We start from the raw sequence: 40,627 nt of genomic DNA, 5'->3' as shown, positions 1-40,627 counted from the left end.
TACTTTTATTGCCATAAAAAATGCCCCCAAAAGTGTCTAACTTTTTGGGGGCAGTCTACATTGATGAGCTTTTTGTTATTTTGTTAAATCTACTTTTCCATTTTTGTAATAAAACTTGGTTGGAGAAAAATCATAATTGTAAATAATTTTATCTTCTTTATCATACAATTTCATATTTACTAATATAAAATTATTAAACGATAAATGTCTATAGTTTATATCGTCAAAAATCCCCAAACGGATAAAAGGATTCTGTTTTTTATCGTATTTATAGAAAGAAAGTACATTACGTGCATTCGAATGATCAGTAGAATCAGCTTTATTAATTTGTCTAATCTCGATACTATCCAAGTTCGTTAAATGAGGGTAATTTGAATTTCTGTTCCAATAATATTTCTGAATTTCTAAAATTTTCCCTTTTTCTATTTTGACTGAATCCAAAACAGAATCTCCTTCAATTGCAGAATATACATATTTAGTATTTATTTTATCTTTAGTAGAAGTTAATTTCTGAATTATCTTCTCTTTAAAATAATTTTTAACTTGATAAGTTCCCTTTTCTATAATTACTCCACCTTCAGAAATCTCATATAAAGAATCATTGGTATATTTCACTTTTTGAGAACTCATGATATAATGAAAAGATTTAATATTTTTTTCTATTGGTCTTTTTTGATCATCATATTTAATTTGAATACTATCAAAATTATAATCTGGTAAAGATTCATTTACAAAATATCTATTCGAAAAAAAACCTTTCGGAAACAAATTATCATTCGATTCTACCAAATATTCTTCTTCTTGAATATCCTCATCACAAGAAATTATAAACAAACTACAAAAAGCAATTAATAAATATCTAAACATTTTTCATACAGTTTATTGCAAAAATAAACTTATTTATTTAAAATACCCCTTGTTGTGTAATAATATTTCAAACTAAAAATAATTCTATTTCAACTTAACATTTCTAATTGGCTTAATAAATAAAGAGATTAAAATGACGGTTAAAATTGTCATCGATCCTCCAAAAATAATGGCAGGAACAATCCCTAAAAATGTAGCTGCAATTCCACTTTCCAAAGCACCTAATTCGTTAGAAGAACTCACAAAAATTGAATTGACAGATGATACACGACCTTTTAAATTTTCGGGTGTTTTGATTTGTAAAATACTTTGACGAATGACCATTGAAATAGCATCAAATGCACCACCAAAAAGCAGAACAACAAAGCATAAATACAAATTTCGACTGAAACCAAAACCTATAATACAAACTCCAAACATCGCAACTGCACCTAATAATTTTGGACCTACATTCCCTTTTAATAAACTTGGAATTATTGACAAAAAAAACATCATGATTAACGATCCGATTCCATGGGCTGAACGTAAAAACCCAAAAGCTTCTGGTCCTAATTTTAATACTTTTTCAACAAAAGCTGGTAACAACGATTCTGCTCCACCAAAGAAAACAGCAAACATATCTAAGCTCAAAACGGCTAATATAATTGGTGTACCCCAAATAAATCTCAATCCCTGTTTGATTCGTATCAATGGTGATTCTGTTGATTCAGATTCGGAAGTTTCAGCTGGTTTTTTAGCAATCATTAAAATCATCATCATCGAAATACACATGATAGCAAATGCCGTTATTAAAGCTGCCTCAATACCAAATTTGGCTAAAATAACTCCACCAGCTAATGGTCCTAAAACTGAACCAATCATAAAAGCAGAAGAAGAAATTGGAATTGCTTTCGTATAATTTTCTTTGCGAACAACTAATGCTAATAGTGCAAATAACGCTGGTCCGCTAAATGCTCTTGTCAACCCCAAAATAAAAAAAGCAAAATAACAAACGCCTAAATAAATTGGAATTCCGATTGCTTCTCTTACTGAAGGAAAATTAACAATCATCAAGACAAAAGAAGCTGTCATAAAACAACTTATACTCCGTACCAAAATCATTCGCTTATCTAATTTATCCACTAGTTGTCCTGCATAAAATGCGGTAAAAAGAATGGGCAAAAACTCAGCTAAACCTATTAATCCAAGAAAAATTGCTTTCTGTGTGACTTGAAAAATTTCGTAAGCAACCGATGTGCTTTGTATAAATAATGCGAAGATTAAGGAAAATCTTAAAAATATAAATGGTACAAATTCTTTATTTTTCCAAATAGATGGAATTTTCTCCTCTGATGTCATTTTACGAATTGAATTTTAAACCTTAAATGTACATTGATTTTAAGAAAAAATAAATTGATTTTGGATAATTAATTTGTTCCAATATTAAACCAAACTTCCATTAATTCTATTCAAAAATTACTAAAAGTTTATTGTTAAATTATAAATTAATTTAAAAAAGCGATACTCAAAGTACCGCTCTCCTAAATATGGTGTAAAATTAAATTAACGAAATTTAGAAAAATCTCGTTTACGTTTTTCTAAGAACGCATTTCTACCCTCTACAGCTTCTTCTGTTCCGTAAGCAAAACGAGTTGTTTCACCAGCAAATATTTGTTGACCAACCAATCCATCATCCACTAAATTGAACGCGTATTTCAACATTTTGATTGCTGTAGGAGATTTTGTTAAAATTTCTTGTGCCCAATCAAAAGCTACTTGTTCTAACTCATCATGAGGAACAACTAAGTTCACCATTCCCATCTCATAAGCCTCTTGAGCAGAGTAATTCAATCCTAAAAAGAAAATCTCTCGCGCACGTTTTTGACCAACTTGTTTTGCCAAATAAGCCGAACCATAACCTCCATCAAAAGACGCAACATCGGCATCTGTCTGTTTGAAAATCGCATGCTCCTTAGAAGCTAATGTCATGTCGCAAACAACGTGTAAAGAATGTCCTCCACCAACTGCCCAACCGTTAACCACAGCTACTACAACTTTAGTTGAAAAACGAATCAAACGTTGAACTTCTAAAATATTCAAACGACCAACACCATCTTGTCCTTCGTAGCCTTTTGCTCCACGAACGCGTTGATCTCCTCCCGAACAAAAAGCCCAACCACCGTCTTTTGCAGATGGTCCTTCTCCTGTTAACAGAATTACACCAACTTCTCGATCTTCTTCTGCTAATTGAAAAGCGTCTAACAATTCGAAAACTGTTTTTGGACGAAACGCATTACGAACTTCAGGACGATTAAAAGCAATACGCATTACACCATCACATTTCTTAAACGTGATATCTTCATATTCTTTTACCGTTTGCCAATTTATTGTTGCCATTATATTTTGTATTTTATTTTAATTTTTAACTTTTCGAAAATAAGACTTTTCTTACAATTTAGACTCTTTTAGTAAAACTATTGATTAAGATAATTTATGTTGAATAAATTAATAACTCACCTATTGTTTTGGATTTCAATTCTGTCTCATGCCATTCCTTTTCAGGTACAGAATCTGGCATAATTCCACCTCCGACATACAAATTCACTTTATTCGAATAGATTTTTGCACAACGAAGATTCACAAAATATTCAGATGCTATTTTATTTTGATACCCCATAAAACCTGCATAAAAAGAGCGATCATATCCTTCATTTTTTAAGATAAAATCTTTCGATAAATCTTTTGGCATTCCACCAACAGCAGGCGTTGGATGCAAGGCTTTCAATAAATCGTAAAGCTTTGTTTTATCGTTTAATTGAGCTGAAATATACGATTTCAAATGTTCAAAAAAACCAGCATTTACCGAAAACGGACCATCCACATCAATATAAGCAGTATAAGGTTTTAAAGTTGAAGCAATATAATCGGTAACAACTTGTTGTTCATGGTATTCTTTTTCCGTCCAATCATCTTCTTTCGCCTTTGTACCTGCCAAAGAAACTGTTTCGATGAATTGATTATTTTCTTTCAATAAGAGCTCTGGAGACGCACCAATCCAACATCCTTCTTTAACATCATAACGCAAATATAGATAGGCATTTGGATAATGTTGGTGTAAGTTTTTGAATGTTTCGGCTAAATTAACTGCTGTTTTTGCAAGTGAATTGATTCGACTAATTACAATTTTTTTTGTTGCCGACTCACTGCGTAATTCTTGAACAGTTTTTTGAATTAAATTAATGTAATTTTCGTACGAAATCGCTTCATTTTGATCAGATTCTGGTAAAGAAAGTTCAAAATTTGGTAATTGATCAATTGGTATTACTTGAACCTCATCATCATTAAATTCAATTAATTTTGAATTATCGAAACTATTGCAAATAAATTGATTATCTGTTACAATAGCTTTATTCTCCCATAACTCGACTTGTGTCGTATTTGGTTTTCTGAAAAGTATAAACGGTTTTTGATTCTGAATTAATCTTTCAAGTTTCTCTTGAAATTTTTTAAACATGTTTTTTAGAAATAATGGCGTTAGTTAAATGAGTATAACAAATTAATTTATCGTTTTCATCTTTGATTTCAATCTTAATCAAATGCGATGTACGACCTCTTTTTACGACTGTTGCATGTCCAAAAATTGTCCCCTCTTTCTTTGGTCGAAGATGATTTGCATCAACATGTTGCCCTACAGCAACGTAATCATCAGATGCTAAAATTATATTGGATAAGGTACTTCCTAAAGTTTCAGCTAAAACAATTGATGCGCCACCATGCAATAATCCAAAAGGTTGATGAACTTTCGGTGTAACAGGCATTTTTCCAGCTAAAAAATCTTCTCCAACTGCTGTAAATTCAATATCTAATGTTTCAAGTAATGTGTTTTTTGACATAGCTTGAAATTTTCTTAAACTATCTTGTTCGTTCATCATCTAATGTATTTTTGGGTTATAAAGTTCGGGATGTTTTGCTGTTACATCTTTGTAAAAATCTTGAATTTCATCCATCACATCATTCAAAGATCTATTTTCTGTTTCTACAATTTTTGAAATTCCAGCTCGCTTTTTCTTAAAGTCACAATATGCTAAAACAATCGGAACATCAGCTTTCTGCGCAATATAAAAGAAACCATTTTTCCACTTTTCTGCACGTGAACGCGTTCCTTCTGGCGTATTGATTAAGTATAATTTATCTGCTTTTTTTAAAATATCTGATGCAAAATCAACCATATTATGTCGTTGTGAACGATCGATTCCGATTCCTCCCATTTGTTTGATAAAATAACCATACCAAGGCTTTGTCCAAGCATCTTTGATAAACATTTTCATTGGAATTCCCATTTGCCAAAAAGCTAAAATCGTATAGTAAAAATCCCAATTAGAAGTATGTGGCGCACAAACCAAAACGCATTTATCTACCTTTGATAAATCCAGATGATTGTCTAATTTCCAACCTCCTAACGAATACAATAATTTACCTAAAATTTTTTTCATAAATATGGTACATTAAACCTATACAAACATACAAAACTCAAAACGGATATTTGTAAATGTGACGAAAATAAAAAGAGACATTTCGTTTGAAATGTCTCTTTTTTGTATAGTATAAATTAAAATTCTTCTTTGGTCTATGCAAAGAAATCAACGATTATTTGAATGATTTCTGTAGTTAATGTTAATAGAATCTGTATCATCTTTGTAGTTTATTTCTTGGTTTGATTTTTCTTTTTTGTTTTCGGTTCTTGGTAAATTTAATCCTACAGATCCTTCATTACTTTCAACACGAATACCATTTTTATCGATTCTAACTTTTGCCGAATCGTTTCCGTCATTTACATGTATGTTTACATCTCCTTCGAAGTTATCATCTTCAGAATCTGTATCCTTTTGACAATTCAAACATACGATTTTTTTTCCATTAAATGCAAAATAATTATTATTTACATCGTTAAAATAATCGGTATCGTATTGTCCAGATCTGATATTTACCGAATTTGATTTTCTGACAAATAATACTTTATTTTTCGGTACATAAATTTTAATATCAACTGTTTGTTCTCTGAATTTACCGTTTTTTGGAATTTTAACAAATTTATCTAAATTCAATTTGTTTCCTTCTAATTGATAATTGTATTTAATCGACTCTAAATTACGCTTTGCTTCTTCTTTACTTCCACCTTTTGATGAATATCTAATTTCTAAATGAACGTTATTATCATTACTTTCTTCGATATCAAATGTTTTGTAAATTGGAATAACTAAATTACCTTCTTCATCAATTAATTGCTCTAAATCATTGAAACCACTGTATCTATAATTCCCTTCTTCTCTATTCGTAAATTCTATTTGAAGCGTGTCTGAAGGAATATTTAGTACTTTATCTTCAGTCATTTCAACAGAATTTCTGAATTTACTTGCGGTACTTATCGAAATTCCGATGATAGCAAATAAGGCAACGAACCAAAGAGCGATTGATCCAAAAATAACGGCTTTGCTCACTGTTACACGATTCCAAAAACATTTTACGCCTAAAATTGTCAATAAAACACCTGGAATTACCATTAAGATTCCACCAAAAATCTTTGCAGCCATGCTCATCCATTCTTCCTCAACTATGTAGCCAAATAATTCTGTAGGCATTTCTGTCCACGTTGTGAAAAAGAAGAAGAATCCAGCAACAATAAGTCCAATTCCCGAGCTCAGTATAATAAATCCAATAAACCAAAGTAATAGTCGACCAAAAACACCAAAGACTCCACCTAATTTATTACTTAATTCTTTACCTCCGCTAACAACCGTTTCACTGGCTTGTTCTACGTTTTTTTTTAAGGTATCTATGTTTGCTGGTTGTCCATACATTTGCAATTTTTCTGATGTAGTTTTTGCTTTTGGAACAAAAATTAATAAGATAAAATAACAAAAAACAACCAACCAAAACGAAACACCAAGAGTTGCAACTCCTAACACAAGTAAAACCAACCAAATTGCTCGTACAAACCAAGGATCTACGCCCATATAATGTGCCAAACCAGCAGATAATCCTGTTACAATTGTATCATCTGGGTCACGGTACAAACGTTTTGCTCCTGTTTGTTGTCCTCCATACGATTGGTTATTTGATGATGAAGTGTAAGAAGAATTTGTTGATGACGTCGTTTCACCCTCTTCATCCTCTACTTTATATTGATCTGGATGCCCCATCGTTGCAATCACAAAATTAATATCATCCTCGTTCACGACTTCTCTAAATTTTAATCGTTCGCGAAACAATTCAGCAATACGGATTTCTACATCTTCAATAATATCTTCAATACCTTCTGTTCCTCTCAACGAAGTTTTTACATCCTGTAAATAGGTTTTTAATTTATTATAGGCGATTTCGTCTAACACGAAAGAAAATCCTCCTATACTTATTGATACTGTCTTATCCATTTTTGTGCGTTTCTGTGGTTACTTTATTCACGGCTTCGATTAACTGATCCCAAGTAGCAGCTAATTCTTTTAAAAATTCTTCACCTAACTCTGTAAGTGCATAATATTTGCGAGGTGGTCCTGAGGTTGATTCTTCCCAACGATATTGTAAAAGGTCATCATTTTTTAATCTTGTTAAAAGCGGATATAATGTTCCTTCAACAACAATCATCTCTGCTTTTTTCAATTCGTCTATGATATCAGATGCATAAGCATCACCTTTTTTAATAATGCTGAGAATACAATATTCCAGTACACCTTTTCGCATCTGAACTTTTGTTTTCTCTATATTCATAAGAACGGCTTGTTTTATTTTGTTATACAAATATATATAAAAGTTTTAGTATTATGCAAAACAAAGTACTGAATTATTTTTAGTATTATATATAAAAACTACAACAATCGGTCTATTTATCAAGGATTGATATAAAAATATTTTTTTTAAGTTTTTTTACATTCTTTTCTAATTAATTTTTTTAGAATAAAAATTTAAATGTTTTTATTCTATTCAATAAAAACCTCTATCACTTTATTTGCAATTAAAAATCACATTTCAACTTGCTTAACTTTCCTTATCTTTGCAAAAATTCGAGCTCACACAATGAAAAAAATAATAGGAAGCATAATGCTTTTAGGTGCTTTTTTAGCTTCAGAAAGTGCTTTAGCTTGGGGATTAACAGGTCACCGAGTAGTTTCTCAAATCGCAGAACAACATATTAGCAAGAAAACTCGTAAAGAAATTACTAAAATCATTGGCCCTCAAAAGTTAGCGTATTGGGCGAACTGGCCAGATTTTATTAAATCTGATACTACTTGGAAACATGCAGATTCTTATCACTATGTCAACATTCCTGGAAATTTAAATCGTCAACAATTTGATGTTGCTTTAGAGCAAACGTCGGATGAAAATATGTACAAAAAAGGGTTGTTTTTAATCAACGAATTAAAAAACAATCAAAATCTTACGATTGAGGAAAAACAACATAATTTATACTTTTTAATTCACATTCTTGGGGATGCGCATCAACCACTTCATGTGGGGCGTCCAGATGATTTGGGAGGAAATCGAATCAAAGTAGAATGGTTCCGTGATAAAGTAAATATCCACACGGTTTGGGATTCTAAATTAGTTGATTACGAAAACTATTCGTACACAGAATATTCAAATTTGTTAGATATTGCTTCAAAAGAGCGTCAAATTCAAATGAAAGAAGGCACTTATGCAGACTGGATTTATGGTTCTTACATTCTTGCAAACAATATTTACGCAGGTGTAAAAATGGACGATAAATTAGGATACCGTTACCATTTTGATAACAAATTTATCATAGAAGATCAATTATTAAAAGGAGGAATTCGTTTAGCAAAAGTTTTGGATGATATATTTAAATAAAATAGATTTTTAAATTATTCTAAAATAAATTCAAATCCTGAAAAGTCAATTTTTCAGGATTTTTTATGCACTAAATCTAATTTTCAGACTTTTTGACAGTGATATTTTTCAAAAACAAGTCATTTTGTCTTATTAAATCATTTTGCATATAATTTGAAAAGTATTTAGCATGAATAATGAAATCAAAAATTTAAACATACAAAACATGAATACAGTTAGAAAAAACAGAACAAATTATTTCCCTTTTGGATTTGATAATGCGATGCTTCCAAAATTTGAAACATACGTAAATTCGAACAATCAATTTCCGGCAGTCAACATCAAAGAAAACGAAGATAGTTTTGAGATTTTATTAGCTGCGCCAGGTCTTACAAAAGAAGATTTTGCAATTGAGGTAGATGAAAATGTTTTGACTATTTCTTCAGAAATCAATCAAACAAAAGAAGTAAAGGAAGAAAAATTTTCGAGAAGAGAATTTAATTTCACCAACTTTAAAAGAGCATTTACTTTACCAGAAACGGTTAATGAAGATAAAATTGAAGCTTCTTATGTGAACGGAATTTTAAAATTAGTTTTACCTAAAAAAGAAGAAGCATTGCCAAAAGAAAAACGTAGTATACAAATTTCATAGTATAAATTTAATTTTAGTTAGTTAATTCATCAATCCTCAATTTTTCGAAGTTGGGGATTTTTTTTCGGAATGATAAATTAATAAAAAACAATATTATATTTTCAAAAAAACATAAATAAAGTAAAGACATCTTCTGAAGTCTTTTTTTATTTAACAAAATATTATATTTTAGACCTAATTTGTAAAATTTATCACACGAAATCAGATTAATTATGAAATTGATTAACACATTAACTTACTCTGCATTAGTTTTATCTTCTGTTGCAGTACATGCACAAGCGCAAGAAAAATTGGATCCAACAGTACAAAGCTTTGTAACAGAAATCCAAAATAATTCGCAATTGAAAAAAATTTCGCACGAATTATTAGACGGAATTGGACCTCGATTAGTTGGAACACCACAAATGGATCAAGCCGGAGATTGGGCAATTAAAACCTTAAAATCATGGGGAGTTGAAGCTCGTCGCGAAGATTACGGAACATGGAAAGCTTGGGAACGTGGTTTAACTCACGTTGATATGACTTATCCGAGAGCAAAATCAATCGAAGCAACTCAATTAGCATGGTCACCAGCAACTAAAAAAGCTGTAACTGCTGAAGTTATTGCGATGCCAGTTTTCAAAACGAAAGCGGAATTTGACGCTTGGTTACCAAGTGTAAAAGGTAAAATTGTTTTAATGTCTCAAAACCAATCGTATGGACGTTCTGACTATCAATACAAAGAATTTGGGTCTGAAGCATTATACAAAAAAGTAACTGAAAATAGAAAAGCTGAAGCTGAAGCTTGGAGTAATTCTATTAAAGTAACAGGTTTTAACAACAATACACTTCCAGAAGTTCTGGAGAAAAATGGAGCTGCTGCAGTTGCCATTTCATATTGGACTGGAATTATGGGTGCAAACAGAATTTTTGGTGCAAAAACGAAAACGATTCCAATGTTAGATATTTCGAATGAAGATTATGGAATGCTATATCGTTTAGCTGAAAATGGAACTGCTCCAAAATTAACTGTTAATGCGCAATCTAAACATAATGGAGTTGCAAAAACATTTAATATTGTAGGAGAAATAAAAGGTAAAGAAAAACCAAACGAATATATTATTTTATCGGCTCACTTTGATTCTTGGGATGGTGCACAAGGTGCGACTGATAATGGAACAGGAACAATCGCGATGATGGAAGCTATTCGTACAATTAAAAAATTATATCCAAATAACAAACGTACCATTTTAGTTTGTTTATGGGGAAGTGAAGAACAAGGATTGAACGGTTCTCGTGCTTTCGTAGAAGATCATCCAGAAATTGTAAAAAATACACAAGCTGTGTTCAACTTAGATAATGGGACTGGGCGAGTAGTTAACATCAATGGTTCAGGTTTCGAAAAATCTTACGAATATATGACGCGTTGGTTAGCTGCAACACCTTCTTTTGTTCGTAATGAAATTAAAACAGATTTCCCTGGTTCTCCAAGTGGAGGTGGATCAGATCATGCTTCATTTGTTGCTGCAGGCGTACCAGGATTTATGTTAAGTTCTCTTAATTGGGGTTATGGTACATATACTTGGCACACAAACAAGGATACTTATGACAAAATTGTTTTCGAAGAAATTCAGAATAATGCAATATTAGCTGCTACATTAACAATGATGGCGGACAAGGAAAATGAATTAGTTAATAGAGATCGTCGTGTTTTACCTGTTGGTAGAGATGGAAAGCAACAAGAATGGCCAGAGGTTAAAAGCCCTGCAAGAAATTCTGATGCTTATATGAAATAAGATTTTCTTAAACATATTAAATCCACTCAAATGAGTGGATTTTTTTTTGAATTAACTATTTTCTCTATAATCAATAAATGTGATTGGCTTTCGACTTTCTGGTTTAAAAATGACTGTTTGCAAAGTTTCAAAATTTTCAAATTTAATCGAGGGAGTTACACGCATTTTTGCTCTAAAATGATCTTTTATTTTGGCTAAAAAATCATCCGTTTCATCTATCGAAACTAATCGAATCAAAATTTCATCTGTTCCTAACTCATTCGAATAAATTTCTATTAAATGTAGTTTTATTTCATCAAAATGCGACAATACATCCTGTAAAGCAGGTGGATACAACGTTGTTCCCTTGTACTTTATCATGTGTTGTTTTCTTCCTTCAACTGGACCTAATCGATAGGTATGGCTTCCGCATTTACATTTTTCGGAATGTTTTCGTACTAAATCTCCCGTTTTGAAACGCAACAAAGGCATTCCTTCAACACCCAAAGTAGTAATCGTTAATTCACCTAATTCACCATTTTCAACTTCATTATTTTCTTCATCTAAAATCTCTGTAATAATCAAATCTGGTTGATGATGACCTCCTACTCCTATTTCACATTCCGTAAAAGCGGTACTCATTTCTGTCGAAGCATACGTTGAAAAGAGCTGAATATTCCATTTCGAAGTAATTTTTTGCGCTAACAAAGACGGTTTCAAATCCCTATCTCGCAAAGCTTCGCCTATACACAAAACTGCTTTTACAGAAGATTTATTGAAATCGATGTTATTTTTTTCAGCATAATCAATCATTTTCAACAAAAAAGAAGGAACTGCTACCAAAAATTTCGGTTGATATTTTAGAATAGAATCCCACTGCAATTGAGGAACACCCGCTCCAACACGAACAACACCTGCTCCTAATTTTCGCAAACCAAGAAAATAAGCCAATCCAGCCATAAAACGACGATCAATTGTCGTCATCATTTGTACAACATCACCTTTTTGAACGCCAATTCGTTGAAAGGAATTCAATTCATTATCAGCCAATCGTTCCAAATCTTGGTTCGTTAATCCAAACGTTACAGGATCGCCTAAAGTTCCGGAAGTCGTCGAATAATCTATAATTTCAGGTAACGGAACACACAAAAAGTCAAGATTTCGTTGTTGTAAATCATTTTTGGTTGTTACGGGAATTAATTTTAGATCTTCCGTTGATTTGATTCTTTTCCAATCAATCTTATTTTGTTCAAATAAATCTTGATAAAACTTAGAATGCTTTGCTAAATAGGCAATTTGATCTTGTAATTTTTGATTTTGAAACGCTTTTATTTCTTCTACCGAAAGCTTTTCTATTGATTTTTGTTGGCTATTTTGCGTGTGCATTTTGATAGCTTTTTCTCTGTTATTAATCGATCCGGAATCGTAGTGATTTCCTTTGTTAATGCTAATTTATAATAATTACTCGCTTGTTGATAGTCTTTTTGTTGAAAAAAATAATCACCAACTTGCGCATACACTTTCCAAAAATTTGGATTATTCTGAATGTAACGATTTAAATAATCATTATCTATTTCTTTTTTATCTTTAATCAATTGCGCAATTAACTTCTGTTGAACGCGATACGCTTCGTAATCTTGGTACGCTTTTGTCGTTAAAAATTGATCTTTTTCAATTTCTAAACTGTCCACATTTAATTTAAAATTTGAAATTGAATCATTAAAAATTTTATTCAAATCGTAAGCTGTAAATTCACCCAATTGATATGGATTTGATGAAACCCAAACCAATCGTTTATCTGGCTGAAAAACAACTGCATGATGCGCTAATAACTGATTCAACGCTTTTTCATTTCCAAAACCAATTTTACTGTTTTTTAACCCATTTGTATCTCGTAATAAATCAACCATTTTTTGAGGATTTAACTGATTTTGAATAGTTAACTGTTCATCAATTTTTTCGAAACGATAAACGGAATGACTTTCTGTTTTTTGCTTATTATTTCGTTTATCATCTTGATATTCTATACTCTGAAAATGATTTGTACACGCCAAATAAGGTTGATTTTGTACTTCATAAACACCAAATTTTTTAGGCGAAATTTCAATCAAAACTGCCCGATGATCTTTACTACTTCCAATCATCAAACTTTCGGACACAAACACTTTTTTGTTCTTCGCAATCTCGATCGCTTCATCAATAGTAGATGCGTACTGCAATATTTCTAATGCAACAAGAGAAATTGGAGTTTTTGCTTTCAGCGGAATTGAAGATTTCCCTGCATTAATCGTCACTGTCAAACCTTCTAAATTCATTCCAGACGACACTCCTATCATTCCACCCCAAGTAACCGACATATATGGAAAGCCAGATGTAGGTCGAGTAAACGACACTATTTTATTTTTAGCAAAATCGTCGTTTGCATAAAAATCGAAATTTCGACCGATTAATAATCCTCCATCTTCCGATTTATTGTCCCAAACTGCTAAAGAAGAACATCCAACCAGCATCAAATCGTGCATAGCATGCCCTATATCATGTGCGCCATGCAAAAAAAGATTTCGATTGTATTTATCCATCAACGAATCATATCGATTTGAAGAAAATTCGGAAAGACCATAAATCTGTGCTTTATATTCGTTTTTGATATATTGATGTAAATCTCGGTTATAGTATTTTAGAACTTTAAACAAAAATTTTCGACGCTTTTCGGAAGGAATAAAATCAGTAATCAGATTCATAAATGATTCTTCTTGAAATGCATATAATTCCTTTGTTAAAACCCCTGTTTTCTGACCTATTTCTAATGCATCACCAGAAACATATAACTCCCAATTTTGAGACTTATTCTTTTTTAAGAAATTATTTTCTATATAAAATAGAGAATCATTTACTTCGTTACGAATATAATTTTGAGAATGATAAGCAGATAAATCAGGACGGTCAGCCATACTTTTTTGGATGCCACAAGAAGAAAGTGTAAACAGAATAAAAGTTAAAATGTAGAAGTATTTACTCATAAGCTTTTTGATTGATTTCCCGATGAACTTTATTCATTAAATATTCGGATCCAAGAATTTCGCAACACGTCAGAAAAGCACCAATTGTAACGCCTAAAACACCATGAACTCGTACATTTTGACCTGTAAAATAAATATTTTTCACTTTTGATTTCGGTGATATAAATGTTTTCATCGGATGATGACTATCTTTCAAAAAACCATACATATTACCTTTTTCTGACCCAATAAAATCTCGATAGGAAAGCGGTGTTGATGTATGAATCGCTAAAATCTTTTCGCGAATATCAGGAAATTTGTTTTCTAATTTTTTAATAATCAGTTCTGTTTTATACCGTTTAAATGCTTCATAATCTTCTCCTCTATTTCCATAATTATCATTGGTATCAACATTATATGTTTCTTCCCATTGTTGCACTTCATCAAACGTCATATAGGTCATAACCGTCATACTTTCCGAATATGCTTCATTTTTTTGATCTAAACTAAATGTTGCAATATAAGTATTTGGCCAATTGTCAATTGACTTTTCGTAACTGTCCCATACATCGTTTATCGAATTAAAATGATAGATATTATGGTTGATATATGGAAAACTTTTAGGCTTAAAAACGAAATAAACAGAAAACACGGAAGGTGTGACTTCTAAACTTTTAACACGTTTAGAAAATGGTTTTCCAAACTTGCGTTCTCCCAACATATCGATCGTTTTCTTGATATCTATATTCGAAATGAATAAATCTCCATAAAAACGCTTTCCTTCCTTCGTTTCACAAGCTATTACCTCTTCATTTTCATCTTGAACAAAGGCTTGTATTTCTTGGTATTTATAAATTTCTCCTCCATACTTTTTCAACTCCTTAATCAAAAGAGTTGAAATTTGGCTTCCACCATTTACACAACGCCAAGCCGAATGTATATAAGAGTTAACAGAAAGCGCATGAATGTATAAAGGTGTCTTTTTTGCTTGTCCCACATATAAAAAATTATTCCCCACTAAAACGGCTTTCAATCGCTCGTTTGTAAACACAGAATCAATGTAATCTTTGGCATTAATTGCCAAGAAATCTTCTTCGTCAGCAAACGCAGCAGTGGCTAAATTATACATCGGAAAAGCAGCACAAATCTCTTCTAACTTTCTACTGTATTCGATTAAATTTTCCCGTTCTTCTGGAAAAAAAACAGTCAATTGATCGACAAAATTTTGATAAGTTTGTGCTATTGGATAGACGTTTTTATCATCATCAAAAGAAATCATATCAAAACCATCTTTATTCAATTGCTTCAACTTTAGCTTGTCGGCTATATTTAGATATTTGAAATAATTATATAAGTTTTCACCTTTGGCTAAACCTCCAATATAATGAACACCCGTATCAAAAATTGTTTTATTCCGAACAAAAGTTTGCAAATTTCCACCAAACTGATTATTCTTTTCAAGCACCACCACTTTCTTTCCTTCCTTTGCCAAAATAAGAGCAGAAACAAGTCCACCCAAACCACTTCCTATGACGACAATATCGTAATGAGGTTTCGAATTATTTGGTGTAAACGATGTATTCATTTGTTTCTGTTTGTTGAATAAATTCAGTAAATAATGATAGATTGATGTTTCTATTTTTTAGAACAACAATTTTATTAAATTGATTGATTGTTTCTTGGTTAATTTCTTCAATTTCTGTCGAAATCAAAAGGGTTGTATATTCTTCATTAACGCTGAAGTTTGGTGAATATTCTAATGAGCGGATTTTTGTAATGTAATTTGTCGCAGCAATTGATCTTTTATCTTCACTTTTTATAAACGAAATAATTTTACGATTTGCTTGCTGCATTAACAATAAGAAATCAATCTGTCCATAGTCATTAGCAAAATGAACGATTTTTTCGTTCGAACCAAATACATCATTCAATTGATGATAAACCGATTTAAATTGTTTAAAATCTTGTTTTACAGCATGTACAACTTCAAATTCTTTATACAAAAAACTTAAAAACAATTTTTGTTTCCAGTAATTTTCATCTTCATATCTATTTCGAATTTCTTGAAATTTTGCTTTATAAGCTCTACTGATTTTTTTTGTACGTTCAGAATAATTTAATCCATAAGTTTCATCATTCCAAGCAATTCTATCTCCAATTATTGAATAGATATGTCCATCCGAAATTAAGAAGTCGCCTTTTGGAATAATCTCTGAATTTCCATGAATATACATTGGTAAAATATCTAATTTCAATTTCTCTGCTAAATAAAATGCTCCTTTATGAAAACGGTTGATATTATTTGTAAAAGAACGCGTTCCTTCAGGGAAAATCATCAACGAAAAATCATGACCAATACGATTTTTGATTGCTTCAATATTATCTTCAACACCATTAGAAACTGGATAAAAACCAGCCATTTTAACTGCACGTCCAAAAATTGGCGATTTATACACCCAATCGTTTACTAAAAAAACAATTTTAGGTGTACACATTCCAATAGCTAACGTATCTAAGAAAGAAGTATGATTGGCAATAATAATCGACTGCTTCTTAAAATTTTCATGATTAGGATTGATTATTCGTTTAACAACCGTTGGTTTCAACATCAATACAGATTTCATAAAAGTTGCCATTCCCCATCCAAAAAGTTGGTACTTTTTCTCTTTCGAAATTGGTAAAATAAGCATCAAAAAACGAAGTATTAAAGAAGTCAACGTTCCAAATAATCCAAAATATAAAAAGAAAATTCCACTCTGAATTGCCAACCATAAAGTCATCGGACTTTTTCCTTTTTTGGAACGATTGGCTATAAAAAATCGAAATAAAATTGGATAAAAAATAAATGTAATCACCAATGCTGCAAGCACTCCAACCAACGAAACTGACGCAATAGATTTTAGAGCAGGGTGTTTTGCAAAGATAAGCGCACCAATCGCTAAAACTGTCGTAATAACGGCTAATAAAATTGATGTTCGGTAAGTCGGCATTTCATCTTTACCAATCGTGTATTCTTTTTGTAAAGCACTTGTCATAAAAATACTAAAATCAACTCCATGACCAAAAACCAACGTGCAAACAATACTGCTAAAAATATTAAATTTGATATCAAAAAGTCCCATTAAACCTGCAGTAACCAAACCTGATAACGCGATAGGAATCGCACTAATAATAACCAACTCAATACGTCGGAAAAAATACCATAAAATCAATAAAACAGCTAAAAACGAATAATTAACTAAATTATTAAAGTCATTGACTAAATTACCTAAAAAGTTTTCGTTTAGTAACTTTCGGTCAATTACAATTGTTTCGTTATGATGAAATTGATTCACAAATTTCTCTCTATTCTCTTCCTTTAATTTGACTAAAGTTGAGATGGTATAAAATCCATTTTTTTCGGAAACAAATTCTTCAAAAAGTGATGGATTGAACGCGCGATAATCCTCTAATTTTAATGGTTGATAGGATTTATCAAAAATCGAGAAAAATTGATCGTAAATACTTTGTTTAAAACCATATTTTTTTCCTTCGTTGACAAACTCATTCTTTACAAAATTTATCTTTTCAGCAGACCAGAAATTATTCCAATTCTTTATTTTTTCTACTTGTTCAGCAGCTGGTAAAACCAATGATTGAATCGAATTAAAACTTAATATTTCATCTGCATTGACTGCTTTTGATAGTTGAGTTGTTAACGCGCTATTTTTAGTTAAAACTTCATTTATATCCGTTCCATAATTAACCACATACAATGATTTTGAAATGGTATTAGAAGACGTTTCTAATTTTTGTTCAGCAATTTTTTGATCTGTTGGAATGTAATTCAATTTTGATAAATCCTTATCAAATTTAACTTTACTGAAAGTAAAACAACTTACAATAATCAGCAGTATACAAGCTACAATCAAAAATTTATTATGATGAAATGAGAATAATGCTAACTTCTCTATAATGGTAGAATTATTTTCGACCGAATTTTGCTTTGGGTGATACAAATGTGGAATAATCAACAATGAAAAAACACCAGAAACAATAACCGTTATTCCAGCAAAAATTCCTAAATCTTTTAACACATCTGATTTCACAAAAAGTAAACACAAAAAAGCAATCGCTGTTGTTGTACAGCTCATGATTAGCGGTTTGGTAATCTCTTTAAAAAGTATTTTAGAATCGCTATTGTGTTTGTAATGCGTCATGATATGCAACGAATAATCAATCGTTATTCCGAGTAAAACCGCACCAATACTTAATGAAATTGCAGAAATTGTACCTTGAATGAAATACAACATTGCCAAGGCAAAGAAAAAACCAAAAACAGAAGGTATAAAAATGATAATTGGAATGTAAAGCTTACGATAAAACACCATCAAAATTACCATTAATGTCGTCATCGATATCAATACAGTTGTGATAATATCTTGCTTGATTTGCTTGGCATTTGCAACAGCAATAAAACTTGAACCAAAAAAACTTAATGTTGATTTCCCGCTATATTTTGGATTTAAATGCTGTTTTATTTCCTCTAATCGATTGACAAAATCAGTATTATGTTCTGTTTCACTTCCAGAAAATGTTGGATTGATAAAGAGCAATAATTTCGAATGATCTTTCGTAACAATAAACCCTTTATACACCTCAAAATCGCTCGTTAAATTTTTATCTTTCAACCGATTTAACGCAACAAAAGTTAAACCAAGAGGGTCTTTCAACATAAATTCTTTTGAAACTATTCCCGTTGGTGTAATTAGACTTTTGTAATTCTGTTCAACAATCGATTCAATAGAATCTTTCGTCAGTTTTAGAGTTAACTTATCATAATCTTCTTTCTCTAAAAAAAGCGGTAAATTCTGATGTACAAAATCAAATGTCGAAGCAAAATTATCTAAATCATATTGACCTTGAACATCATTGTAATACTCTTTGAGCGGTTGAATACTATCCAAAAAATCTGTTGCTTGAGCAGTCATATCATCTAATGTTCCAGCCTTTTCTTTTTCGATAATAACAGCAACTTTATCTGTGAATTTTAATTGAGAAATAACTTTTGTAATGGCATCATTCTTCTCATCTTTTGGAATAATTCGCGTTATATCTTCCTCAAATTTTAATCGATTCGCAAAAAATAAACAACACGCCAAAAAAAGAATAAAAAGTAAACTGCTCAACCATTTATTCCCTTTGATATGTAAAAATATAGTGTAGAAATATTTATGCATTCTTAATGGTCTTTTGACTGAAATAAGTTAATAAAAAATAACTTAAAATCCCACTTACAACACTACAGAATGTTGCTAAAACTAAGCTCCCAATTACATATCGAAGTAAATTTTTCTTAATCGTTTCGAACGAAACCAAACTTAAATCTAAATGAAAATTATCTTGTAAAATGAACCCTCCAGTAACTAAAGATAGGTAGATGATGATTGGGATCATTGGCGGAATACTAATGTTAGAACAGAAGAAACTGATCACTTTATTCAACCGAAACATAGAGGCTAAAAAAATAGATAAAAAGGTTTGAAAACCCCAAAAAGGAGCAATACCAAGAAAAACACCCAAAGAAATTGATAGCGCTTTTACTTTATTGTTATCGTTACTTCCTAAAATATCTTCTTTAATGAATGTTCGTAAGTTTTTTTTTTTGAAACTGAACAGAAAATTTCGAGGTTTAATGTAGAAAATAGTCAAGAATACGAGAAATGTATTCAAGATGCTAATTCGTGTAAAATCTTTGAATGGACGGAAATGTGAAACGCGTTCATTTGGATCGTACAAAATGTCAATCGGAATGTTAATTACTTCAATTCCTTTCCAAGCTGTACGTACAATCACCTCAATTTCAAATTCAAATTTAGTTGTCCAAAATCTTTTTGGAATAAATTTTAATGGATACAAACGATAACCAGATTGAGTGTCATTCAATTTAATTCCTGTTTCGAACCAAAACCAAAAATTAGAAAATTTATTGCCAAAACTACTTTTTTTCGGAATACCATCTTGTTCCATTTGGCGACTTCCGATAATTAAAACTGGTTTATTACGTTGTTCTAATTCTTCTATAAAATTTGGAATATCATGTGGAAAATGTTGCCCATCAGAATCGATTGTCAAAGCATAGTGATACCCATTATTTACGGCTTCCTTAAAACCAACTCGCAAAGCATTTCCTTTCCCTTTGTTTTGTGCTATTTTAACCACAACAAATTGACTTTCGTATTCGTTTAAAATAGCATCTGTAGCATCTGTAGAACCATCATTAACAATAATAATCTGATTGGTGTAGTCCAAAACTCCATCAATCACACGTTTCAACGTTTTATGATTGTTGTAAGTCGGTATAAGTACACAAACTTTTAGTTCATCTATTTTATGTCGAATATTCGAAAAATCCATGCGCTTAATGAAATGTTTTCTGCTGTTGTACTGTAAAAGTATTGTAATTTTTGGCGTATGACTTAATCAATGCTTGAACTTCTTTAGGAGCCGATTTATAATTTTCGATAATAAATGTTTTATCTTCTTGAATATTTTGATTGTATTTAATAAACTTTGGAATATTTTCTTGAATGATTAATCGAATCAGACGATTTTCCACATCTTTTGAATCCTTTTTGATAGAATTATTAATCAAAGTAGCGCCTTCTGTAAAAAATTGTTTTTTTATTTCCTTATCTTTTATCGTTCTTGCTTTTAATATTTTAGAAGCTCCTTTGTACGCAATAATTGTCTGATTTTCACCAGAATAATTATTTAATTTATTGTATAAAATAGTCACATTTTTAGATGATTTCGAAGCGTTTTCAAAATCCGTCCTTAATTCGGATAATGTTAATCCAAAAAAGAATAAAACCGAAAATAATAACGATAATATGATTTTCATTAATCCAAAACTTTATAAATTGCACTAAATTTTAAGGCATTTGTTGCTTCAAAAAAAGAGGTATTTTTAACTTTTACTTCATCATTTTCGCAAACAACATTCAAATTTAATTCCAAAATTGGATTCACAAATGGATTTATGGTTGCCATAAATTTGACATTCGAAACTTTAGACAAAAACAGATTTTTCGCAACAAAACCTTCTGTTATTTCCTTTATAATTTGCATCATGCAAACGCCTGGAGTAATTGGATTATTTGGAAAATGACCTTCAAAAACTTCATGATTTGGATTCAGTTCAATTTGGACTTTAAAATTTACATCATCTATTTTCTCCGAATTTTTGATGGTATATAGATTAGGAATAAGCATTTGTAACTGTTTTGATTTACAAATATAATCTAAAAAATATTGTAATTTAAGTTTGTTTAATCTTCCTCTAATTGTGTATTTACTTTTGACAATTCGATACTTAAGTTAAAGTGATAGTGTTTGATTAAAATCTTTTCTGGATAATCTGTTTGATTAGTCGTAAAACAATTGAATGTCTTTATTTTATTGTTCTTTAGATGAATTAATTCTTGAAAATAACTTGATTCATTTTCATCGAATACTAAACTTACTTCTTTCGATTTTAAAACAACAAAATCTGCTGTTTTAATAGATTCATCTACTTTGAAATCGTTTTTAAAAAGCATTTGTAAATCATTTGCAAGTGTTTTCACAACTACTTTTTTATTCAAATCTGGCATGGCATAATTCAAGTTGTAATTATATTCCGAAATAGATAAATCAAATAATGTATTTCCAAAATCAGACATCATTACTACTCGATGCGAATCATAACCGAGCTTTTTTACTACAAAATTACCTTTCATTTCATTTTTCATAAACGTAATCTTAAAACGGTAACTGTATTCTTTGTTAATTTGACTAAAATAAGGATTAAGAAATTCCTTTTCAACCTTTTGTTTATCTTGTATATCGGCTATTTTATATGTCGTTCCACAAGACGTTAAAAACAAAATACTAAGGAGTAAAAACAGACGCATTGATTGCTTTATTTAAAGATTTGTTCGTAAATAAGATTTTGGTGTAATCGTCTGAAGGCTCAATCAATTTCACTTCTGTCACCGTCGATTGTCCGGAATAAAACGTCAACTGAATTTCTTTGATGTATTTCATCACATCTTTTATTTTCGGTTGCAATTTTGCTATTCGAGCTTTATCCGTTTTAACATACGTAATAACAAAATCATTGGTATTGAACAAATTACCACTTACACTTCCAACAATCAATTGATTTAGTTTTTCAAACTTTTTATTCCCTTGTAAATCAACACTCGATTTTTTTCCTTCGTCGTTAATGTAAATTTTATTGTGGTTAAAAATGACATTATAATCAATAGGTTGCGTATAATTCCAACGCATCGAACTTGGATTTTGCAGATACAATTTACCTTTCGAAACAATTGGATTTTCTAAAAAACTCATCACTTTATATTGTGTAAAATCAGCCGTTAACGTCTTTATTCTTTTAGAATCAGTTACAATATCTTTTTTGAAATTCTCAATTTCAGCATTACTCATTTTACTTTCTTGCGCAAAAATTGTCAAGTGAAAAAATGCAAATAAAATGAAGATTTTAGTTTTCATATACATCAATTTTCAAGAGTTCGTCTAAAGGAACTACTTTATAATTTTCCTTTTGTAAAAATACAAATAATTGTGCTAACACATTCGCTGTTTTATCCGAAGTGTCATGCAATAAAACGATTGAACCTGGTTTAATTTGTCGTGTAATTCGATCAAACAATCTTTTTTCATCATCAATAACTGTATCCAAAGATCGAACATCCCAACCTATTACGTGATGTTTGGTTCTGCGCAAAGCTCTTGCAATATGTGGATTTGTCACGCCAAAAGGCGGTCTAAAAATCTTTGTTTTAACCGATATAGTTTGTTCAATAATTTGATTAGTAGTCAGAATTTCTTGTATAATTTTATCAGTTGAATAAAAGCCATTTTTAGGCGAATGATGATAAGTATGATTTCCTATTAAATGCCCTAATTGATGTATTTTTTGAAGATTTTCTGGAGATTGATTGATTTGTTTTCCGATACAAAAAAATGTTGCTTTAGCATTATTTTTTTCTAAAATTTCAAGAATTCTTGGTGTAAATTCTGTTGGTCCATCATCAAAAGTTAACGAAATTATTCGATCTGTGGTTTTCCCTGCTGAATGAAACGCTTTCAAAAAGTAATTAAATCGAATTTCAAAAGCACCAAAAATTGTCAATAACGACCAAATAAAAAAAGGTATAAACAAATAAAAAAAAGACAAACTTTTTGCAAAACAACCAATTGAAAGACAAATTAGTGTAGCTACAAAAAAGATGGTGGCAACTTTAAATTTCATATCGATTGAAGCAATACTAAACTCAAATCTTTTCCATTCCGACCATTGACCAAAAGTACATTTCGATAACTTTTAGCCACTATTTCATTGGTTTTAAATTGATAAGGTAAACTTTGATGACGTAATAATTTGCAACCTAAAATAAATCCAAAAGCCGATGACGTTCCAAATTCACCAATAAAATCTTTGTATTCAAATATCTCAATCAATTCCTTCTCATTAATTCGCAAAGTTTGATCTCCTGAAATTATCGCATCAATATCGGATAAATCAATATTATTCAATTGAATAAACTTTAAAATTTCAGCATTTACATCTTCATAATTATTCAAGAGATGAACATCTATTACTTTCGCATAAGAACTTTCACTTTTTTGATTAGATAAAACACAAAAGTGTGCACCTTCACTGTATTTAACTCCTTGGTTAAACTCATTTTTAATCTCACCAACTAATTGCAATAATTCATAAGTACGAACACCTATTTCATCAATTCCACCAATTAACGCATTATTAATCCCTTCCTTTTCTACTTGTAAAAAACCGTCTAATAACGCATTCTCAAAGGAATTAAAACCATTTGTATAGGTAAAATTGTAAGCGTTGCACCCAAGATGTAAAGCAATTTGAGAACCAACCGTATTATGTGTAGATTGAATAAAAGCAGTTGGCGTCAAAAACTCCTCTTTGTTTTGAATAATATTCGTCAAAAACTTTTCAGAATCCACCAAACAACCTAAAGCTGTTCCAGTGATTATCGCTTCTGGATGTTCAATTCCTCCATCATTCAATGCTTTTAAAGAAGAATAAATTCCCATTTTAACTCCAGAAGCCATTCGACGACTCATCGCAGAAGAAATAATATCTTTTAACAAAGGAGATTTCGCTTTCGTTATTGAAGTTTCTAATAACAAAAAATCATTTGTGATTTCATTTGTAAATTGAGCATTTACGAAACCTAATCCATTTACCACTACTTCTTTCATGATTTAGAAAAGATTAAAGTTGAACAATTCCCTCCAAAACCAAACGAGTTTGATAATACACATTGAATATCTTTGTTCTTAACTTCTGTCGAAGGAAAGATATTCAATTCTTCAATCGGAGATTGAAAATTAAGGTTAGGGTAAACGATACTATGTTGTAAACTTAACAAACTAAAAACCGCTTCTACACTCGCTGCAGCAGCTAATGTATGACCCGTATATGGTTTAGTTGAACTAAAAATAGGTACATCTTCTCCAAAGATTCTTTTCAAAGCTCTACCTTCTGTTATATCATTGTTGTTTGTAGCTGTACCATGAACATTGATATAATCGATATTCTTTGGTTGAATATTCGCGGTTTCAAATGCTTTTTTCATCGCTAAATACGCTCCTTCTCCATTTTCAGAAGATGCAGTTTGATGAAATGCATCATTGGCATTACCTGAACCGATCAAATAACCAAAGATTTTTTTGTTTGATTTTTGAGCTAATTCATCTGATTCTAAAACCAAATAAGCTGCGGCTTCTCCAAGGTTTAAACCTTTACGATTTTCATCAAAAGGTTGATTAAACTCGTCGCTTAAAATCATTAAACTTTTAAATCCATTGATTGTAAATTTAGACAAAGCGTCAGTCCCACCTACAATCACACGATCCAATTTCCCTGAATTAATCAAACGAGCACCATACATAATCGCATTTGCAGCTGAAGAACATGCAGTACTAATCGTCGAAACAAAACCTTTTAAACCAATCTCGTTTGCAATTTGATTCGTTGTTGCTCCTGCATCATGACTCATAATATACTTTTGTTGATCAAGTAAATTTTCAAAATCTAAAAAATAATTTTCAGTTCGATCCATTCCTCCTACACTCGTAGAGGAAATCAACCCCGTTCTTACTTCATTTACATCTTCTATCTTAGCTTTTTTTAAAGCTTCTTTTACAGCTACAAGCCCTAGCATTGCTGTTCTGGAAAAGTTGTTGTCCGAAGATAAATTTAAAAAAGTTGCTAACTCATCATTAGATAATTTTATTTCACCCACAAAAATTTCATTTTGATGAATAGATTCAACGTTTTTAAGGCGCGATAAACCATGTTTTTGATGAATTAATGAATCAAAATTTTCTTCGACATTCTTACCAATTGCCGAGATAATTCCTATTCCAGTTATAGCAACTTTTTTTGTCATTATTTTGTTCTATTTTTTTCGATATAATCAGCCATGATTTCAACCGATTGAAAGATTGTTTTTCCTTCTTTTGGATCAGTAATTTTAATTCCATATTCCTTATCCAATAAAACAATCAATTCTAATGCATCAATAGAATCTAACCCCAAACCGTCTCCAAATAGAGGGTCATCATTTTTAATCTCTTCTACCGAAACATCTTCAAGATTTAAAATTTCGATAATTTTCACTTTTAAATCGTTTATTAAATTTTCCATAATGTTTTTATTCTAACTAATATTATTTTAATCTATTAAGTACATTTTTGTTTCGTAATCTTCTTGTAAATAATCAACCCAAGCCAACACAACTTTTTTTGTTTTATTCTTATTAATCAAAAAATTCGCATATTTCTTAAGTAGATCTTCATCAAAATTCGATGAAATAAAAAAAGCATTTTCAGTTTTCAAATGATGACGAATACTGACTTCTCCTAAACAAATATTTGCTAATGTGTAAACAAATACAGCTGGACTTGGAAAAATTTCATCAGTCGATTGAATACTTTTTTGATGTTTCAAATCTGAATCTAAACTTGAATTTCTATTGGCAAAAACCAACGCTATTTCTTGATTTTCATTCAATGTATTCTCGTCTTTTAGAATGATCTCAGCAGCTAAAAAAGCCAATTTACTTTGATTATCCATTTTATAGAATTTTGGATAATCTATTTCTAACGATTTAAATAAATTTTTAGAAAATAACCCAAAATCTCCTGAAGAATCTTCGAAATAAAGTTCGTCATTCAACCAAACTTGTTCTTTTTTAATTTCAACTTTAGTCATCTTGAACTTTTTTAAGTATAATTACAGCATTACTTCCGCCAAATCCAGAAGAAGTTTTTAGAATAACATTGATTTCTTTTTGAAGATTTTCCTTTAAAATATTTTGAGAAACTGAAGTTCCTACTTCTTTGAAATTATTACTTTTCAATATAATATTTTCTTCTGCTTGTTTCATCGAAATCACCAATTCTAACAATCCAGACGCCCCCAATGTATGTCCGTAATAAGCTTTTAGACTATTGGTCGGAATAGCATTCATTTGTAAACGATTAAAAGCAATCGCTTCCATTTCATCGTTATACAAAGTTGCCGTTCCATGAGCCGAAATATAATCTATTTCATTTGATGAAACATTTGCTTCTTTCATCGCCGACTCGATACTCAAAACCAAACCTTCACCTGTTCGTGATGGTCCCGAAATGTGATTTGCATCATTAATAGAAGCTTCTCCCAAAATTTGAAAACTATTTTTTTCTTTATTCTTCGAAAGATAAATACAAGCTGCTGCTTCGCCTAAATTAACACCTTTTCGAGCCTGATCAAAAGGTTTGCACAACTCGAAATCCATTGCTTGAAATGAATTGAAACCTGTTAAAACAAAATCTGTTAATTCATCTAAAGCCAAAACATATACATTGTCAAAAGTATCCATTTCAATGAAACGTTTTGCTACATTTACCGCCAAAACACCAGATACACATGCATTTGATACGATTATTGGTTCTGATTTGAATTCAAAATAATCAGCGATTTTTTTAGCGAAATTTGGAATAGATGCTTCGTTTATAGAATGTGAAAGATGATTAATATTTCCTTTCGTTGTGGATAAAACAAAACCCGTTCGAGAACTTATTTCCGCTTGCGCAACAATAGATTGAAGAGCTATAATCCCAATTAATTCTAATCGAGTATATTTTTTATTATCAATTACTTGATCTTTTAAATTACAGAAAATTTCTTCATTAATTTTTCCTGCATAAAAATGTTTTAAATGACCAAATGATTCAACTTTAGTGACGGCAGAATTTCCCTCCAACAATTGATTCCAGTTCGTTTCAATTGTATTACCGAAAGGCGTTAAAATATTCGCACGATTGATGTAAATTTTCTCCATTACAATAATCCTACTTTTTTCTTCCATTGTTCAAAGAATGCTGGAAATGTTAACATTAATTCTCCTTCGTTGTCTAAAAATACTTGAATTGTTTCACCAATACAAACTAATTTTTCATCTTGATTAAAAATCTTGAATTTATAAATCATCTTTGCAGCCAAAGTATCTACAAAAGTGGTTTCTATTCTACATTTATCCCCATATTTCAACGGAAACTTATGCTCGCAAACTGATTTGATAATCGGCGTTACAAAGCCACTTTTTTGAATATCCAAGTAACTAATTCCAAAATGACGGCCAAAAGCTTCTCTTCCATCTTCAAAATATGTAATATAATTCCCATGCCACACGATTCCCAACGGGTCGGTTTCATTAAATCGAACAGCGAAATTAGAATGATGTACTAAGGTTTTAATCTTCTCTTTTGAATCTATCATAATATAATGCGGCAAACAAGGTAATAATATAGAACAAAATTAACAAAATAATATTCGGTACAATCTCTATGAATGACTGATTTCGTAGAATAAGACTATAATAGCCATCTAGCGCCCAATTCATCGGTGAGATTTTTGCGAAATGTTGCATAAAATCTGACATTGCAAAAACAGGAATCCATACTCCTCCTATCGCTGCTAAAATAACGACTAAAGTTGCTCCAAATGGTGCAGATTGTTCTTGTGTTTTGGCTATTGTTCCAATTAAAAGTCCCAAACCAATTGCGGCTAAAGACGCAAAAACAGTCAGTCCATAAATAGAAAATAAAATACCATCTGTTTTAAAACTTGGTAAATCAATCAATGGAAAAACGAATTTAGCTACACCTAAAATCATTGTAAACTGAAATAAACTTATGGCTAAATAAGTGATTGTTTTACCAATAATTTGAACTGAATAAGGCATCGGACTAGTTAATAATCGTACGTGTGTTCCTAAACTTTTTTCTTTTACAATATTGATAGATAAAGGAACAACGATAAAAAATATAGCAAATAATGTCCAAGCAGGAACATTATGTTGTGTCACGTTTGGTTTTAAAATTGATTTTGAATCTTCGGGAACAATTTCTTGAAAATGAATGAATTTTTCATTTTGAAAACTCAAATCTTCAGACCCCATTTCTTGTTGAAATGCCTTATAAATACTTTTATTTTCGGTGTCCGTTATTAATTGATCCAATACATTCGAAACATTGTCCTTAAATGCCAAGGAAGTTGCTGGATCAAAATAAAGTTTAATCGTTTTTGGACTAACCTGTTGATTGTATTTAACTTCCGTACTATCGAAAGCAAATTCATTTAAAATTTGCTCAACATTTTGATTGATTTTATAATCCAAATCTTTTGATAATCGTTCAGGTATAACAATTCCGACTTGATATTTCCCTTTGAACACCTCTGATTTTAGTTCATCTTCTGTTAATTTTTTTCCATTTAATTCTGAAACAATTTTCAAATTGCCCGATTGAGAAATATGTTTTTTAACCACAGCAGAAATACTATCCTGATCATGATCAATAAATAGTACTGGAATAGTTGCTTCTGCAAACGAATCGTAGGTACTTTTCTGAATTTTAGTTACCGTTACAACCAAAATCAAAGGCATTATAAAAAGAATCACCAACCCACCAATATCGCGAATCAGCAATAAAATTTCTTTTTTAATACATGCTAAAAGTTGTTTCAACATATCATGACAATTTAGTTAGATAAACAAATGCTTCTTCAAGATTATACGCATTTACTTGTTGAATCAATTGTTTTGGTTGGGCAGTTATAATCGATTTTCCTTGATTCATAATAGTAACCTGCGTACAAAAATCTTCCGCTTCTGCCATATGATGCGATGTATAAACGATCGACATTCCTTGCTGATGAAGTTCTTGTAAATAATCCAATAACGCAATTTTGGACTGAATATCAACACCAACAGTTGGCTCATCTAAAAATAGAATTTCTGGTTGGTGAAGAATGCCTGCCAATAAATTAATACGGCGTTTCATTCCACCCGAAAAAGATTCAATTTTTCTATCCAAAAATTTACTCATTCCAACTTTTTCTGTCAAAAGCAAAATCTTTTCATGCAATTCTTTTGAAGGAACTTTATAAATCTTTCCGAAAAATTCTAAATTTTCTCGTGCTGTCAACGTTGGATACAATGCATATTCTTGTGGAACAATTCCAATAATATTTTGAATCTTTTTTAAATCATTTTTCTGATTAAAATTCTGAATCACAATATTCCCAGAAGTGGGTTTAATCAAACCTGAAAGTATCGACATCAATGTTGTTTTCCCTGCTCCATTTGGACCAAGAACACCATGAATTTCGTTTTGTTTTATCGTTAATGAGAAGTCTTCTAACGCAAAAACATCCGAATTTTTATATTTTTTATATAATTTTTCAATCTCAATCATCTCTAAATTGCTTTTCTTAAACGCTTAAAAAACGACTCTTCTAAATCTGCTAATTCCAACAATTGATCAGAAATTACATCATAAATATCTTGGGCATTGTTTCTTTTTTTATATACTCTTGAAGCATTTAAAGCAAAATCGCGCCATTTATCGCCTATTTCAGAAATTTCTAAGGCAAAATCATTCAGATGTGGTTGGTTTATTTTTTGTGCAGCCTCTTGTAAAAAAGCAGCATAAATATAACGAAAACCTCCACCACCAGTTCCGATTTCTTCTTGCATACGAATCATTTGAGCCAAGAAATAATTGGTTTTTGCATTTCCAATTTTCTTTGGCATTTTTTTAATTCTTTTTGCAACCATTCGTATACCTTTAACACCAACAATTGGTACTGGCGCTAACATTTCGCGACACGTTTTTTTTATTCCTTTTGTAATCGCTTTCTGATAATCTATATGTTCTGGAATATATTCAGGATAATACAAATGACCTTTTGGAGCTAAAACTCCTTTCGAAAAACGAACTTTTTCTAATTCATTTTCTGTCAATTTTGTTGTTTCTTGCATCACAGGATCACTAATTAAATAAGTTTGATCTTGTTTACCAAAAACTACCAAATTATGTCCATTGAAATGGAATTTATATTCTTCGGGAAAATAAGTTAAATTGTATACACCAACCTGCAAACCACATGGACGATTAGCTAATAGTTGTTGATCTAAAAAGGTTTGAGCAGACTTTGTAGAACGAAATTTATGACGTTTAACCTTTATTCCAAGATTTTTTGCTGCACGATTAAAGATCATTCCAGGCATTGGACGATAACTAATAGCTGGCGCATGATTCACTTTAAGAAATGGCAAGAAGACAAAGAATAGTCCCGAACCAATTCCAAAAATCATTGGTTCTGAAATATCAATTCCTTTATTTTTTAACAAATTAGAAGCAACACCGTTCTCGCAATGTGCAGATTGAAAATGTTTAAAATCAGTTAGGGTTTCCATTAAAGTTTTTTAATTCATCAACCGAAATTTCAAAAGCTTCGGCATATTTTTTTAGTGTTGATTCTTTTAGTTTTGCGAAAACAGTTGGCTTTGAATGTCGTTTGACAAAAAATTTCCAAATTCCAACATAATTAGAAAGGATATCCCAATCCATACGTTTCAATTCCATGAAATATAATATTGGACTTGCTTTTCCTTCAATCACTTGTTGTCTTGCTTGCTCTGTACGCTCATCTAATATTTTTAATGTTTCGGACTGAACAAGATTCTTCGCTTCCCAACCCGTACTCAACGTTTGAGAAAACTCGCCTTGATCATCAATCGCGTAATATACTTCATTAAAATCTTTTAAATGTCCTTTATCTTGTGGTACTTCTGATTGTTTCATTTTTTATGGTTTTGAAGCATCAAATTCATCGTAGCTGTTGCAATAATCTCTTCGTCAAGTACAACTATTGCCTGCATTAAACTAATTGTAAATTCATCATAATCATAAACTTCTAACAATGTTGATTTTGTTGTTATTGTTTGATTAATTTTTGGTAATTTCAAGATTTCAGCTCGTTTTATCGTACTAATAAAACCAGTTACATCCCCTTTATGAAGATCAGCAAAATTGACAAAATAATTTTGACCTATAATCGTTGAGCAAACTTGCGCCATATTTTCGAGCAAACCGACTTCAGTAAAATATTCGTTCTGAATAAATAGTTGAGTTGGTTTTATCGTAAATAATGCTTCAACATACGTTTTTTCTAACCAAGAAATCGTATCCACAAAAAGCATTGGCTCACGATGTGGAAGGTATTGTTGAATATCAATTTGTTGATTTACTTTCATAAATTATGTTTCTGCAATCACTGTTTTCATCTCTCCTTTTGCAATTACCTCTTCTTCAATCTTTGTTTCGATTGATACCAAAGTCACCCCCATCACTTCGTGTAAAATAACGGCTGTTGTTACTAAATTTTCATTAACTTTAGGCAAACGATTAATCTGTATTGACTTCATCGACCCGATATATCCTGTTGGTGCTGATTCATTTCGAATATAAAATTGATATCCTGTATACAACGCTACTGTTTGCGCCATATGTTCTAACACTCCTGGTTCTTTTAATTCATTATTACTCACAAAAATTGAATCATTTTGTACCGATAAACCACCAACTACTTTTCCTTCTTCAAAATCAAAAATAGCATCAACCATTATCATTGGTTCGCGTTGTGGAATCAATAATTTGATAAACTCTATCGAGTGATTAGGTAATTGTATTGCACTCATTTACACGACAGTTAAATAGGCATACGAATAAGAAAAACGTCCACTTTCTGGTACACAAAGCATGATACGATTTCCTTTTATAAGATTTCCTTTCTGAAAAAGTTCATCAAGCATTAAAAAAATAGAAGCCGAGCCAACATTTCCAACTTTACTCAAATTCATAAACCATTTTTCAAGCGGAATTGTGATACCTTTCTTACAAAATTCATCATATAATCCTTGAACAAAATAATTAGAAGATACATGTGGCAATAAATAATCGATCTGATCTGATGATAATTGATGTTTATCCATTGCAGCTTTCATGCTTTCCACACCTTTGATTAAAATATTGTCGTTTAAAACTTTGACATCTTGTTTCAATGAAAAAACCGATTTTTTTAGCCAATCTTCCGAAGAATAATCGCTCCAAGGTTTCATTTCTCCACTTGGTAATTTATCACCACCTGCATACATACAGGTTTCTAATTCGTGTGCGTAAGAATAAGATTCCATCCACTCTATTTTTAGTGAAATAGTATCTTCATTTGGTGTATTTTCTAATAAAAAAGCACCTGCACCATCAGACAACATCCAACGTAAAAAGTCTTTTTTGAACGCGATAATAGGTTGTTCTTCTAATTCTTTCAAATTTTCAACTTCATGTTCAAATTTTTCTGCTTTCATCCATGTCGAAACTCGTTCCGATCCAGAACAAATTGCATTTTTAGAATTACCCGATTTCACTGAAAGATATCCAAATTTTAACGCATTCATTCCCGAATTACAAACACCAGAAGAAGAATTTAATTCGACTGAAACATTATTTTGCAATAAACCATGTACCATTGCTGCATGAGAAGGTAATAGCAAATCGGGTGTAGAAGTTCCACAAGACAATACCTCAATATCGTTTTGTGTAAATCGATCATCCAACAAATTGACGATTGCTTTCATTGTCAATTCAGCATTAGAATGCGTTATATTCCCTGATTCATCAAGTGCATAATAACGTGTTTTGATTCCATTATTTCTTAAAACAATTCTTCTTGCTTTTGACGGAATTTGATTAATCTTTCCTAAAAAATCTTCCATTTCTTCGTTTGAAACTGGTTGATTTGGCAAAAACTTAGAAGTTTTGGTGATATATACGTGTTGCATATTATTTTATTCCTTGATAATATTTTACCTGTTTTTTGTATTTAAAATAATTAAACGGATAAAATATAATATATAACAAATTTACTATCGGAGATATTATCCAAATAGCCACAATTAAATAATAATAAAAGAATTTTAAGAACTTTTCTCGCTGTTTACCTTGCTTAGAATCAATCATTTTTGACCAAACTTTAAACATTCGGTTTCCCTTTTTATCTACAGAAACCAAAAAAGGTTTTACCTCAACAGCATGAGCTTGTACTAATTTTTCTTGTAAATCTGAATAACTATTATTTTGGATTGAATTTAGAATAATTTTACCAAATCTTCTACTTTCTTGTATTGTTTTTTCATTAATTCCTGGCAAAGGCAACAAATTAAACATTCGTTTTTTAACTCCTGAAAACATCCAATTTACAATCGTCATTGCACTTATTAAATTTGGTGTATGATCTACTAACGCAATATTTCCGACCAATTTCGCTTTTTGTTCTTTCAAAATTACCTTGATTTTTTCCTGTGCTAAAAACCACATATTTCGCGAGCCACTAATCGTAATTATTTTAGTATGTTCTAAAAGTTTTTGCGTTTGCGAATCTCTTAAAAAAGAGTTAATTGGAATGGAAGGTGATAAAAACCAAACTTGATAATACAATAAAATCAAATCATATTTTTGATGTAAGATTTCGGATGGAATTGGTTTAATTTTCTTCTTTTTTTGAAGAAAGCTGTCAGGAAAAGCATTAAAAAAAGAATAAAAATCCCACGGAAAAGGAAACTCCTCCTCCATTTTTATGTTATAGGTCGTTAAACTAATATCTTGGCTTTTATTTAAATCATAAGTTGTTTGCTTTACAATCTCTTTCAATTGTCCTGACTGCGAATAATAGACAACTAATATGTTTGTCATTTTGTAAAAGATTATTTTTTTTAGTGGTTTGAAAATTCATATTGTTGTGTAATTTACTTCCAAAAATCGAAATAATTGAACCATTGATAAGGATATTTTTTTAGAATGATTTCTAAATTCGTACAAAACTCCTTCAATAGAGCGTTTGCATCACGATGTTTGAAATTCGCTTGACGAGCATATAGATGATAATGTAGATTTTTTTCTTTCATGACATACACGAAAGCAACGGGCACTTTCAATCGAGAAGCAATAGAAAATGGTCCTGCAGGAAAATTAGCTTCTTTGCCAAGAAGAACTTCTGACATGGTCTTATTTCCTTCGAAATAACGATCACCTGTAAAACAAATCAATTCATTTCGGCTAAGCGCATTGTTAATTTCGAAAATATGTGATAAATCCTCTTGAATTAAGATAAATTTCACCGAAGGTTTCATGGAAATACTTTCCAAATATTCTTTGATGACGTTTCGTTCTAAATCTGTCGTTACCAAATTTATTTGACAATCTAAATCGATGTCAGCAAAAAAATGTTCTGCAACTTCAAAATTTCCAACATGTGCGCTGATTAAAATTCCTCCTTGTTTTTGATCTAACAAATTTTTCAACAATTCAATCCCATCAAATTCGTACGTAAATTTATTACGTAAACCTGCATTAATTGCTGTTTTATCAATTAATGTTTGACCAAACGTATAATAACTTTTATAAACGCTTAAAATTGATTTGAAAATGGAAAATTTTAGACGATAACGAAAGTAATTGTAGATTGATTTATTGCTATCGACAGCTGTTATAAAATAATAAAAAGCTACAAAAATTAAGACTGAGTAAGCAGCCTTAATTCCGAGCTTTTTCATCACATTGACAAATATTTTGTAACCAAGGACCGTTCCTTTAGAACGACCATCCCATTGTTTCATATTTGTTATTTGTTCTCTAACTTTTGTTCTACAATTGTATAAAAGTCTTCAAAAGTAATCATACTTTGAAAATCTTCTTTTACTAATTTAACACCAAAATTAGATTCAATGATTACCACTAAATCGACATAGTCTAAACTATCTAAATCTAATGATTCTTTGATATTTTTTTCTTCTGAAATCACAGAAGGATCAACTTCAAATTCATCAATTAAGATAGCGTTTAATTTTTCAGCGATTTGACTTTTCACCATTTTTTAGGAATTAATTTTTTTAATTACAAGGGCAGAATTCGTTCCACCGAATCCAAAAGAATTTGACAAATATACATCAAATTCTTTATTTAAGGTTTCTTTAACAATGTTTAATTTAGCTGAATCTTCATCTGCATCTTCGAAATTAATATTAGGCGCAATAAAATTATTCATCATCATTAAGTTAGAATATATAATTTCACTTGCTCCCGCCATCCAACATTCATGTCCTGTCATCGATTTTGTCGAACTAACATAAGGTCTCGTTTTCCCAAAAACTTGATCGATTGCTTTTGCTTCATTCGCATCACCAACTGGTGTAGAAGTCGCATGAGCATTGATATATTGAATTTCATCAGCCGATAGATTTGCTTGTTTTAACGCTCTATTCATTGCTATCGCAGGCCCATCTACATTAGGTGTAGAAATATGCCCCCCATTTGATGAAAAACCATAGCCCAAAACCTCAGCTATAATTGGAGCACCACGTTTTATAGCCGATTCATAACTCTCTAAAATCAACGTTGCCCCTCCTCCACTTGGTACTAATCCATCACGATTTTTATCAAAAGGACGGCATGCTTTTTCTGGATGCTTTTCATTGGCTGAAAAAACACCTAACCCATCAAAGCTTGCCATAGCATATTTATTTATTTCTTGCGCTCCACCGCATATAATCATGTCTTGCAAACCATCTTTGATCATCATAAACCCCAAACCAACAGAATGAGAACCACTTGCACAAGCAGCACTAATGGTCATGTTAATTCCTGTCAATTCGAAAATTGTTGCAAGATTCATGGTTACAGTAGAATTCATTGATTTAAAAATAGCACCAGAACCTATTAATTCTGTGTCTTTTTTCTCCCGAACAATATCAATAGCATCAATAATTGCTTTCGAAACGCTATCGTTTCCGTAAATAATGCCAACTTCATTTGATTTCACATATTCTTCCGTCAAACCAGCATTCTTCAAGGCTTCTAAAGTTGCCATATACGCAAACTCTGTTTCTTGGCCAACTGTAATTCGTTGACGACGATTTAAAAAAGGTTTCAAATCAGCATGAGGAACCATTCCTGTTAATGCGGATTTGAATCCAAATTCTTTACGTTCTTCATCAAAAATAATCCCTGATTTTCCTTGACGCAAAGATTCGGTTACTTCTTCTAATGATGTTCCTAAACAAGAATAAATTCCCATTCCTGTTATTACGACTCTTTGACTCATTTTAGCTAAGAATAAATTCCTCCATTTATATTGATTACTTCACCTGTAATATAACTCGATTTTTTAGAAACCAAGAAACTTACCAAATCAGCTACTTCTTCGGCTTTTCCAAAACGATTGGCTGGAATTATTTTTTTTAATTCCTTTTGATCCAATTCATCTGTCATATCGGTTTCGATAAAACCTGGCGCAACAGCATTTACTGTCACATTGCGTTTGGCAATTTCCTGTGCTAAGGCTTTTGTAGCACCAATAACTGCTGCTTTCGCTGCTGAATAATTCGTTTGTCCTGGCGTTCCTTTCAATCCAGAAACAGAAACAATATTCACAATTCGACCAAATCTATTTCTTAACAATGGATTGATAAAGAAATGCGTCACGTTATAAAAACCATTTAAACTTGTATTAATCACATTCGACCAATCATCTTGCGAAATCCACATAAACAAATTGTCTTTTGTTATTCCAGCATTGTTAACAATTACTTCTACAATTGCATCTGAATTTTTTTCTGACCAATCTGTCAAAACTTGTTGGGTTTGATTAGTATCAGCTACATCAAATTTCAAAATTTCACCTGAACCTCCTAACCTTTCCACTTCTCTTAAAGTCTCTAACGCAGCAGCTTCATTCGAATTATAATTGATTAAAAGATGATACTCATGGTCTTCGGCAATTTTTAAACAAATTGCTTTTCCTATTCCACGCGAACCACCTGTTACTATTGCACATTTCATGCTTTATTTTACTTTATTATTTAGTAAATAATTTTTAACTTCCTTAAGATAAGGATAAATCACCTCATCTTCCTTAAATGCAGGAACAATTTTACGAATTGAATCATAAAATGCTTTCCCTTTTGATGACAATTTATCTTGTATTTGTAGACATTCTATCGCTTGTGTTACAGCTAAACTTTGAACTGTCAATACCTCAAACGTATTATCAATCACTTTTGCACAAATTGTAGCGGCATTCGTTCCCATGCTCACAATATCTTGATTATCGTTATTATTTGGAATACTATGCACATACATCGACGTAGAAAGTGTTTGATTTTCTGCCGTTGTAGACGTTGCTGTAAACTGCGCAGCTTGTAAACCAAAGTTAAAACCAAGTGTTCCTAAATTCACAAAAGGTGGTAGAATATCATTAATTTTTGGATTCACTAAATAATTTAATTGACGCTCACTAAGCATCGATAAACGCGTGACAGCTAATTTCAATTTATCTAACTCTAACGAAACATAATCGCCATGAAAATTACCTCCGTGATGAACCGTTTGATTTTCTACATCAATAATTGGATTGTCACTTGCCGAATTAATCTCGTTTTCTATTACTTCTTTTGCAGCATTCCATGTATCGTAAATTGGACCTAAAATTTGCGGAACACAACGTAACGAATAATATTCTTGTACTTTTTCTTGGAAAATTTTCTCTTTACGTTCTTGGTACAATTCATTTTCTCGTTTTTTAACCAATTGACTATCATTCAAAAAGTCGGTCATTTTATTCGCAACAACTCGCTGTCCTATATGTTGTTTAGCTTCATTTAATGGTTTTGAATAATGGTCATCAAAAGATTGAACAATCTCATTCATCATCGAACTCAACGTAATCGAAAGATTAATCAATTGATCTACTTTAATCAAATTTACCATTCCGATACCTGTCATAACCGAAGTCCCATTCATAATAGACAAACCTTCGCGAATATGAACTTCTATTGGCTGAAGATTTTCAATCTCAAAAACTTCTTTCGTTGATTTGATTTCTCCTTTATAAAATACTTCCCCTTCACCGATTAAAGCTAATGCTAAATGTGCTAACTGAACTAAATCTCCACTGGCTCCTACGCTACCATGTTGATAAATAACCGGTAAAATATCACGATTCACCAACTCTTGCATCAACAACAAGACCGATGGATGAATTCCTGAAAAACCAAGAGACAACGTATTTAAACGCGCAATAATTGCTGCTTTTGTTTGATCTAACGTCAATGGTTCTCCTATTCCTGTACAGTGGCTTCTGATTAAATTATATTGAAGTTGAATTGTATCTTCTTCCTCAATACGATATTGAGCCATTGGACCAAAACCTGTATTTACGCCATAAATTATTTTATTTGTTGAAAACTCTTTCAGAAAATTAAAACTATTCTCCACTCGCTTAAGTGTTGATTTATCCAGCACTAATTTTTTATTTGCAAAAAGTATGTTTTCTATAGTGTCAATTGTTAATTTTGTCATGTTATTGATTAGGTAAAATATTTAGCGATTTTTGGTTACTTGTTTCCTCAATCAATTGCAAAAATAATTAAAAAACTATACAAAAAATCATGATTGAAAATACAGATGTTTTAATCATCGGTGCAGGTCCTTCGGGATCTGTTGCTGCAGCCTATTTGAAAAAGCACAACGTCAATGTAATTGTGTTAGAAAAAACGCAATTTCCACGAATTGTTGTTGGCGAAAGTTTAATTCCTCGTTCAATGGATCATTTCGAAGAAGCGGGTTTATTGCCTTATTTGGATCAACAAAATTTTGAAGTAAAAGCTGGAGCAAGATTTATTCGTGATGAACAAATTTGTGTTTTCGACTTCAGTAAAAAATTTGGTAAAGGTCAAGATTGGACCTGGCAAGTTCCTCGTGCTGATTTTGACATGACTCTTGCGAATGCAATTATTGACAAAGGTGCTGATTTACGTTTTAATGAAGAAGTTATTGATGTACAATTTGAACAGAAAAGATCAATCACAACTGTAAAAAAACAAAACGGTGAAACCTATCAAATTAACGCTAAATTTTTAATTGACGCAAGTGGATATGGTCGTGTTTTACCTCGATTATTAAACATTGATAGCCCCTCAAAATTAAATCCTCATTCGGCTATTTTCACACATATAGATGATGTTCGTCGACCTCAAGGACAAGAAGGTACACAGATTTCTTTTGATATCATCGAAACAAAAGTTTGGCTATGGGTAATTCCTTTTTCAAATGGTAAAACGAGTGTCGGAATTGTTGGTCCAACAAATTATATCAATCAATTATCAACCAATCAAAGTACTGTTGAGGCTTTACAAAATGCAATTAAAAAGTCTGATTTTTATGTCAATCGATTTGGTGATTTACCGTTTGAGTTTGAACCTAAATGGTTGAAAAATTATTCGGCAGCAGTTACAAAAATGTATGGAGATGGTTATGTTTTGACAGGAAATAGTACCGAATTTTTAGACCCTGTTTTTTCTTCTGGAGTTTGTTTTGCGACAGAAAGCGGTTTGAAAGCTGCAAAACTCGCCATTAAAGAAATAAACAACGAAAAAGTTGATTGGCAATCTGAATATGAAGATTATATGAAAGAAGGCATTGATGTTTTTACAACTTATGTACAAGAATGGTATACTGGAAATTTGCAAGAATTATTTTTTCATCAACCCGAAAATCCTGATGTTAAAGAAAAAATTTGTGCTGTTTTAGCTGGATATGTTTGGAATAAAGAAAATCCTTTTGTCAAAAAACACAGTAGCGTGATTCGAAATATGGCCTATTTGATCCGAATGGTAAACGAAAAAGAATAATAATGAAGTCGACAATCTGTCGATTTTTTTTATTTCAAATTCAATTAGTTTCTCTATTTTTGAGTAATCCAATACTACAAATACATGCAATTTCAGACAATTGATACGGTAGAATCGATATCGAAAGAAGAATTTATAAAAAATTATCTCAAAAAAAGAAAACCTTTGTTATTAAAAGGTTACGCTAAAGATTGGAAGGATTTTGATAAATGGAATCTTGATTATATCAAAGAAAAAGCTGGTGAACAAATTGTTCCTTTGTACGATAGTAAACCCGCTGATGCAACAAAAAGTTCGGATACACCTGCTACACATATGAAATTTAACGAATATGTTGATTTAATAAAAAAGCAACCTTCTGACTTAAGA

The 40,627-nt window shown here is 31.2% G+C and carries 42 protein-coding genes; 5 read left to right on the top strand and 37 right to left on the bottom strand.

All coding sequences use genetic code 11. The features are described from left to right. Positions 1–75: 75 nt before the first annotated feature. The 8 genes from Q0616_RS03725 to Q0616_RS03690 all read right to left on the bottom strand — a co-directional run bounded on the left by Q0616_RS03725 (position 76) and on the right by Q0616_RS03690 (position 7,611). Positions 76–867: a hypothetical protein gene (locus tag Q0616_RS03725; protein WP_298775217.1), complete on the bottom strand. Its 792-nt coding sequence runs from the start codon at positions 865–867 to the stop codon at positions 76–78. An 84-nt stretch (positions 868–951) separates the two neighbouring features. Beyond that, the gene (locus Q0616_RS03720; RefSeq protein ID WP_284583905.1) at positions 952–2,205 is read right to left on the bottom strand and encodes an MFS transporter; all 1,254 of its coding nucleotides are present in this window, start codon (positions 2,203–2,205) and stop codon (positions 952–954) included. A gap of 204 nt (positions 2,206–2,409) precedes the next feature. Then, entirely contained in the window at positions 2,410–3,243 is an 834-nt protein-coding gene (locus Q0616_RS03715) for a 1,4-dihydroxy-2-naphthoyl-CoA synthase (protein WP_171623108.1), read from the bottom strand. Between the two features lie 94 nt (positions 3,244–3,337). Beyond that, positions 3,338–4,360, bottom strand: a complete 1,023-nt coding sequence (locus tag Q0616_RS03710) for an isochorismate synthase (protein ID WP_188319851.1) — start codon at positions 4,358–4,360, stop codon at positions 3,338–3,340. Continuing rightward, positions 4,353–4,778 carry a hotdog fold thioesterase gene (locus Q0616_RS03705; RefSeq protein ID WP_225542814.1) on the bottom strand — a complete coding sequence of 142 codons (426 nt, stop codon included), beginning with the start codon at positions 4,776–4,778 and terminating at the stop codon, positions 4,353–4,355. Before Q0616_RS03705 ends, Q0616_RS03710 begins: the two co-directional genes overlap by 8 nt. Then, positions 4,779–5,339, bottom strand: a complete 561-nt coding sequence (locus Q0616_RS03700; protein WP_188319850.1) for a 1-acyl-sn-glycerol-3-phosphate acyltransferase — start codon at positions 5,337–5,339, stop codon at positions 4,779–4,781. Positions 5,340–5,486: 147 nt separating this feature from the next. Further along, positions 5,487–7,277, bottom strand: coding sequence for a PspC domain-containing protein (locus Q0616_RS03695; protein WP_298775206.1), 1,791 nt, complete (start codon positions 7,275–7,277; stop codon positions 5,487–5,489). Further along, the gene (locus Q0616_RS03690) at positions 7,270–7,611 is read right to left on the bottom strand and encodes a PadR family transcriptional regulator (RefSeq protein ID WP_171623104.1); all 342 of its coding nucleotides are present in this window, start codon (positions 7,609–7,611) and stop codon (positions 7,270–7,272) included. The genes Q0616_RS03695 and Q0616_RS03690 overlap by 8 nt, the downstream gene beginning before the upstream one ends. 306 nt (positions 7,612–7,917) lie before the next feature. On the opposite strand from Q0616_RS03690, the gene Q0616_RS03685 reads away from it, so the two are divergent. From Q0616_RS03685 to Q0616_RS03675, 3 genes are all read left to right on the top strand, one after another. Continuing rightward, positions 7,918–8,709: a S1/P1 nuclease gene (locus tag Q0616_RS03685; protein WP_188319849.1), complete on the top strand. Its 792-nt coding sequence runs from the start codon at positions 7,918–7,920 to the stop codon at positions 8,707–8,709. A 205-nt stretch (positions 8,710–8,914) separates the two neighbouring features. Next, positions 8,915–9,340: an Hsp20/alpha crystallin family protein gene (locus Q0616_RS03680; RefSeq protein ID WP_225539263.1), complete on the top strand. Its 426-nt coding sequence runs from the start codon at positions 8,915–8,917 to the stop codon at positions 9,338–9,340. A gap of 212 nt (positions 9,341–9,552) precedes the next feature. Next, positions 9,553–11,115, top strand: a complete 1,563-nt coding sequence (locus Q0616_RS03675) for a M20/M25/M40 family metallo-hydrolase (RefSeq protein ID WP_171623101.1) — start codon at positions 9,553–9,555, stop codon at positions 11,113–11,115. Between the two features lie 51 nt (positions 11,116–11,166). Here the strand turns inward: Q0616_RS03675 and Q0616_RS03670 are convergent, their stop codons facing one another. From Q0616_RS03670 to Q0616_RS03530, 29 genes are all read right to left on the bottom strand, one after another. Continuing rightward, positions 11,167–12,480 carry an AMP-binding protein gene (locus Q0616_RS03670; RefSeq protein ID WP_298775201.1) on the bottom strand — a complete coding sequence of 438 codons (1,314 nt, stop codon included), beginning with the start codon at positions 12,478–12,480 and terminating at the stop codon, positions 11,167–11,169. Then, a complete protein-coding gene (locus Q0616_RS03665) occupies positions 12,447–14,114 on the bottom strand; it encodes a C45 family peptidase (protein ID WP_225539266.1) in 1,668 nt (555 codons plus the stop codon). Before Q0616_RS03665 ends, Q0616_RS03670 begins: the two co-directional genes overlap by 34 nt. Beyond that, complete coding sequence (locus Q0616_RS03660; protein WP_298775193.1) at positions 14,107–15,678, bottom strand: NAD(P)/FAD-dependent oxidoreductase; 1,572 nt, start codon at positions 15,676–15,678, stop codon at positions 14,107–14,109. The genes Q0616_RS03665 and Q0616_RS03660 overlap by 8 nt, the downstream gene beginning before the upstream one ends. Next, on the bottom strand, positions 15,653–19,312 hold the full coding sequence (locus Q0616_RS03655; protein WP_298775191.1) for an MMPL family transporter: 3,660 nt from the start codon (positions 19,310–19,312) through the stop codon (positions 15,653–15,655). The genes Q0616_RS03660 and Q0616_RS03655 overlap by 26 nt, the downstream gene beginning before the upstream one ends. Further along, the gene (locus Q0616_RS03650) at positions 19,305–20,489 is read right to left on the bottom strand and encodes a DUF2062 domain-containing protein (protein ID WP_298775189.1); all 1,185 of its coding nucleotides are present in this window, start codon (positions 20,487–20,489) and stop codon (positions 19,305–19,307) included. The genes Q0616_RS03655 and Q0616_RS03650 overlap by 8 nt, the downstream gene beginning before the upstream one ends. Positions 20,490–20,493: 4 nt before the next feature. Beyond that, positions 20,494–20,976, bottom strand: coding sequence for a hypothetical protein (locus tag Q0616_RS03645; protein ID WP_298775186.1), 483 nt, complete (start codon positions 20,974–20,976; stop codon positions 20,494–20,496). Beyond that, on the bottom strand, positions 20,976–21,347 hold the full coding sequence (locus Q0616_RS03640) for a 3-hydroxyacyl-ACP dehydratase (RefSeq protein WP_225539270.1): 372 nt from the start codon (positions 21,345–21,347) through the stop codon (positions 20,976–20,978). Before Q0616_RS03640 ends, Q0616_RS03645 begins: the two co-directional genes overlap by 1 nt. 56 nt (positions 21,348–21,403) lie before the next feature. Continuing rightward, a complete protein-coding gene (locus Q0616_RS03635; RefSeq protein ID WP_298775183.1) occupies positions 21,404–22,027 on the bottom strand; it encodes a hypothetical protein in 624 nt (207 codons plus the stop codon). Beyond that, positions 22,005–22,631, bottom strand: a complete 627-nt coding sequence (locus Q0616_RS03630) for an outer membrane lipoprotein carrier protein LolA (protein ID WP_317619461.1) — start codon at positions 22,629–22,631, stop codon at positions 22,005–22,007. Before Q0616_RS03630 ends, Q0616_RS03635 begins: the two co-directional genes overlap by 23 nt. After that, the gene (locus Q0616_RS03625; RefSeq protein WP_225532398.1) at positions 22,621–23,319 is read right to left on the bottom strand and encodes a polysaccharide deacetylase family protein; all 699 of its coding nucleotides are present in this window, start codon (positions 23,317–23,319) and stop codon (positions 22,621–22,623) included. The genes Q0616_RS03630 and Q0616_RS03625 overlap by 11 nt, the downstream gene beginning before the upstream one ends. A gap of 71 nt (positions 23,320–23,390) precedes the next feature. Next, positions 23,391–24,380: a 3-oxoacyl-ACP synthase gene (locus Q0616_RS03620; RefSeq protein ID WP_286483963.1), complete on the bottom strand. Its 990-nt coding sequence runs from the start codon at positions 24,378–24,380 to the stop codon at positions 23,391–23,393. Further along, on the bottom strand, positions 24,377–25,573 hold the full coding sequence (locus tag Q0616_RS03615; protein WP_298775175.1) for a beta-ketoacyl-[acyl-carrier-protein] synthase family protein: 1,197 nt from the start codon (positions 25,571–25,573) through the stop codon (positions 24,377–24,379). The genes Q0616_RS03620 and Q0616_RS03615 overlap by 4 nt, the downstream gene beginning before the upstream one ends. Next, positions 25,573–25,830: a phosphopantetheine-binding protein gene (locus tag Q0616_RS03610; RefSeq protein WP_284583918.1), complete on the bottom strand. Its 258-nt coding sequence runs from the start codon at positions 25,828–25,830 to the stop codon at positions 25,573–25,575. The genes Q0616_RS03615 and Q0616_RS03610 overlap by 1 nt, the downstream gene beginning before the upstream one ends. Positions 25,831–25,857: 27 nt before the next feature. Next, entirely contained in the window at positions 25,858–26,397 is a 540-nt protein-coding gene (locus tag Q0616_RS03605; protein WP_171623087.1) for a 3-oxoacyl-ACP synthase, read from the bottom strand. Then, positions 26,390–27,511 (bottom strand): beta-ketoacyl synthase N-terminal-like domain-containing protein, encoded by a 1,122-nt coding sequence (locus Q0616_RS03600; RefSeq protein ID WP_298775170.1) that lies wholly within the window; start codon positions 27,509–27,511, stop codon positions 26,390–26,392. The genes Q0616_RS03605 and Q0616_RS03600 overlap by 8 nt, the downstream gene beginning before the upstream one ends. Further along, positions 27,511–27,948, bottom strand: coding sequence for a thioesterase family protein (locus Q0616_RS03595; protein WP_171623085.1), 438 nt, complete (start codon positions 27,946–27,948; stop codon positions 27,511–27,513). The genes Q0616_RS03600 and Q0616_RS03595 overlap by 1 nt, the downstream gene beginning before the upstream one ends. After that, positions 27,923–29,200, bottom strand: a complete 1,278-nt coding sequence (locus Q0616_RS03590) for an ABC transporter permease (protein ID WP_188319842.1) — start codon at positions 29,198–29,200, stop codon at positions 27,923–27,925. Before Q0616_RS03590 ends, Q0616_RS03595 begins: the two co-directional genes overlap by 26 nt. Position 29,201: 1 nt before the next feature. After that, entirely contained in the window at positions 29,202–29,927 is a 726-nt protein-coding gene (locus Q0616_RS03585; RefSeq protein WP_171623083.1) for an ABC transporter ATP-binding protein, read from the bottom strand. A gap of 2 nt (positions 29,928–29,929) precedes the next feature. After that, positions 29,930–30,931 carry a BtrH N-terminal domain-containing protein gene (locus tag Q0616_RS03580; RefSeq protein WP_171623082.1) on the bottom strand — a complete coding sequence of 334 codons (1,002 nt, stop codon included), beginning with the start codon at positions 30,929–30,931 and terminating at the stop codon, positions 29,930–29,932. Then, complete coding sequence (locus Q0616_RS03575) at positions 30,915–31,319, bottom strand: hypothetical protein (protein ID WP_260543693.1); 405 nt, start codon at positions 31,317–31,319, stop codon at positions 30,915–30,917. Before Q0616_RS03575 ends, Q0616_RS03580 begins: the two co-directional genes overlap by 17 nt. Beyond that, positions 31,316–31,771 (bottom strand): hypothetical protein, encoded by a 456-nt coding sequence (locus tag Q0616_RS03570; protein WP_171623080.1) that lies wholly within the window; start codon positions 31,769–31,771, stop codon positions 31,316–31,318. The genes Q0616_RS03575 and Q0616_RS03570 overlap by 4 nt, the downstream gene beginning before the upstream one ends. A 3-nt stretch (positions 31,772–31,774) precedes the next feature. After that, positions 31,775–32,215, bottom strand: coding sequence for a hypothetical protein (locus Q0616_RS03565; protein WP_260543694.1), 441 nt, complete (start codon positions 32,213–32,215; stop codon positions 31,775–31,777). Beyond that, positions 32,216–33,355: a beta-ketoacyl-ACP synthase III gene (locus Q0616_RS03560; protein WP_260543695.1), complete on the bottom strand. Its 1,140-nt coding sequence runs from the start codon at positions 33,353–33,355 to the stop codon at positions 32,216–32,218. 1 nt (position 33,356) lies between these two features. Beyond that, positions 33,357–34,265, bottom strand: a complete 909-nt coding sequence (locus Q0616_RS03555; RefSeq protein ID WP_286483967.1) for a dialkylrecorsinol condensing enzyme DarA — start codon at positions 34,263–34,265, stop codon at positions 33,357–33,359. A 53-nt stretch (positions 34,266–34,318) separates the two neighbouring features. Beyond that, complete coding sequence (locus tag Q0616_RS03550; protein WP_225539279.1) at positions 34,319–35,188, bottom strand: lipid A biosynthesis acyltransferase; 870 nt, start codon at positions 35,186–35,188, stop codon at positions 34,319–34,321. Between the two features lie 5 nt (positions 35,189–35,193). Then, positions 35,194–35,442 (bottom strand): phosphopantetheine-binding protein, encoded by a 249-nt coding sequence (locus tag Q0616_RS03545; protein ID WP_171623075.1) that lies wholly within the window; start codon positions 35,440–35,442, stop codon positions 35,194–35,196. A gap of 3 nt (positions 35,443–35,445) precedes the next feature. After that, positions 35,446–36,672: a beta-ketoacyl synthase gene (locus Q0616_RS03540; protein ID WP_171623074.1), complete on the bottom strand. Its 1,227-nt coding sequence runs from the start codon at positions 36,670–36,672 to the stop codon at positions 35,446–35,448. A gap of 5 nt (positions 36,673–36,677) precedes the next feature. Continuing rightward, positions 36,678–37,409 (bottom strand): 3-oxoacyl-ACP reductase FabG, encoded by a 732-nt coding sequence (fabG, locus tag Q0616_RS03535; protein ID WP_225539280.1) that lies wholly within the window; start codon positions 37,407–37,409, stop codon positions 36,678–36,680. A 3-nt stretch (positions 37,410–37,412) separates the two neighbouring features. After that, complete coding sequence (locus Q0616_RS03530) at positions 37,413–38,927, bottom strand: histidine ammonia-lyase (RefSeq protein ID WP_260543700.1); 1,515 nt, start codon at positions 38,925–38,927, stop codon at positions 37,413–37,415. Between the two features lie 86 nt (positions 38,928–39,013). On the opposite strand from Q0616_RS03530, the gene Q0616_RS03525 reads away from it, so the two are divergent. Next, complete coding sequence (locus Q0616_RS03525) at positions 39,014–40,258, top strand: NAD(P)/FAD-dependent oxidoreductase (protein WP_286483971.1); 1,245 nt, start codon at positions 39,014–39,016, stop codon at positions 40,256–40,258. Between the two features lie 84 nt (positions 40,259–40,342). Beyond that, positions 40,343–40,627 (top strand): cupin-like domain-containing protein (locus tag Q0616_RS03520; protein ID WP_298775157.1); only part of this gene is annotated, 285 nt, incomplete at its 3' end.

This window comes from uncultured Empedobacter sp., assembly GCF_937930195.1.
GTDB classification, from domain to species: Bacteria; Bacteroidota; Bacteroidia; order Flavobacteriales; family Weeksellaceae; genus Empedobacter; species Empedobacter stercoris.
Note: the sequence above shows the minus strand (reverse complement) of the source record. Positions and strands in the feature narration are given on the sequence as shown.

Coding starts and splice junctions, on each gene's coding strand:
- Q0616_RS03720 (WP_284583905.1), bottom strand. CDS start 2,205: ATGACATCAGAGGAGAAAATTCCATCTATTTGGAAAAATAAAGAATTT.
- Q0616_RS03645 (WP_298775186.1), bottom strand. CDS start 20,976: ATGAAAATCATATTATCGTTATTATTTTCGGTTTTATTCTTTTTTGGA.
- Q0616_RS03685 (WP_188319849.1), top strand. CDS start 7,918: ATGAAAAAAATAATAGGAAGCATAATGCTTTTAGGTGCTTTTTTAGCT.
- Q0616_RS03630 (WP_317619461.1), bottom strand. CDS start 22,631: ATGAAAACTAAAATCTTCATTTTATTTGCATTTTTTCACTTGACAATT.
- Q0616_RS03670 (WP_298775201.1), bottom strand. CDS start 12,480: ATGCACACGCAAAATAGCCAACAAAAATCAATAGAAAAGCTTTCGGTA.
- Q0616_RS03600 (WP_298775170.1), bottom strand. CDS start 27,511: ATGGAGAAAATTTACATCAATCGTGCGAATATTTTAACGCCTTTCGGT.
- Q0616_RS03530 (WP_260543700.1), bottom strand. CDS start 38,927: ATGACAAAATTAACAATTGACACTATAGAAAACATACTTTTTGCAAAT.
- Q0616_RS03550 (WP_225539279.1), bottom strand. CDS start 35,188: ATGAAACAATGGGATGGTCGTTCTAAAGGAACGGTCCTTGGTTACAAA.
- Q0616_RS03555 (WP_286483967.1), bottom strand. CDS start 34,265: ATGACAAACATATTAGTTGTCTATTATTCGCAGTCAGGACAATTGAAA.
- fabG (WP_225539280.1), bottom strand. CDS start 37,409: ATGAAATGTGCAATAGTAACAGGTGGTTCGCGTGGAATAGGAAAAGCA.
- Q0616_RS03640 (WP_225539270.1), bottom strand. CDS start 21,347: ATGCTTATTCCTAATCTATATACCATCAAAAATTCGGAGAAAATAGAT.
- Q0616_RS03660 (WP_298775193.1), bottom strand. CDS start 15,678: ATGAATACATCGTTTACACCAAATAATTCGAAACCTCATTACGATATT.
- Q0616_RS03540 (WP_171623074.1), bottom strand. CDS start 36,672: ATGAGTCAAAGAGTCGTAATAACAGGAATGGGAATTTATTCTTGTTTA.
- Q0616_RS03620 (WP_286483963.1), bottom strand. CDS start 24,380: ATGAAAGAAGTAGTGGTAAATGGATTAGGTTTCGTAAATGCTCAATTT.
- Q0616_RS03725 (WP_298775217.1), bottom strand. CDS start 867: ATGTTTAGATATTTATTAATTGCTTTTTGTAGTTTGTTTATAATTTCT.
- Q0616_RS03715 (WP_171623108.1), bottom strand. CDS start 3,243: ATGGCAACAATAAATTGGCAAACGGTAAAAGAATATGAAGATATCACG.
- Q0616_RS03595 (WP_171623085.1), bottom strand. CDS start 27,948: ATGATAGATTCAAAAGAGAAGATTAAAACCTTAGTACATCATTCTAAT.
- Q0616_RS03665 (WP_225539266.1), bottom strand. CDS start 14,114: ATGAGTAAATACTTCTACATTTTAACTTTTATTCTGTTTACACTTTCT.
- Q0616_RS03560 (WP_260543695.1), bottom strand. CDS start 33,355: ATGCAACACGTATATATCACCAAAACTTCTAAGTTTTTGCCAAATCAA.
- Q0616_RS03575 (WP_260543693.1), bottom strand. CDS start 31,319: ATGAAACAATCAGAAGTACCACAAGATAAAGGACATTTAAAAGATTTT.
- Q0616_RS03690 (WP_171623104.1), bottom strand. CDS start 7,611: ATGAATATAGAGAAAACAAAAGTTCAGATGCGAAAAGGTGTACTGGAA.
- Q0616_RS03605 (WP_171623087.1), bottom strand. CDS start 26,397: ATGACTAAAGTTGAAATTAAAAAAGAACAAGTTTGGTTGAATGACGAA.
- Q0616_RS03585 (WP_171623083.1), bottom strand. CDS start 29,927: ATGATTGAGATTGAAAAATTATATAAAAAATATAAAAATTCGGATGTT.
- Q0616_RS03615 (WP_298775175.1), bottom strand. CDS start 25,573: ATGACAAAAAAAGTTGCTATAACTGGAATAGGAATTATCTCGGCAATT.
- Q0616_RS03675 (WP_171623101.1), top strand. CDS start 9,553: ATGAAATTGATTAACACATTAACTTACTCTGCATTAGTTTTATCTTCT.
- Q0616_RS03655 (WP_298775191.1), bottom strand. CDS start 19,312: ATGCATAAATATTTCTACACTATATTTTTACATATCAAAGGGAATAAA.
- Q0616_RS03695 (WP_298775206.1), bottom strand. CDS start 7,277: ATGGATAAGACAGTATCAATAAGTATAGGAGGATTTTCTTTCGTGTTA.
- Q0616_RS03700 (WP_188319850.1), bottom strand. CDS start 5,339: ATGAAAAAAATTTTAGGTAAATTATTGTATTCGTTAGGAGGTTGGAAA.
- Q0616_RS03590 (WP_188319842.1), bottom strand. CDS start 29,200: ATGTTGAAACAACTTTTAGCATGTATTAAAAAAGAAATTTTATTGCTG.
- Q0616_RS03570 (WP_171623080.1), bottom strand. CDS start 31,771: ATGAAAGTAAATCAACAAATTGATATTCAACAATACCTTCCACATCGT.
- Q0616_RS03545 (WP_171623075.1), bottom strand. CDS start 35,442: ATGGTGAAAAGTCAAATCGCTGAAAAATTAAACGCTATCTTAATTGAT.
- Q0616_RS03680 (WP_225539263.1), top strand. CDS start 8,915: ATGAATACAGTTAGAAAAAACAGAACAAATTATTTCCCTTTTGGATTT.
- Q0616_RS03650 (WP_298775189.1), bottom strand. CDS start 20,489: ATGGATTTTTCGAATATTCGACATAAAATAGATGAACTAAAAGTTTGT.
- Q0616_RS03635 (WP_298775183.1), bottom strand. CDS start 22,027: ATGCGTCTGTTTTTACTCCTTAGTATTTTGTTTTTAACGTCTTGTGGA.
- Q0616_RS03610 (WP_284583918.1), bottom strand. CDS start 25,830: ATGGAAAATTTAATAAACGATTTAAAAGTGAAAATTATCGAAATTTTA.
- Q0616_RS03710 (WP_188319851.1), bottom strand. CDS start 4,360: ATGTTTAAAAAATTTCAAGAGAAACTTGAAAGATTAATTCAGAATCAA.
- Q0616_RS03580 (WP_171623082.1), bottom strand. CDS start 30,931: ATGGAAACCCTAACTGATTTTAAACATTTTCAATCTGCACATTGCGAG.
- Q0616_RS03565 (WP_260543694.1), bottom strand. CDS start 32,215: ATGAGTGCAATACAATTACCTAATCACTCGATAGAGTTTATCAAATTA.
- Q0616_RS03705 (WP_225542814.1), bottom strand. CDS start 4,778: ATGATGAACGAACAAGATAGTTTAAGAAAATTTCAAGCTATGTCAAAA.